Here is a 57076-nt window from a genome sequence, read left to right as displayed (position 1 = left end):
AAGTCGGTGAGTTCATCGACATTGCCGCCGCCGATGACCACGTAATCCGGCTGCATGGCGGTGCGAAGCCGATCGACGACGTCGAAGACGTATTTGCGCCATTTCTTCTTGCCGCGCTTTTGCAGCCCGCGTTCGCCGACATAGTCTTCGAAACTGCCGCGCTTCTTGTAGGGAAGATGGGCAAGCTCCATCGGCTGGGCGACGTTATCGACGATCATCGCGGCCCCCAGGCCGGTGCCGAGGCCAAGGAACAGCATGCGGCCGCCTTCATAACTGCCGACGGCCTGCATCAGCGCATCGTTGACGACCTTCACCGGCTTGCCGAACTCAGCGGCGAAATCGCAGCCGACCCAGCCTTTGCCGAGATTGGCCGGTTCGGTCAAAGGCCGGTTGTGGTGCACGGGACCCGGATAGCCCATCGAGACGACATCGTAGTGCAGCCCTTCGGCGAGCGTCTTCACCGCAGCGACCATCTGCTGCGGCGTCAGCTCCGGTCCGGAAGCGGTCTTGCGCTCCTCTGCGCCGGCGCTGGTGCGGATCTTGACATGCGAGCCGCCGATGTCGATCACAAGCACGATCTGTTCGGCGTCGGGTGCGGGTCGCTTCACCGCTTTGGCCATCGCTTTCGCCTCCCAGAAATCATTTCGCTGGATTGATCCAGCCGTTCGGCGGCCCGAATCCAGCCATGGCTTCGGCCGGCCCCCAGGTCTTTGGCGCGTAGACAGGCGGCGGCGTGGTGTCGCCGAGCACCGGGCCGACGATGCGCCAGGCGAGTTCGCTGGCGTCCTGGCGGGTGAACAGCTGGCCGTTGCCGTTCATGGCGTCGCCGATCAACCGCTCGTAAGGCGGCATGTCGCCCTTCGAATCGTCGAGCGCGGTGAGCTCGACCTGTTCGCCGACCATGTCGTCGCCGGGTGCCTTGCGCCGGGCTCCGATCGAGATCGCCACTTGCGGATCGATGCGGAAGCGCACGTGATTGCAGTCGCCAGGTTTGATTGGATCGAAGACGTCGAGCGGCGGCCGCTTCAGCCGCACGATGACCTCGGTGGCGTGCACCGGCAGGGATTTGCCGGCGCGGATGAAGAACGGCACATCCTGCCAGCGCCAGGTATCGACGAAAAAGCGCACCGCCGCGAAGGTCTCGACCGGCGAGTTCGGCGCCACGCCCGGCTCGTTGAGATAGCCGTCGAACTGGCCGCGCACGACATCGTCCCTGGTCAGCGTCCGGATCGCCCGCAGCACCTGCACCTTCTCGTCGATCAGATCGTCGGCCGAACGGCCGACCGGCGGCTCCATGGCGAGCAGCAAGAGGATGTTGAGCAGGTGGTTTTCGATGACGTCGCGGATGCAGCCGACCTCGTCATAGAAGCGGCCGCGGCCCTCGACACCGAAATCCTCGGCCATGGTGATCTGCACGCTCTCGACGAAGTTGCGGTTCCAGATCGGCTCGAGGAAGGAATTGGCGAAGCGGAAATAGAGCAGGTTCTGGATCGCCTCCTTGCCGAGATAATGGTCGATGCGGAAGATCGACTTTTCGTCGAAGACCAGATGCAGCACCCGGTTCAGCCAGCGCGCCGATTGCAGATCGTGGCCGAACGGCTTTTCCACCATCAGGCGCGCGCCCTGGGCGGCGCCCGACTGCTCCAGCCCCTGGACGACCACCTCGAACATGGCCGGCGGCACCGCCAGGTAGTGCAGCGGCCGCTCAGCGCTGCCCAGCGCGGTCTTCAGCTTCTCGAAGGTCGCAGGCGCCCGGTAGTCGCCGCTGACATAGCGAAGCAGCGAGGCAAGCCTGGCGAAGATCTTCTCGTCGATGCTGCCGATGGCATTGACGATACCGTCGCGGGCGCGCGCCTGCAGCTTGGCGAGGTCCCAGGGATCGAAGGCGACGCCGATCACCGGCTCGTTCAGCGTTCCCTTGGCCACCATGGCGTAGAGGGCGGGAAAGATCTTCTTGTGGGCGAGATCGCCGGTGGCGCCGAAAAGCACCAGCGTGTCGGACCGTTCCTGGCTCATGGGTGTGCCTCCCTGTCGCCCGTCACGAGCCGGCCTTCGGTTTTTCGACATGACCGCCGAAGGCATAGCGCATGGCGGACAGAAGCTTGTCGGCAAATTCGGACTCGCCTTGCGAGGAGAACCTGTCGAACAGCGCCGACGACAGCACCGGCGCCGGCACGCCGGTGTCGATCGCCGCCTTCAGCGTCCAGCGGCCTTCGCCGGAATCCGAGACGCGCCCGCCGAACTGCGTCAGCGCCGAATCGGCCTTCAACACGCCTGCCGTCAGGTCGAGCAGCCACGAGCCGATGACGCTGCCATGCCGCCAGACCTCGGCCACTTCGGCGATGTCGATGTCGAACTGGTAATATTGCGGGTTTTCCAGCGGGCTGGTTTCCGCGTCGGCGGTGCGCTGCCGTTTGCCGGCATTCGCCGACTTCAGGATGTTCATGCCCTCGGCGTAGGCGGCCATGACACCATATTCGATGCCGTTATGGACCATCTTGACGAAATGGCCGGCGCCGCTCGGCCCGCAATGCAGATAACCGAAGGGAGCGGTTCCGGCGTCCTTGCCAGGGGCGGGCGAAGCGGCGTCGGCGCCGGGCGCCAGCGTGGCGAAGATCGGATCGAGATGCTGGACCGCGCTGTCAGGGCCGCCGATCATCAGGCAGTAGCCGCGCTCGAGGCCCCAGACGCCGCCGCTGGTGCCGACATCGACATAGCTCAAGCCTTTCAAGGCCAGGCGCGCGGCGTGGTCGACGGCCTCATGATAATAGGAGTTGCCGCCGTCGATGATGATGTCGCCGGGCTCCATCAGGGCGGCCACCTGGTCGACGATCCGGCCGGTGATCGCCGCCGGCAGCATCAGCCAGGCGCTGCGCGGCTTCGTCAGCTTGCCGACGAAGTCCTCCATCGAGGCGGCTCCGACCGCGCCGGCGGTCACAAGCGCCGCGACGCTCGCCGGGTTGATGTCGTAGACGACGCATTCGTGGCCATCGCGCAGCAGGCGCCGAACCATGTTGGCGCCCATCCTGCCCAGTCCCATCATTCCTATCTGCATGGTCTCGTCCTGCCTTACTTGAGGGATCGATGATCTAGTGGCTGTGACGCATCGTCGATACCAACGGAAAAGTCGACATTCTCCCAACGGCTGGCATCGGACCAGAAGAATGTGAAGACAATGCTATTGCCCGGAGCGGCGTCGGCAACCGGCAACTTCGCGAGATGGATGCCGAAAAGGTTCGCGGCGGTCCCGGTGTCATGGACGGTAGCCCAATTGTCGCTGCTCCAATGAACCACCGCCCGGGCCAGAACTTCGATGCGCAGCGCCTTGCCTGCCGGGATGGTACGGATCTTGTGGTTGAAGCGCCATGCCCTGAGGCGCGACACCGTTCTACCCTCGATATAGCGCTTGACGCCTTGTGGCGGCATGTCGAACACGGCGCCGTCGCGGAGCGAACGCAGCAGCTTGATGTGCTCGGAATGCGCCCAAACCAGCGGCTTGGCGCTGCCGGAGGGGCCGCCATGCCGCAATTCGCGCTCCGGCATGTCTGGACCATCCCAGACCTGCTCCGGCAGCAGGCCGCCCGGCCCGGCGGAGCCCTCAAACGTCGCGAGCAGGCTTGCCGCTTTGTCCTTGCGTCCCGCCGCCAGTTCGTAATGCGCGCGCTCGCCGACCAGCAGCGGCCAGGGCCGGCCCTGGCCGGTTCCATCGAAGGGCGCGCCGTCCGCATGCTCACCGTAGCCGTCGCCGTTGTAGCGGTACCAGAGCGGCCCCTGCGGCAGCTCGCAACGCAATTGCGCGTCGATCACCTTGACCGTGTCGAGGATGCGCGGATCGTCGGCCGCCCTGAGGCCGAAACGGACCAGCGCCAGCGCGTCGGGGCTGACGATCGCCTTGGCCGGCCGGTCCGTATCGGCCGGCGCGCGGTTCTTGATCGGGACGTAGCCGTCTTTCGGCGATGCCGCGCCGGCGGTGTCGGGCGGCGCAATGCGGACATAGTAGCCCTCGACGCCGGCTTCATCGCCCGAGGAGCTACCGGCGACGTAGGTCCAGCGCTCGATCTGATCGTTCCAGACATCGGCGGTTTCGCGCAGATAGTTTGCCGGCTCTGTTTTGCCGGCGGCATCGAACATGTCCGCAGCCGCAAGCAATGCGGCGATCTCGACGGCAAGCGTGAACGGGCTGTAGCCGGCGTCCTCTTCCCAGCGGTCTTCGCCGGTGACGGGGCCGTTGCGCACGACGTAGGAGGCCGCGCGCTCGATCATCGGCATGAAGGAGGAGAGTACCGCAGGCGGCAAATGCCCGGCGCGGCGCAGCGCGTCGGCGAGCAGCAGCGGGAAGGCGCATTCGTCCATCTGGATGCCCGGCCAATAGGCCGAACCGTCGAGCCAGGCGTTCTGCGGCCAATGCCCGTCCGGCTGCTGGATCGAGCGCAGATAGCCAAGGATGCGCAAGGCTTCCGCCGGGTCGCCGGCGGCGAGGAAACCGCCGGCGGTTTCGACCAGATCGCGCGGCCAGACCAGGTGATAGCCGCCCAGATCGTCGTCGCCCTTGTTGAAGCCCCACGGGATCGACAGGCTGGCGACGGCTGCTCCGGTCGACGAGCGGTGTGCCGCCAGCACCGCAGTGCTGATGCGGTAGGGATTGAGGCCGAACGCCGCTTGCCGGTCCAGCGGCAGCAAACCGGCCTGCCATTGGCGCCATTTTTGACCATAGGATCTGACCGCGGGCTCAAAACCTTGCCTCAGGCTGGCAAAAGCGGTTTCCGCCGCCTGTTGCGGTGTCGTGCCGAAGCCGAGCGCCAGCAATATTTTTGGATTCGCGGCCGAAAAGCCGATCTCGCCGGTCAGCGCGACATTGCCATCCTCGGCCCTGCGGCAGGCCGGATCGAGCCGGCCGCCTTGACGAAGCTGCTGCCAGCCGTCGGAGGCGCCGACATAGCCGGCCGAGCACGCCTTCCACGGCAGCGACGAGGCGAGCGCCAGGCAGACGCCGCGTCCCGATGCAAACAGGACAGGCTGTCCTTCATGGCCGTCGATCCAGGCGGTGTTGCCCATGCCGGCGTTGACGAGGTGCGGCGCCAGCAGCGCGTAGACGCGGTAGTCGGCGGCCGCGCCTTTGAGCCGCGTGAAAATGATCTCTTGCAGCACGACGGGACGTTCCGGATCCGTAATGATCCGCTTTTGGATCCGATAGCTTCCATCGGCTGCGGTGTTGACCAGCCGATAGGCAGGCACCCCGTCCTCGAGCGGTTCGATGCTGTGCTCGGCGTCTCGCTTTTCTTCCGAGAAATAGCCGTCGGGTCCGGTGACGATCAGCCCCAGATCGCGGGTGCAGGCGCTGTCGAGGCGGGGATAGTAGATCTCGTTGAGAATGCCGTGACTGATGGTGAACCAGATCGGGCAGGCCGGCGAGAGCGCAGTGCCGACGCCGCTCTTGGCGCTCGAGGTCCAGCGCGCCGGAATGCCGGGTGCACCCGGGGCAAGGTTCGCTGCCATTCAAATCGGTCTCCAGTGCCATCCCTAGACCAGGAGCCGAACCGTTTTCAATGATTGCACCGCAAGTTGATCGCCGGCCATGGATTGCTGTTGACAGCTTGTCGCCCATCTGCATTTGTCTGATAATAGATAAAAAACAGCGTTGTGAGCGTATCAGCCATCAGCCAGCCATTAGCCACCAGTAAGACAGCAACTCACGGGAGGAGTATGACATGAAGAAAATATTCGTTTTGGGCGCCCTTGCGGCGATGCTCGCCTCGGGCACCGCGCTTGCCGACACCAGCGGCAAGAAAATCGCCTTCTCCAACAATTACGCCGGCAATTCCTGGCGGCAGGCGATGCTGGACAGCTACGCCATCGTCACCAAGAAGGCGGTTGCCGACAAGGTGGTCGGCGCCGCGGACGTCTTCACGACGGCCGACAAGGAAGTGCCGACGCAAGCAGCGCAAGTGCAGAACCTGATCCTGCAGGGCTATGACGCGATCGTCATCAACGCGGCGTCTCCGGATGCCCTCAACGGCGCCATCAAGCAGGCCTGCGACGCCGGCATCGTCGTCGTCTCCTTCGACGGCATCGTCACCGAACCCTGCGCCTACCGCGTCGTCGTCGACTTCAAGGACATGGGCAAGCAGGAAGTCGAGCAGATGGCCAAGTTCCAGCCCAAGGGCGGCAATCTCCTGGAAATCCGCGGTCTCGCCGGCACTTCGATCGACGACGCCATCCACGCCGGCATCCTCGAGGGTGTCGCTGCCCATCCCGAGTTCAAGATCGTCGGCTCGGTGACCGGCGACTGGGACCAGACAACGGCACAGAAAGCCGTCGCAACGATCCTGCCGTCGCTGCCGGATGTTGTCGGGGTGGTCGACCAGGGCGGTGACGGCTACGGCGCGGCGCAGGCTTTCGCCGCCGCCGGCAAGCCGCGCCCGACCATCATCATGGGCAATCGCCAGGACGAATTGCAGTGGTGGAAGGAGCAGAAGGACAAGGACGGTTACCAGACCTGGTCGGCATCGATCGCGCCCGGCGTATCGACGCTTGCCTTCTGGGTGGCGCAGCAGGTGCTCGACGGCCGCACCGACGTGCCGCACGACTTGCTGGTTCCCTATCTTGCCTTCACACAGGATGATTTCGAGGCCGCGCTGCCGAAGATTCCGAAGGGCGGCGTCGCCAGCCACGAATACACGCAGGAAGACGCCATCGCCGCGATCAAGGCCAACATCAAGTGAGCATGGCACTATTGTTGCCGCCACGGATAACCGGGTATCGTTGAGGGATGCCCGAGGCCAATGCAGACATCCTCATGCCGGACGGCGCCGAAAAGCTTTTCGGCGCCGTCAGTTTGGACATCATAAGACTGGACGGAGCCGAAAAACATTTCGGCGCCGTCAAGGCGCTCGCCGGTGTCGATTTCAGCGTTCGTGCCGGAGAATGCGTCGGTCTCGTCGGCCATAACGGCGCCGGGAAATCGACGCTCATGCATATGGTGGCAGGCACGCTTGCCCCCGACAGCGGGCAGATCGCGGTCCGCGGCGGTGTCGAGGCAAGTTATTCGGTGCCGCGCGCACAGCAGCTCGGCATCCGTTGTGTTTTCCAGGAACTATCGCTCTGCCCGAACCTCAGCGTCGCCGAGAACACGCGGATCAACCACGCGTCGCTTAATGGCTTCGGCTGGCGGCGCAAGGCGGCCGATCTGATCGCCGCCAAGCTGGACGAGATATTCCCCGGCCACAGCATCTCGGCATCCGACATCGTCGGTGATCTTTCCATCACCAGCCGGCAAATGGTGGAGGTGGCGCGCGCCTTCACGGTCACGCAGGAGCCGCTCGAACTGGTCATCCTCGACGAGCCGACATCCTCGCTCGATGCGCATACCGCCGGCCAGCTGCTGGCGTTCGTGCGCCGCTTCGTAGCCGCCGGCAAGAGCTGCATCCTGATCTCGCATGTGCTCGGCGAAGTGCTCGGAAATGCCGACCGCATCGTCGTGATGCGCGACGGCAAGGTCGTCGCCGCCGGGCAGGCCGATCAATTCGACCGCGACAGGCTGGTGACGGCGATGGGCGGAGCGGAGGCACGCGAGAAGGCCGCTGCAGAGATTGCGAGCGGCAAGCCGGAGCCCGGTCCGCTGCGGGTCCGGGCGCGGCCGGCGCGACAGCAGGACGGCAACGAGCTCGTCGCCCGTGCCGGTGAGATCATCGGCCTTGCCGGACTTGCCGGGCACGGGCAGACCGATCTTTTGCTGGCTATCTTTGCGGCGGCTTCCCGCGCCAGGACCGGCATCGAGGTCACCGCGCCGGTGGCGCTGGTTGCCGGCGACCGCCAGTCGGACGGGATTTTTCCGCAGTGGTCGATTGCCGAGAACATCGGCATCCGTTCGCTGGCGCGATTGCGCAACGGCCTCTTGATCTCGCCGCAGCGCGAAGCCGAGCTCGCCGAGTTGTGGCAGCGGAAAATCGGCATCCGTACGCCCGACATGAACAACAACATCTTCTCGCTGTCCGGCGGCAACCAGCAGAAGGCGCTGTTCGCGCGGGCGCTCGGCTCCGACGCCAAGATCGTGCTGATGGACGATCCGATGCGCGGCGTCGACATCGGAACCAAGCTCGAAGTCTACGACCTGGTGCGCGAGGAGGCTCGCCATGGCCGCACTTTCCTCTGGTACACCACCGAAACCGAAGAGCTCGACAATTGCGACCATATCTATGTGTTCAAGAACGGCCGCATTGTCGCCAACCTTCGTCGCGACGAACTGACGGAGGAAAAAATCATCCAGTCCTCGTTCGGCGAGGCGGCCTGAGATGACAGCGGCATCCGTCGAGAATGGGCTAAAATCTTCGGCTCGCGCCACGAGGCGGGCGCGCATGCTGCGCAGCCTGCTGCCGGCACTGTCGCTGGCGCTGGTGCTCATCGCCATCGCCTGGCTCAACCCGCGCGCCATCAGCTATTTCGGCTTCAGCCTGATGCTCAATCTGGCGATCCCGATCGCACTGGCGACGATCGCGCAGATGTTCGTCATCGCCGGCAACGAGCTCGATCTGTCGATCGGCACCTTTGTCGGCTTCGTCGGCTGCGTCACGGCGACGTGGCTGAAGGACGCGCCGCTGCTCGGCGTCGTCATCCTGCTCGGGTCGATCGGCGTCTACGCGCTGCTCGGCGCGCTGATCCACCTGCGCAACCTGCCCTCTATCGTGGTGACGCTCGGCATGAGTTTCGTCTGGCAGGGCCTGGCCATCCTCATCCTGCCCAAGCCCGGCGGCAAGGCGCCGGACTGGCTGCTGGCGCTGATGGCCTTCAAGCCACCCTTCATTCCATTCCCGATCATCGCGGCATTGCTGATCGCGGCCGTCGTCCACTTTGGCCTGATGCGCACCTCCTATGGCGTCATCCTGCGAGGATCGGGCGGCAATTCAGCCGCACTCAAGCGCGCCGGCTGGTCGCTGCTGCGCACCAAGATCGCGCTGTTTGCGCTGACCGGTCTGTTCGGCGTTTTGTCCGGCATGGCGCTGATCGGCATCACCACCTCGGCCGATGCCAATATCGGCAATGGCTACACGCTGCTTTCGATCGCCGGCGTCATCCTCGGCGGCGGCGAGTTCGTCGGCGGCCGGGTGTCGCCGATCGGCGCCGTCATCGGCGCGCTGACGCTGGCTTTGGCCGCATCGCCGCTCTTGACCTTCATGCACATTCCGCCCGACTGGCAGGTCGCCGCCAATGGCGCCATCCTGATCATCGTGCTGGCAGCGCGGGTGCTGATCAGCCGCAGGGAGAGGTGAGCATGGCTTCGCTGCGGACACTGCTCGCCAGACCCTGGATCTGGTCATTCTTCGGGGCGCTGCTGGTGTGGCTGGCGACCATCGCCTTCACCGGCGGCTATGGCGGCGGCGGCATGATCACGGCGGCGCTGTCGCTGGCGGTCTTCACCGTCATTGTCGGCGTCGGCCAGATGTTCGTCATCACGCTCGGGCCGGGCAATGTCGACCTGTCGCTGCCGGCCAACATCGGCCTTGCCAGCGCCGTCGCCATGAAGGTCATGGACGGCAATGATGCGATGATCGCGGTCGGGTTGCTGGCCGCGCTTGCCTGCGGCATGGCGATCGGCGCCGTCAACTACCTTCTGATATGGGCGCTGCGCATTCCACCGATCATCGCGACGCTGTCGGCCAGCTTCGTCATCCAGTCGGTCGATATCAGCTATGGGCGGGGCCTGCAGATCAAGCCGCCGCCGGGCTTTGCCGACTTCACCAACTGGCAGGTGTTCGGCATCCCGGTGCTGGCGATCCTCACCGTGCTGTTCACCATCGGCGCCGGCATCGTTTTGCAGCGCATGATCTACGGACGCTCGGTGCTGGCGATCGGCCAGAACATCCGCGCCGCCTGGCTGGCCGGCGTCAATGTCGGCCGCACCCGCTTCCTCACCTACATGCTGTCGGGCGCGCTCGGCGGCCTCGACGGCGCACTGCTCGCCGGCTATTTCCGCGGCGCCAATGTCGATATCGGCAATGAGTATCTGCTGGCCTCGATCGCGGTCGTCGTCATCGGCGGCACGTCGGTGGCTGGGGGCAAGGCCAATGTGCCGGGGGTCTGGGGCGCGGCGCTGTTTCTCGTGCTGCTGTTGACCATGCTCAACACGTTCGGCGTCAGCGTCGGCGTCCGCCTGGTGCTGACAGGGCTGATCATCGTCGGCGTCATCACCGCCGCCGGTGGGCAGAAGGCGCTGCGCTAAGGCGAGGGGATAACGATCCCCCGCAAAACACGTGGTTCCCATCCGCATGCCAGCGCTGTAAATCCCGTCGCGCTATTGGCCAACATCGTTGTATGAGGTTTGCGTGTCCGATTTCGTCAGCACCACAAGGCATGGCAACGTCGCGGTGGTGATCATCGACAATCCGCCGGTCAACGCGCTGAGCTTCCATGTGCGCGAGCCGTTGATGCGGGCGCTCGTTTCCCTGCGGGACGAGCCGTCGGTCGGAGCAATCGTGATCGCCTGCGCCGGGCGGACCTTCGTCGCCGGCGCCGATATCACCGAATTCGGCAGACCGGCGCAGCAGCCGGAATTGCGCGCTATTGTCGCCGTGCTGGAAACTATTACCAAGCCGACGGTCGCAGCTATTCACGGCACTGCGCTCGGCGGCGGCCTGGAACTGGCGCTCGGCTGCCATTTCCGTGTTGCCGACCGAACGGCAAGGCTCGGCCTGCCGGAAGTCAAGCTCGGCCTGCTGCCGGGCGGCGGCGGCACGGTTCGCCTGCCGCGCCTGGTTGGTCCGCTAAAGGCACTCAGCATGATCGTTTCGGGAACGCCGATCGGTGCTGCCGAGGCGCTCGCCGACGGCCTGGTGGATGCCGTCTTCGATGGCGACCTGATCGCGAAAGCGGTGAGTTTCGCCAGCGAAACGGCCGCGAAAGGCGATCCGTTCACGCCCGTGCGCGACCGCAATGATCGCCTCGACCAGGCCGACTTGCCGGCTTTCGACAAGCAGGCGGCAGCGTTTTCCAAAAAAGCACGCGGCCTCGAAGCGCCGATCGCCTGTGCGCAGTCGGTCCGCAACGCCCTGACGCTGCCCTTCGACGAAGCGCTGGCGGCGGAGCGCGACCTGTTCCTCAAGCTTGTCGCCGGTGACCAGTCACGCGCGCAGCGGCATCTGTTCTTCGCTGAACGTGAGGCGGCAAAGATTGCCGGCAAGGATGTCGTCAGGCGCAAGATCGCCCGGGTCGGCGTCATCGGCGCCGGCACCATGGGCGGCGGCATCGCCATGGCGTTCGTCAATGGCGGTCTTCCCGTGACCTTGCTGGAGACGACGCAGGAAGCATTGCAACGCGGACTGACGACGATCGACAAGAATTATGCCGTTTCCGTTATCCGCGGATCGCTGAGCGAAGACGCCAAGCGCGAGCGGCTGGATTTGTTCAGGGGCAGCACCGACTATGCCGACCTCGCCGATTGCGACCTGATCGTCGAGGCCGTGTTCGAGGAGATGGCGGTCAAGAAGGATGTCTTCGGCAGGCTCGATGCGGTGGCCAAACCGGGCGCGATCCTCGCCACCAACACCTCCTATCTCGACGTCAACGAGATCGCCGGTTCGACGTCGCGGCCGCAAGATCTCCTCGGCATGCATTTCTTTTCGCCGGCTAACGTCATGAAGCTTTCGGAAATCGTCCGCGCCGACAAGACTTCGCCCGACGTGCTGGCGACCATCGTCGATCTGGCACGGCGGATCGGCAAGGTGCCGGTCGTTGTCGGCGTCTGCCACGGCTTCGTCGGCAATCGCATGCTGGCGGCGCGCGGTGCGGAACTGGAGACGCTTCTGCTGGAAGGCGCCATGCCGAGCCAGGTCGACCAGGTGTTCACCGATTTTGGCTGGCCGATGGGGCCGTTCGAGATGAGCGATCTCGCCGGCCTCGACATAGGCTGGCGCAACCGCAAGGCGCGTGGCCAGTCGGCCGTGATCGCCGATGCGTTGTGCGAACAGGGACATTTCGGCCAGAAGACCGGCAGCGGCTTCTATCGTTATGAGAACGGTTCGCGCACGCCGCTGCCCGATCCCGAGGTCGAGACGCTGATCCGTAACAAAGCTGCCGAACGCGGCATTGCACCGCGGCCAATCGGCGCCGAGGAGATCATCGAGCGGACGCTCTATCCGATGATCAACGAGGGCGCCAAAATCCTCGAGGAAAAGATTGCCGCCCGGGCGTCCGATATCGACCTTGTCTGGGTCAACGGCTACGGCTTCCCGGTCGGCAAAGGCGGGCCGATGTTCTGGGCGAGCCTCGAAGGCGTGGACAAGATCATCCAGCGGCTGGATCACTGGCACCAGCAGACCGGCAAGGACGTCTTTCGAGTGGCACCTCTGCTTAGGCAAATGGCCGAAACCGGTTCCTGGGACGGCGGCTAGTATCAACGCCGGTCAGGCGCTGGTGATCGACGGTGGAGAAAGCATCGGCTGATCCGCCGCTCCCCGCAGGCGGCAGCTGAAATTGTCTTTGGCCTAACGGCCGGCGGCGAGATGTGCTTTCGTCTCGAGGAGAATGCGGCCAACATGGCTGGGCCGGGAAAGGGAAGGCTGCATTATGGCCGAGGCCTATATCTGCGACTACATCCGCACGCCGATTGGACGCTTCGGCGGTTCGCTGTCGGCGGTCCGTGCCGACGATCTCGGCGCTATCCCTTTGAAGGCGCTGGTCGAGCGTAATTCGGGCATCGACTGGGCCGCCATCGACGATGTCGTCTATGGCTGCGCCAACCAGGCCGGTGAGGACAATCGTAATGTGGCGCGCATGGCGCTGCTGCTGGCCGGCCTGCCCAAGGAGGTTCCCGGCTCGACCGTCAATCGCCTCTGCGGTTCGGGCATGGATGCGGTGATGATTGCTGCCCGCGCCATCAAAGCCGGCGAGGCGGAGCTGATAGTATCAGGCGGCGTCGAATCGATGAGCCGTGCTCCGTTTGTCATGCCGAAGGCGGAGACCGCCTTTTCGCGCAATGCCGAGATTTACGACACCACGATCGGCTGGCGCTTCATCAATCCGCTGATGAAGAAGCAATACGGCGTCGATTCGATGCCGGAGACCGGTGAGAACGTGGCGGAAGAGTTCGCTGTCTCCCGCGCAGACCAGGATGCGTTTGCCGTGCGCAGCCAGGACAAGGCAATCGCCGCGCAAGCCAATGGTCGGCTGGCGAAGGAAATTACGCCGGTGACGATCGCGCAGCGCAAGGGCGATCCGGTGATCGTATCAAAGGACGAGCATCCGCGAGCAGGCACGACGATCGACTCGTTAGCCAAGTTGCCGACGCCGTTCCGGCAAGGCGGCACGGTTACCGCCGGCAATGCCTCGGGCGTTAACGATGGTGCCGCAGCGCTGATCGTCGCCTCGGAAACGGCCGTGAAAAGATACGGGTTGACGCCGATCGCCCGTATTCTCGGCGGTGCCACCGCCGGCGTGGCGCCGCGCATCATGGGCATTGGTCCGGTGCCGGCCACGCAAAAGCTATGCGCCCGGCTCGGCCTGGAGCCGCGACAATTCGATGTCATCGAGCTCAACGAGGCCTTCGCCTCGCAAGGCATCGCGGTGCTGCGCCAACTCGGCATTGCCGAGGATGCGGAGCACGTCAACCCGAATGGCGGCGCCATCGCGCTCGGCCATCCGCTCGGCATGTCCGGGGCGCGCATCACGGGCACGGCTGCGCTGGAGCTGCGCGAACGCGGCGGCCGCTACGGCCTCGCGACCATGTGCATCGGGGTCGGCCAGGGGATCGCGGTGGCGCTCGAGAGATTGTGAGCAAGCAGCTCCGGTCGTTCTAAAGGTGCGATTACACGAACGTTTACAGCAGTTCCGCCCGGCCAAATTTGACCATGTGGACAAAAGCCGGGCACCGTTCCATAGTTCCTTCGCCGATATTCCAGAGAAGAGAGCCGGCTCGACACGGCGCCAATCAGAGGGGCATGCAATGGACAACGGGAAGAGCAGAATCCAATCGAAACGCGAAGGGCTTTCGCGACGCAACGTGCTGGAGCTGGGCGCGCTCGGCCTGGCGGCGGCGATGCTGCCGAGGAGCGCCTTTGCCAAGACCAAGAAGCTGAAAGTGGCGGCGATCTTCGCCACGCCGATCGAGGAACCGTGGGACAACCAGATCCATGTCGCCCTGCAGAAGGCCGAGAAGGAACTCGGCATCGAATACAAATGGTCGGAGAAGGTACAGACCGCCGATTTCAGCCGTGTCATGCGCGAATATGCGCAGGGCGGCTATGAGCTGGTGCTGGGCGATGCCTTCGCCGCCGAGCGCGAATCGCGCAGGACCGCCAAGCAATTCCCGAAGACCGCCTTCCTGTTCGGCTCCGGCGCCGGGCCGGCCGAACCGAATTTCGGGGTTTTCGACAACTGGATCCACGAGCCGGCCTATCTGTCCGGCATGATTGCCGGAAAAATGTCGAAATCGGGCACGATCGGCGCCGTCGCGGCGATGGGCATTCCGGAAGTGAACCGGCTGGTCAACGCCTTCTTTGCCGGCGCCAAGGAGGTCAATCCCAACATCAAGAAGAAGGTCGCCTTCATCGGCTCGTTCTTCGATCCGCCGAAGGCAAAGGAAGCTGCTGTCGCCCAGATCGACGCCGGCGTCGACGTCATCTATGCCGAGCGTTTTGGCGTCATCGAAGCGGCGGTCGAGAAGAAGATCCTCGCTATCTCCAACATGTCGGACCAATCGAGCCTCGGCCCCGACACCGTGATCACCGGCCCGGTCTGGGACATGTATCCGACCGTCGAGCAGGCAATCAAGCTGGTCAAGGCCGGCGTCTTCACCGCGCAGGATTACGGCGATTTCTCGCGCATGGCCAAGGGCGGCTCCTACCTCGCGCCCTACCACAAGTTCGACAAGACGCTGCCGGCCGAGGTCAAGGACTTGGTCGAAAAGAAGAAGGCCGAAATCCTTGACGGCAATTTCCGCGTCGATGTCGATGAGAATACGCCGGTCTCGGATTAGGTGCTTGCCCTCCCCCTCGTGGGGAGGGTGGCCCGCAGAGCCGGGTGGGGTCCGCGGCGACGCGCTCCATCTTTTTCAGTCAGAGGTCGAGGCAGTTGAGGTGACCCCTCCCGCCTCGCTTCGCTCGGCACCCTCCCCTCAAGGGGGAGGGATATCGGCGTCAACGCCACCAGGATCCCGCCTTGTCAACGCCTGCCCCTCTCATCGAAATGCGCGGCATCTCCAAGAGCTTTGGCGCCGTCAAGGCGAACGAAGCCGTCGATCTCAGCGTCGCGCCGGGTGAAATCCTCGGGCTGCTCGGCGAAAACGGTGCCGGCAAGACGACGCTGATGAATGTGCTGTTCGGCGCCTATGCGCCCGATGCCGGCGAGATCCTGGTGCAGGGCCGGCCGGTGACGATCAACAGTTCGGCCGATGCGCTTGCCGCCGGCATCGGCATGGTGCACCAGCATTTCCATCTCGCATCGCGGCTTTCGGTGCTGGAAAACCTCTTGATCGGTATTCCCGGCAGATCGGGCCGGATCGATCGTCCCGGCGGGCTGGCGCGGCTCGCCGAGATCGGCCGCCAGCACGGGCTGACGCTCGACCCGGACCTTCCCGTCTCGGCGCTGGCGGTCGGCGAGCAGCAGCGGCTCGAAATCGTCAAGGCGCTGTTTCGCGGCGCAAGGCTGCTGATCCTCGACGAGCCGACAGCGGTGTTGGCGCCGACAGAGGTCGACGGACTGTTTTCGGCGCTGCGCTCGATGGCGGCACAAGGGCTCGGCATCATCTTCATCTCGCACAAGCTCAACGAGGTGCGGGCGCTGACGCATCGCTGCGTCGTGCTCAGGCACGGGCGCGTCGCCGGCCGGGTCGATGCGCCGGCCAGCACGACGTCCTCGGAGATGGCGCGGCTGATGTGCGGCCACGAGATCGTGCCTCCGGCCAGAGGACCGTCGATGCCCGGTGCGGCCGTGCTGACCCTCGACGGTATCTCGACATCGCATCATTCCGGCATGGCGCTGCACGATGTTTCGCTGTCGGTTCGTGGCGGCGAGATCCTTGGCATCGCCGGCGTCTCCGGCAATGGCCAGCGCGCGCTTGCCGAGGTCATCTCCGGCGTGCGTGCGCCCGATGCCGGGAAGATGACCATAGCCGGCAAAGCGGTTTCGCGGTTCTCGCCGAGCACAGTCCAGGCGCTCGGCCTCGGCCGCATCCCGGAAGACCGCATGACGACAGGGCTGGTCACCAATCTGCCGCTTGCCGATTCCATGGTGCTGCCACGCATCGGCACGGCGGCGTTCAGCCGCAACGGCCTGCTCAAGCCGGATGCGATCCGCGCCTTCGCCGAGGCGCAGATCAAGGCCTACGACATACGTTGCCCCGGCCCGATGACGCGCGCCGGGGCGCTTTCCGGCGGCAATCTGCAGAAGGCGCTTCTGGCGCGCGAACTCGCCTTCGATCCAAAGGTGCTGATCGTTTCGCAGCCGACTCGCGGCCTCGACATCGGCGCCGCGCGCTTCATCCACGAAAAATTCCTCGACATGCGCGCCAAGGGCTGCGGCATCATCGTCATTGGCGAGGACCTGGAAGAGTTGCTGATGCTCTCGGATCGTATCGCGGTGATGTATGAGGGCCGCATCGTCGGCACGCTCGACAGTGCCGACGCCAGCGTCGCTAGACTCGGGTTGATGATGACCGGAGCGGAGGCGTGATGTTCCGTCTCGAGGCCCGCACCTCAACGCCCGCCTGGTTCAGTCTGGCGCTGCCGCTGCTCGCCATCGGGGCGACGCTGATCTTGTGCAGCGGCCTCATCGCACTGGCTGGCGCCGGCGTCGTCGAGGCTTATAGCGTGATGTTTTCGGCGTCGCTGGGCGACAGCTACGCCGTCACCGAAACGCTGGTGCGTGCCACCCCGATGATCTTCACAGGGCTTGCCGTGGCGGTCGCCTTCCGCGCCAAGTTCTGGAACATCGGCGCCGAAGGGCAATTGCTCGCCGGTGCGGTGGCGAGCTGTGCCGTCGGCGCCATCCCGATGCCGGGGCCGCTCGCCATGCTGCTGATGGCGCTGGCGGGTGGGGCCGCCGGCGCTGCCGTCGCGCTGATCCCCGCGACGCTACGGGTGAAATTCAGGGTCGATGACGTGGTCAGCTCGCTGCTGCTCAATTCGGTCATTTTCTACGCACTAATGGCGCTGATCGAGGGGCCATGGAAGGACAGTTTCAGCGGCTACCCGATCTCGCCGCCGATCGAGGATTCAGCGAATTTCCTGGTACTCATCGAAGGCACGCGGCTGCATCTCGGCGTCGTCGCGGCGCTGGTCGCGGCACCCCTGATCTGGTTCGTGGTCGCGCGTACGACGCTCGGCTTCCGCATCAGGGTCACCGGCGAGAACCCGGAAGCCGCGCGCTATGGCGGCATCAATGTCGAGCGGGTGCTGATTTCGACGGCGCTGCTGTCCGGCGCATTGGCCGGCCTTGCGGGCGTCGGCGAGGTCGGCGGCGTGCATTTCCAGGTGATGAGCGACATCTCGCCGGGCTATGGCTATTCCGGCATCGTCGTCGCCATGCTGGCGAGGCTCAATCCGCTCGGCGTGGTGCCGGCGGCGATCTTCCTTGCCGCCGTCATGACCGGCGCCGAGGCGATGTCGCGGGCGACCGGCGTTCCGGCCTTCCTCAGCGAAGTCATCCAGGGAACTGCGCTGCTCGCCATGCTGGTGGCGCTGCTGTTCACCGCCTATCGCATCCGCCGCGTGGGAATAGCCAAATGAGCGTGGTGCTGGAGCAAATCTTCCAGGTCGGCTTCCTGGCCGCCATCATCCGCATCGCCACGCCCTTGGCCTTCGCAACGCTGGGCGAAATGTTTTCCGAGCGCGCCGGTGTGCTCAATCTCGGCATCGAAGGCATCATGCTTTTGTCGGCAATGACCGGCTTCACCGCGGCGAGCCTCAGCGGCAGCCTGTGGCTCGGTGTGCTTGCGGCGGTGCTGACCGGGGCGCTGATGGGTGCCGTGCATGCGCTGTTCACGGTAGCGCTCGGCCTCAGCCAGCATGTCTGCGGCATCGGCGTGACGCTGTTCTCGTCGGGCCTTGCCTATTTCCTCTACCGGCTGATCTTCGGCCAGCGATCGGTGCCACCGAACATCAAGGGGTTCGAGACGCTGCCAATCCCGATCCTGTCCGACGTACCGGTGCTTGGGCCGGCGGTGTTCAACCAGTTTTCGCTGGTCTACATGGCGATGCTGTCTATTCCCCTGGCCGCCTTCGTGCTCTACCGCACGCCATGGGGCCTGTCGGTTCGTATGGTCGGTGAAAACCCGCGGGCCGCCGATTCGGCAGGCGTCAGCGTCATCGCAACGCGCTTCCAGGCGGTGATCCTCGGCGGTGCCTTGATGGGGCTCGCAGGCGCCTTCCTGTCGATGGGGCAGTTCAACGCGTTCACCTTCGGCGTCGTTTCCGGACGTGGCTGGGTGGCGATCGCGCTCGTCGTTTTCGGCCGCTGGGATCCGTGGCGATCGGCAGGCGCGGCACTGCTGTTTGCCTTCGTCGACGCCTTGCAGTTGCGCATGCAGGCGAGCGGGCTTGGCCATATCCCCTACGAGGCGTTCCTGATGTTGCCGTTCATCTTCACTATCGTCGCTATGGCGGTCATGTCGCGCAATGCGGTGGCGCCGTCGGCGCTGCTCAAGCCGTTCCGGCGCGAAGAGCGGTAACGGCGCTTCGCCTTTCACATCGCCGTGAAGCCGTTGTCGACGAACAGATGCGCGCCGTTGACGAAGCTGGCCTCGTCGCTGGCCAGGAACAGGGCTGCCTTCGCCACCTCTTCCGGCTCGCCGATCCGCCCCTGCTGCGCCGCCATTGCCGCGTCTGAGACATCGACGCCGAGTTTGTCGAGATCGGCGACCTCGCGCAGGCCATGCGGTGTCCTGATGAAGCCTGGACAGACCGCGTTGCAGCGGATGTTGCGGTCGCGGAACTCGACGGCGATGGCACGCGCGAACATATGGCAGGCGCCCTTGGTGGTATCGTAGAGCACCTCCATTGGCGTCGCCGCCACCGCCGAGATCGACGAGGTGCAGACGATGGAACCGCCGCCGGCGGCGATCATGCCGGGCAGCACGGCGCGCGTCATCAGGAACATTGAACGCACATTGACGGCATGCAGCCATTCCCATTCCTGCAGCGTGGTCTCCAGGAAGGGTTTGATGACGATGGTGCCGGCGTGATTGAACAGAACCGTGACCCGGCCGAATTTTTCCATCACGTCCTTCACCGCCGCTTCGACCTGCGCCTCGTCCGATACGTCGGCGACCCAGTGCTCGGCGACATGGCCGCGTTGCCTGATTGCTGCTGCGGTGGCACCCGCCGCATCGCCGTTGCGGTCGATGATCGCCACCTTGGCGCCCTCGGCCGCGAAAAGCTCCGAGGCCGCACCGCCCATGCCCGTCGCGCCGCCCGAAATGATGGCGACCTTGCCGGCCAGTCTTGTGCCCATGTTTTGCTCCGTGCTGCCTTGCCGTGACGTCGCGGCTTTCCACTGAAGCAGCGATGCTATCCCTCATCCAATGGCTGGCCAAGGAGCCACGGACACGTGGACCTGCCATTTTCTGCCGTCACCCCGCCTGCCTCAAAAGGCAGCGCGCTAAGCAGTAAAAGCACTAATTTGTCCGCCGTTCGGAGAAAATTGTTCTAAGGATCGCGCGAAAATAGCACTCGACAAAGTCTACCGATTTTATAGATTAAGCGTCGAGACGGAGGTCGATATGTCCTATAGCCAGAACACTCAGACTGCCCGCAGAGGTCAAAGGCTGGGTTCCGACCAGGTATGGCGGCCGGCCTACGCCGGCGCTTTCGCCTATCTCGTCTTTGCCCTTGCGTTTGTATTCACCGGGGCAGTGGTCCTCGGGCTGATTCCCTGACTATTGAGGCCTTGATCGTCGAGGCTTCCTCGGGATAGCGGCCTGCCGTTTGCAGAAATTCCGGAGTTGATGAACTGAATGCCGGTGCGCTTCTGCGCGCCCTGATTCCAACGTGATGGAGGAGATGGCAATGCCGATCGAGTTCACGCATGTTCCCGGTAAGATCCACGCTGCCGACGCCAGCTTTTTCTATGACTTTGTCGAGACCGCGACGAAACTGTCACTGATCGAGGATGCCGGATTCCAGAGGATCGTCATCGACGACGAGGCCGGGCTGCTCACCAATATGGACCTTGCCGCCCAGACGCTGGACCGCACCTCGTCGCTGGAAGTCGTTCTGACCCATTGGGCAGGCGTGATCGAACCAATCGTGGCGGCGCGGCAGCTCGCTGCCCTCGACGCGAGAAGCGGTGGCCGGCTGTCGCTCAGGATGCTCAGCGAGCCGCTCGGCGACGACGATGCCGAGGCACGTCCAGCCGGCCATACGGTGGTCTGGCAACGCATCGACGAATATCTGGTACTGCTGAAGCGGTTGTGGTCGAACGACAGACCGTTCGACCATGAAGGCGCTTTCTACAGCATCAAAGGCGGCTATGTGCCGCGCAAGGGGCCGCATGGCGCCGACGTAAACATCCGCATGGGCGCACGGTCCGGCACGGCGCTCAGGGTCGCGGGCAGGCATGCGGACGTGTTCGAGCTGGCGCCGGGCCCGCTTGCAGAAATCCGTCAGTCTATGGAGCGTGTACGCAGCGCCGCCGCCGAACACGGCCGGGCCGGCAAGCTGCGTTTCGCGCTTCCCGTCCAAATCCGTTCGGAAGACAAACCGGCCACTTCCTGCCAGAAGGCGGTCGAACTTGCCGGGCCGCCGGCGCAGGTCGCGCTGTCGCTGCTTTCCTACGTCGCTTTGGGGATCAAGGAGTTCATGATCGTCGGCGTGGACAGGCCACGCGAGATTGCGACGGCCGGCCGCGAGGCGATCGCACTGCTGCGCAATTCGCTGGCACGGCGCGAGGCCGATATCCCTCAGCCGGGGGCGTTTGCGTCACGCGCGACACAGGGCGCGAGAGCCGGTTGCTGAAGAGCCGCCGTCGTCACGCACCTCGCTGACGGCGCTACTGCCATTCCGGGAAAGTCGCGTGAGCGGCCTGGGCCAAGATCGGGATTTCCTCATCCGGAACGGAGCTGTAGGGCCAGAGCAATCGCGGGCCGAGCGGCGCCCAGCCGCCGGCCGCCGCCATCGCCTTGTCGAGTGCTGCATCCCCGACATCGTAACGGGTGCGAAACGGTAGAACATGTGCGGCGAGGAAGGCCCGTATGCGGGCCTCGACCTCGACAGCTGCGACCATGTCGGTGCGGATCATCTGCCACCACATCACCGCGCCCTTCGGGTTGAAGCAGGCAATGTTGGAATAGCTGCCGTGAGCGCCTCCGGCATACCCTGTCGCCAGCGTGTGGCCGGGAACGAAGACCGAGAATCCGTCCAGTTTGCGGCGCATATCGGCATACCAGCCAGCGTCGCCGCCCGGCAGCTTGGCGCCGACCAGCGATGGCACGGCCGCACGCAGCCTGGCGATGCCGTCGAGCGTCAGGCGGCGCTTAGCGTGCGGCGGGTTGTAGAGCACCAGCGGCGTTTCGGGCGCGGCCTCGCAGAGGCCGCCGACAAAACGCATGATCTCGTCGTCACTGGGCGGCCACCAGTCGGGCAAGGTGAATTGAGCCGCCGTCGGGCGAAGTGCGGCGACCCGCGTCAGCCGCTCCAGCGCGACGCGCGGATTGGACTGGCTGATGCCGATCTGGAAAGGAAGGCGCGCGCGGCCGGCTGTTTCGGCAACCAGCTCACAAAGCCGGTCGAATTCGGGCTCGGTCTGACAATGGAATTCGCAGGCCGTGCCATTGGAATAGACGCCGTCGACACCTGAGGCGCAGAGCCGGGCGATCGTCTCTTTCGTCGCCTGCCAGTCGATCGCTCCGCGATCATCAATGGCCAGCATCACTGCGCCCCAGACGCCGCGCGGCGCGTGTGCCGGCAAGCGAGCCAGGTGGTCGTTAAGATCAGCGTCCACCGGCGATCTCGTGTTCGCGGCGGGTTTCGTTCGAGGCAAAGGCAGCCTCGATAATGGCGATCATCTTGCGCCCATAGGCGCCGTCGACCGGCACCGGTGTGTCGTCGGCAATGGCATCGCGCATCGCGCGCCATTCGCGCACCAGCGCGTTATGCATCCAGTTCGGCTCAAAGGAACCGGGCAGCTCGGTCGAGACCGTATCGCGGCCAAGCATCGTGCCGCGGTCCATGTCGATGCGCAGCGTTCCCTGCTCGCAGATAAGGTCCATGGCGTAGGTCGTAGCGCCGGTGCGGTACCCGACGCTCTGCACCTGGCCGATGCCGCCGCCGGCGAAGCGCAGTCCGAGCAAGGCGGTGTCGTCTGCTTCCTGGTCATGGAACTTGGCGCCGAGCATGCCGCTTACCGACACGACATCGTCATCCATCAGCCAGACGAGGCGGTCGAGCGCGTGGATGCCGGCAGTCAACAGCATGCCGCCGCCGCTCGCCTTGCGCAGATGCCAGTCGCGGCGATTGTGCTCCATCCAGAGCTTGATGATCCAGCTCGATCCGATGAGCGGCCGGCCGAGCACTCCTTCCTCCAGCACCTGCTTGGCCGCCATGCAGGGCAGGGCGAAATGCATGAGGTGGGCGACCATCAGCTTGACGCCGCTCTCGGCCACGGCGGCATTGATCGCATCGCAGGCGGCCGCCGTCGGCGCCATCGGCTTTTCGAGCAGGATGTGCTTGCCGGCCTCTGCCGCGCCGATGGCCATTTCGGCGTGGAGGTGATGCGGGCTGGCAATGAGGACCGCGTCGACCTCCTTGTCGTCCAGCAGCCGACGCCAGTCGGTGTAGCCGCTGCCGCCATATTCGGCGGTGAATTGCTGCAGTGCATCGGAATTTCCACGAGAGGCGGCGGCGAGGCGAATGCCTCCAACCTCGCGGATTGCCCGCGCATGGGCCGCGCCGAAATCGCCGGCGCCGATAATTCCTATTCCAATCATGGTCCTGCCTTTTCGTAAGCGGCGTCGATCAGCGACATCGCCGCAACGTAATCCTCGATGGACACCGACGGAGGCGCCTTTCTGGCCAGCCGGTCAAGCGTGTCGCGCATGCACAGACGGTAGCGCGTTGCCGGCAATTCGACCGGCAGATCGACGATTGCCGCATCGTCGAGCGTGGCGCAGATGGCACGATCACCGTGGTCGACCAGGGTCGCATTGGCAGCGACGATGCGCCATTCGAAGTCGCCACCGGGGCGCATCGAGGCAAAGGTGTAGCCGGCCTCGACGATGAACAGCGCGCCGGCCTCGTCTTCCAGCACCAGCAGCGCATGATCCTCGACCGGGCCCGGATGGATGCGATTCGCGATCGAAACGGTCTTCAGGCCAAGCCTGCCGGTTGCGAGGCTGAGTGCAGCATCCACGCCGTGTATGCCGAGATTCCGCAACGCACCTCCACCACCAACCGCCGGGTCGACGGCCCAGGCGACACCGTCGGCGATGTAGCGCCCAGGCGGGCCATTGACCAGCCGGAACTGGCAATGCGCCACCACACCGGCACGGCCCTGCCGGTGCAGCCGCTCAAAGGCGGCAACGGCCGGCCCGAAACGATTGGGCAGGGGCACAGCGACAAAGGCCTGGTGCTGTCGGGCGAGGTCGCGCAGCGCCATCAGTTCCCTCGTATGGCTGGCCGCCGGCTTCTCCAGGATCAGCGGTATCCCTGCCCCGATGATCGCACGTGCCCGCGCCGGCACCGTCGAAGGGTGCCCCATCAACAGGATCACGTCCGGCGGGCTGGAGAGTATCTCCGTGAAATCTTCAATAAACGGCAGGTCGTGGTGCGCGGCGAACGCATGCGCTTGGCCAGGATTCTCGTCCCAGTTACCGACGATCTCCGCACCGTAAAAGCGTGCGGCGTCGAGGTGCATTTCGGCATGCCAGTGGCTCGAACCGGCGAGGATTATCTTCATTCGGGAGCAACACGTTTGCTATGGGCTTGCAGGATATCCTACAAGTGGCTATACGACAAGCAGCGGGTAGGGTAGTCCAGGGGATGATGAAAGCAGTGGGATGGCGGAACTGAAGTCGATCGAACCGTTGAGCAGGCCGCCGCTCCTTCACGTCACCGTGCAGGAAAGCCTCAGGGCCTATATCGAAAGCAACCAGCTCAAGGCCGGCGATCCCTTGCCGCCGGAGACGTTCCTGGCGCAGCGGCTCGGCGTCGGCCGCAACTCTGTGCGGGAGGCCATCAAGGCGCTGGAATCGATCGGCATCCTGGAGACGCGACGCGGCATCGGCGTGTTCGTCAAGGAGTTCTCGTTCAAGCCGCTGCTGGACAACCTGGCCTACGGTTTGCAGGATTCGCTCCGCGACGTCGAAGAGCTGCGCGAAATCCGTCGCGTGCTGGAAACCGGCCTCATCGCCAAGACAATCGAGATGATCAGCGCCGATGACATCGAGGCGCTGCGCCAGTTGACCGAGCGCATGCGGCAACGTGCCGAGCGCCATGAGAGCTTCGCCGAAGAGGACCAGCAATTCCATCAGCTGCTGTTCCGCTGCCAGAACAATCGCATGCTGAGCGCGCTGATCGACATCTTCTGGATGGCGTTCAACAAGGCCTCGAATTTCGCCAATCTCGATAATCCGACGCCGCTGGCGACATGGCGCGACCATCACGAGATCGTCGAGGCCGTCGCCGCCAAGGATGTCGACCAGGCGCGTCGGCGGCTCGACGACCATTACCGGGGAATCCAGCAGGTTATCGCCAAGAACCGAACACCCTGAACATGCCAAGGGAGGAAACCATGCGCATCAGGACCACCGCATTCTCTATCGCAGGGCTGCTGCTCGCCAGCATTGCCCCAGTGACCAGCGTCCAGGCACAAAACGCCAAAACCATCGCCGGCGGCTTCGACGTCGGTCCCGGCGGCTTTCCCAAGAACTTCAACCCGCTGGTCGCGACCGGCGGCTACACCTGGCTCAGCACCTATTTTGAACCGCTGGTCATCTACAATGCCGGGCTGACCGAGATCGAAGGCGACCTCGCCAAGGACTACAAGATCAGCGACGACCAGCTGAGCTATACGTTCAACCTAGTCAACGAGACTTGGCACGACGGCAAGCCGTTCACCTCGAAGGACGTCAAGTTCACGCTCGAGCTTGCCAAGAACAAGGCCTCCGGCAGCCTGTTTGCAGCCCGTCTCGCCGATATCGCCTCGGTCGATGCGCCGGATGACCACACCGCAGTGGTGAAGCTATCGAAACCGAACGGATCGTTTCTATCGATCCTCTCGCAGCTGATGATCCTGCCGGAGCATGCCCTGGCCGCCCTGTCGCCGGATGCGCTGGCGACCAGCACCTGGTGGTCGACCACTCCGGTCGGCACCGGCCCGTTCAAGTTCAAACGCTACGTGAGCGACCAATATGTCGAGCTGGCAGCCGATGACGATTATCGCGGCGGCAAGCCGAAGGTAGACGTGCTCATCAACCGCTATTTCGAGTCACCGGCGGCGGCCGTCGCCGCGCTCCGTGCCGGCGAAATCCAGTTCACCTATGTCGAGCCCGACGATGCGGCCTCCTTCAAAAGCGACAGCAATTTCAAGGTGATCGAAGGTGCCTCCTACGTGGTCAACTATATCGGCCTGAATCAGAAGGTCGACCTGTTCAGGGATATCCGTGTCCGCCAGGCGATCATGTACGCGATCGACCGCAACGCCATTATAGACAGCCTCTATGGCGGTGCCGCCAAGCCGGCCAATTGCGGCTATGTCGCGCCGCATCTCGTTCCCCAGGGTCTCGAACCATATGCCTACGATCTGGCCAAGGCCAAGGCGCTGCTGACCGAGGCGGGCTGGGACAAGATCAACGGCGACAAACCGATCACCCTGCTGACCTATTACGGCTCGCCGCAAGCGGCCAACGTGATGGCCGCCATCCAGTCGATGCTGGCCGAAGTCGGCATTAACGTGGTGCCGCGCGTCGTCGATACGCCGACCTATAACGGCATCGTCTACAAACAAGGCACGCCGGACTGGAATGCCTTTCCGATGGTCTATGCCGGCCTGCAGAACGGCCCCAATCCGGCCAGCCTCAACCCCGGCCTCAACAAGTCGCAGATCCCGCCGGCAGGCTTCAACACCATGCGCATCGATTTCGACGATCTGAGCGCTGCATTGGACGCCGCCCTCGGCCAGACCGATCCGGCCAAGATCGACCAATCCTGGCAGGAGGTCTGCAAGGTGATGAACAAGGACCTGCCCTGGGCAACGCTGTGGGTGGCCAACCGCTATGGCGTGGCCTCCAACAAGCTGCGTGACTTCGTCTGGACGCCGGCGCCGGGCGGCGGCCCCTACGCAGCTCACCCGGAGCGCTGGGATATCCAGTAAGAACTCCGCAACGAAGCGAGCAGGCGGACCACTTTGGCGCCGCCTGCCACCGCCACGGATAGCCCATGTTGAGCTTCATTGCCCGCCGCAGCGCTACAGGATTGCTGATGCTGGTCACGCTCAGCGTCCTCATCTTCATCCTGTTGCGGCTGGCGCCGGGCGATCCGATCGACGCCTATATCAACCCGTCGGTGCCGATGTCCGCCTCCGATCTCGAGGGGCTGCGCGAACGGCTTGGGCTCGACCGGCCGCTTCCCGTGCAATATCTGGCCTGGCTGCGCGCGGCGCTGGGCGGCGATTTCGGCTTTTCGATCCAGCGCAGCGGCGTCGCCGTGCTGCCGCTGGTCATGGAGCGCATCGGCCCGACCGCGCTGCTGATGGGCACGGGCCTGGCGATCGCCATCGTGCTCGGCATTTCCGCCGGCGTTTTCAGCGCGGTGCGCCGTAACGAACCGTCCGACATCGCGCTGTCGGTGCTGTCGTTTATCGGTATCTCCAGCCCGGCTTTTCTGACGGCGCTGCTTGGCCTCTATTTTTTCTCGGTGCTGCTGCGCTGGGCGCCGTCCGGCGGCATGCAGACCGCGGGTGCGTCGTTCTCGATGGCCGACGTGCTTGCGCACCTCATCCTGCCCGCTTGCCTGCTGTCCATCGGCCATGCCGCGCTGATCATGCGCTACATGCGCGCTTCGCTGCTGGAAGTGCTCAACCAGGATTACGTGCGGACGGCGCGTGCCAAGGGCGTGCGCGAGTTCTGGGTTATCATCAAGCATGCAACCCGCAACGCGCTCTTGCCGGTCATCACGCTGATCGGCTCGACCGTCGGCATCGCCATTGGCGGCGCCATCTTCCTGGAAAGCGTGTTCAATTGGCCGGGCATGGGACTGCTTCTGGTCAATGCCGTTGGCACCCGCGATTACCCGGTGATCATGGGCGCCACGTTGGTGATCGGCGTTTGCGTCATCCTGGTCAACCTGTTGACCGACGTCGTCTATGCCGTCGTCGACCCGCGCATTCAGGTGGCGTGATGGCAATCACTGCGCCGGACCCAATGGTCGACCCGACAGCCTTACCGCAGACCAAGGGGCCGCTCCGCCGCGCGTTCGACCGCTTTTTCGAAAACCGCGCGGCGCGTGCCGGGCTTTTGATCGTCATCCCGATCCTGCTGGCGGTTTCGACATATCCTTTGTGGTGGCCGTTCGGCCCGAACGCCATCGACCTCAGGGCGATGAACAAGGCGCCGTCGGCCATTCATTGGCTGGGTAGCGACGGCGTCGGGCGCGACGTCATGGCCCGGTTGCTGCAAGGTGGGCGGATCTCATTGCTGGTCGCCGTCTGCTCGGTCGCCATATCGACCGTCATAGGCTTCCTGGTCGGCGCCGGCGCCAGCTTTGGCGGGCGCCTCGTCGACGGCACGGTGATGCGCTTGGTCGATCTGGCGATGACGCTGCCGCCGGTGATCTTCCTGCTGGTGCTGGCTTCGATAGCCGGCACCGGCATCGCGCCCACCATACTGGTGATCTCGCTGCTCTCCTGGCCGGTGCTGTCGCGCATGGTGCGCGCCCGGCTGCTCGAACTGCGCGAGCGCGATTTCGTCGTTGCCGCCCGCGGCATGGGCGCGGGGCTGCCGCATCTGCTGTTCCGGCACGGCCTGCCCAATTGCATCGATATCCTGGTCGTCTATGCCACCTTGCAGATCGCCAACGCCATCCTGCTCGAGGCTGGCCTGTCCTTCCTCGGCCTCGGCATCGCGCCGCCCGAAGCCAGCTGGGGCAACATGCTCAATCTCGCCCGCTCCACCGTCGTGCTTGAAAATTATCCGTGGCAATGGATGTTCCCAGGCGCCGCGCTGGTGCTCACGGTGCTCGCCATCAACTTCATCGGCGACGGCCTGCGCGACGCATTCGATCCCCGCTCCGATCTCAACTGACCTCGAAGGTTCATCAAAATGCCCCTGTTTACCGGCGTCGTGCCACCTGTCGTCACCCCGCTCAATGCCGATTTCAGCGTCGATTTCCCGTCGTTCACGCGCACCATCGAGAACCTGCTCGACGGCGGCGTCCACGGGCTGTTCGTGCTGGGCTCGACCAGCGAGGTGGTCTTCCACGACGAGGCGGGCCGCAGGGCCGTCCTCGAGCACGCGGTCAAGGTCAATAACGGCCGGGTTCCGATCTTCGCCGGTGTTATCGACCCGACGACCGACCGCGTCATCAACCACGCCCGCATCGCCAGATCGGCCGGTGCCGACGCCATCGTCGTCACCGCGCCGTTTTATACCCGCACCAGCCAGCCCGAGATCGGCGATCACTTCCGCTACATCAAAGATGCGATCGACATTCCGGTCATCGCCTACGACATCCCGGTCTGCGTGCACGTCAAGCTGGAGCGCAAGACCACGGTCGGTCTCGCCAGGGAAGGAGCCATTGCGGGTATCAAGGATTCCAGCGGCGATGACGGCAATCTGCGTTACGTGCTCAAGGACATGGCCGACGATCCCGGTTTCTTCGGCATGACCGGTTCCGAGATCCTGGTCGACAGCGTGCTGGCGATGGGTGCGCATGGCGTCGTGCCGGGCCTCGCCAATGTTGACCCGCATGGTTATGTCAGGCTGTGGAAGCTGACGCACGCGGGCCAGCTTGCCGAAGCCCGCCTGGAGCAGGAGCGGTTGTTGAAACTTTTCGAGATCGTCTGGATCTCGCTCGGCAGGACCAGCGCCGGCTCGGCCGGCGTCGGCGCCTTCAAGGCGGCGATGAAGAGCCTCGGCATCATCGCCTCGAACACCATGGCGCGGCCGCAGCGCAGCCTGAACGAGCAGGAAACCGCAAAGATCGACATGATCCTTCGCGATGTGGGGCTGCTCCGCTGAGCGCCACGCCGATCCTGTCGATTTCCGGCCTGCGCGCGGTGTTCCGCATTGCGGGGCGCGACATCGCGGCGGTAAGGGATGTCGACCTGACGATCGGCTCCGGCGAGACCGTGGCGCTCGTTGGCGAATCCGGGTCGGGCAAGTCCGTCACCAGCCTGTCGATCATCGGATTGCTGCCGAAAAGGGTCGGACATATCGCCGAGGGGTCGATCGCGCTGCGACGCAAGAACGGCACGCTCACCGAACTGACCAGCCTCGATACGGAGTCGCTGCGCAAGATACGCGGCAACGAGATCGGCATGGTGTTCCAGGAGCCGATGACCAGCCTCAACCCGGTCTACACGATCGGCGAGCAGATAGCCGAACCGATCCGCATCCATCTCGGCAAATCGCACCGCGAGGCAGAAGCAGACGCGGTGCGGCTGCTGGAACAGGTCGGCATTCCCGATCCGAAGCGGCGGGCGCGGCAGTATCCGCACGAACTTTCGGGCGGGATGCGCCAGCGCGCCACCATCGCCATGGCCCTGTCCTGCGATCCGGGCTTGCTGATCGCCGACGAGCCGACAACGGCATTGGACGTCACGATCCAGGCCCAGATTCTCGATCTTTTGGCCGAGCTGCAGGCGCAGCGCGGCATGGGCATCCTGTTCGTCACCCACAATCTCGGCGTCGTCGCCAAAATCGCCGATCGCGTAGCGGTGATGTATGCCGGGCGTATCGTCGAAACAGGTCCGGTGAGCGAAGTGTTCACCCGTCCGCGTCATCCCTACACCGCCGGGTTGATGCGCTCGGTGCCGCGGCTCGGCCAGGCCACGGCACTGAAGCTGGCGGGCACGCCGCTGCCGACCATTGCCGGAAATGTTCCGTCGCTCGCGCTGCTGCCCAAAGGCTGTTCCTTCGCGCCGCGCTGCCCGATGGCTATCGCTGCCTGCCGCGCCGCAGTCCCGCCCTTGTTTGCGGCGACGCCGACCCAGCAAAGCCGCTGCCTGCGTTGGGAGGAGCTCTGATGGCCGACGTTCCCTTCCTCTCGGTCAAAAACCTGACCAAGCATTTTGCGCCGACAGCATTCTCGCGTGCCCCGGTGGTCAGGGCGCTGGAGGACATTTCCTTCGATGTCAGGCGTGGCGAGGTGGTCGGCCTGGTCGGCGAGTCCGGCTCCGGCAAGACCACGATCGGCCGCTCGGTGCTGCGTCTGATCGAGCCGACATCCGGCCAAATCACCTATGACGGCACCGATATTACCAGGCTGGGTGCCGCCCAGTTGCGCCGCCAGCGTCGCAAGATGCAATATATTTTCCAGGATCCCTTCGCCAGCCTGTCGCCGCGCATGACGATAGGGCAGATCCTCACCGAAGGCCTTGACATTCAAGCCATTGGCAAGAGGTCCGAGCGGCGGGCGAAGGCCGCGAAGGCACTTGCCGCGGTTGAGTTGCCGTTCGACGCCTATGACCGCTACGCCCATGAATTCTCGGGCGGCCAGCGCCAGCGCATCGGCATCGCCCGGGCGCTGACGCTCGAGCCGGAATTCATCGTCGCCGACGAGCCGGTCTCGGCACTCGACGTCTCGATCCAGGCGCAAATCATCAATTTGTTGCGCGACCTGCAGCTCCGGCTCGGCCTGACCATGCTGTTCATTTCGCACGATCTGGCCGTCGTCGAGTACATCTGCGACACGGTCATCGTGCTCTATCTCGGGCGCATCATGGAGGTTGCGCCGGCGGCCGAGCTTTATGCCCGACCGCAGCATCCCTACACGCGTGCGCTGCTGTCAGCCATTCCATCGCTCGATCCGCTGGCGAGGCAAGGCCGGCAGGTGCTCAAAGGCGATATTCCCAGTCCGGCGAACCCGCCGTCGGGCTGTGTTTTCCGAACCCGTTGCCCGTTCGCGTTGGAGGCTTGCGCCGCGGCCGTGCCGCCACTGAGGGCGACAGCCGACGGCCATCTGAAGGCCTGCATTCGCGACGACATCGCTTAGGAATAATTGCCCAGACAACGGTCAAACAGGTCCCCAATCCCAGGCGTTCATCGACATCCACCGCCCGGTTTCACGAAGCTGTTATTGTCGTTCCCGTCATTGAAACGTCAGCGATGCCGACCCATATGCACGCTGCGCCGGATGTTTCCTCCCATTCGTCCGGCGCGTTCCCCTCTGAAGGTTTTCGACCTTCACATCTGGCCGGGCTTTGCAGCCCGGCCTTTTTTCTACGGGGTTGGTGAGCGAGCCGAGATCATGGCGCAGGCGTGCCCAGCGTATCGATGCGTTTCGCCAGCGCCGCGGGATCGCCAAGCACACCGACCGTCTTCAGCCGAGCGGTGCCGCCGGCGACGATCGAGACGACCGAAGCGGCCACGCCAAGCGCCTTGGCGACCAGCCTTTCCAGCGCTCGATTGGCGGCCCCGTTTTCCGGCACGGCGCGAACGCGAGCCTTCAGATGGCTTCGCCCATCCGCGGTCGTTTCGGCCCCCTCGAGCCTGTCCATCGCTGATTTCGGCGTCAGCCGGACGAACAGGTCGATACCGTCGCCGCGCGTCCGGAACGGCGCGCGCATGGGACGCCTGCACTCAGACGACCAGCGAAAGCACGGTGGTGAGCAGGAACTGCCGGATGAAGAACAGGATCAGCAGCAGGATGATCGGCGAGATGTCGATGCCGCCGAGATCGGGCATGAAGCGGCGGATCGGCCGCAGCGCCGGTTCGGTCAGCCGATAGAGCATGTTGCTGATGGTATCGACGAACTGGTTGCGGGAGTTGACGACGTTGAAGGCGTAGAGCCAGGAAAATATCGCCGAGGCGATGATGATCCACCAGTAAAGGTCAAGCGCCATGACAATGGTCTGAATGAGGGCGATCATGCCGGTCTCCGATTGTTGCCGACATGTAGCCACTGTAGCTGAAAGCGGCAAGAGCCGCGTTCCGACGCGTGGGCGAGGCGCACGAACGGCCGAACGGCATTTCGGCAGCAAGCGCAGCCTTGACAGGAAACCGCAGCGGCCGATAAAAGCCCCATCCGCTGGACGGGGCTGTAGCTCAGCTGGGAGAGCGCGTCGTTCGCAATGACGAGGTCAGGAGTTCGATCCTCCTCAGCTCCACCAGCGGATTTTTCGAACCCCCCGTGAATGCTGAGGAAACCTTTCTCGGATTCCATGGGTTTTCAGATCAAGCAACCGAATGCATCGCGGGGCCTCTGCCGGCTTGGCACTGTCGTCGCCGGGTGGATTCACATCGGCGACGTAAAGGCCCTCTACACCAATAGCGTATGCGGCCTATTGCCACTGCGCCTCCTCCTTGCCAGACTTGGCCCGTCTTCAAAACCGAGGGGAATTCACCATGACCGGCACGACAAGACGTGATTTTGTAGGTCTTACAGGAGTGGCAGCGACTGCCCTGGCCGGTGCTGTTGCAACACGAGCTACCGCTGCCGAAAGTGACCTATCGCCATCGTTCGATGAGGTTCTTCAAGAGTACAATCTAAACAACACAGAAAGGACTAGATCAAAGCTGGCGATCTATGTCGTCCTTTCTCATCTGCACGCCAGCCTCGAGAAGGAATTTAGTGACCTTGGGCTAGAGCTGCCTCTAGGAAAAAAGGCGGTGCCATCGAATCTGCCGGCCAATTTCGAAGACGCGCAGGTTGCACCCCTTCCGTGGCTCTTCAAGCCCTCGGAAGTTACCGACCACGAACGAAACGGCTATGCGACGATTGCAATGCGAATGAACGCAGTGATGGCAAGACACACCGCTGACGTGAGTGTCGGGGTTTCGCATATCATGTCGCACAAGGGATAACCGCGACCTTGCCGGCGAGCACGGCACGTCAGGCGAGCACAACGCCGGCCGGCGATTTGTTGTTGCGGGCGAACCGATTACCTGTTTTCGCGAGGCGACTGCGCTGCGAGAGTCCTCACAATGGATAAATCCTTCCGGGACGCGCCGCGCGAGATAGCAAAGCTCTCGGCACCCCGGCCAGTGGGAATTGTCGGCCGTCCGCGCGTAGTGGCGCTGCTTTCGCAGGCCCTCGACAGCGGTGCATGCTGGCTGGCTGCGCCTGGTGGATACGGCAAGACCACCGCGGTGATCGACTTTCTGGAACACGGCGGGCTGGAACACGGCGGGCTGGAGCAAGGCGAATCGGCGTACAACTGGTATCGGGTCGACACCGAGGACCAGGACGTTGCGCGGCTTTTCCATTATCTGACGCTGTCGCTCGACGGCAGGCATGCCGGCATGCCGGTCTTTGGTCCGGAATATGCCGACAATTCCGACGATTTCGCGCGGCTGTTCTTCCGCACCTATTTCTCGCGGCTTGATCCGGGCACGATCCTGGTCCTCGACGATCTGCATCGTGCCGATGCACCAGGCTTTCGCCGGACGCTGGCGATCCTGTTGCGCGAACGCCCCAATACCGTCCGCTGCATCTGCACATCGCGGATGCTGCCCGAGGGCGATGTCGCCGACCTCGTGCTGTCGGGACAGTTGCCGGTCCTCAACCAAACGCTGCTGGAGTTTTCGCCTGCGGAGGCTCGCAACCTCGTCACCGCCCGCTCGCAATCGCCGTCCGAGGTCGGCGACATTTCGGAGGCGCGCGGCTGGGCGGTGGGCCTTCTCCTGCTGGCCAATGCTGGAATGTACTACCCGCTTTCGCAGACCGGCCTTGCCGGAGGCGCCGGCCTTCGGGAGATTGTCGGACGTTATTTCCTGCGCGACATCGCGCCGGAGGACCAGGATCTGCTGATCAGGCTCAACCTTCTGCCGGAGATCAGCACGGACCTTGCCGATGCGTTCCTGGGATCGCCGCAGGCTGCCCGCCTGCTGCTGCGGCTGCAGCATCGCCAGCTGCTGATCACGCGCGACGGTCCGGGCGGCACCGCCTTCCAGCTGCATGACTTGTTGCGCGAATACCTTGCCGGCCTACTGGACCGGCGCGTGACGGAAGCGGACCGTTCCAGGCTACGCGAGCAGGCAGCAAAGGTCCTGCACGAGGCCGGCAAAACCGACGCGGCAATCGTGCTGGCGTTGCAGGCGGGCGCCTGGCCGCTGGCACGCCAGCTCATTCTGGAGTGCGCTAACGGCGTTCTCTCGCAAGGGCGCAGGGCCAGCTTCGTCGAATGGTGCAACAGGCTGCCCCCCGACGAGATGGACGGGTGGGTCCATTATTGGCTGGGCGTCGCCTTCGCGTCGGACGATGCGAAGGCCGAGCCGCACTTCTCCAAGGCATGGCAAGCATTCGAGAACACCGACATGCGCGGCCAATGCCTGACGGTCGCGCGGGCGGTCGTAGTCAAGACGGCCAGCTGGCGTACGCATGAGGGGCTGGCGGATTGGACGCGCCGAGCCTCACAGGTTCTTGCCAAGGGGTTGCCGGAATTGGATCCGGAGGAACTCATGATGGTCAGGCTCGGCATCCTGCGGGCCGTCGATTTCGCCGAACCTGGCGAATTTGACGCCCATGACGCGAAGCGCCTCGTGAATGATATCCAGCAGCGCCTGACACATCTGCCGATCGAGGATTCGGTCGAGTTGCGCCTGCTGGCAAGCGAAGCGCTCATCGACTACGCGACCTCGTCGGGGCAGCGCGACATTTTTGCCAATGTCGTGGACAGCGTTGCCGCCGATCTCGAACATCCGGATATCCCACCGCTGGTGCTCGGCATGTGGCTGGTGTCCTTTGGCTCGGCCAGCGGCCGTTACTTCCCCTATTCGCGGCGCGGTTTTGTCTATGCCTCGGCCGAGGATGCGTTGCGACGCGCAACGGCGATAGGCGAGCAGCACGCCTTACGGGGCGTCGAGTTCAGCGCCCTCTACCAGCTCCAATTGCTGATGAAGCTTCACAACAGGTTCTCGGAGTTCAATGCGCTGGTCTCCCGACTGGGCGAGATCGCGGACAGCAGGTTCACCACCCAGGTCGCGGTCGTCGCCGACTGCCATGCGGCGATGCACACGCGCAACGGCGACTTCGCCAAGGCCTATCTCGACTGCGATGTCTTCATGGATGCGATCGAGCGGGCGAACGAGCCGATGATCGAGCGCTGGCCGCATTACGTCACCAAATACCAGGTCCTGCTGGCCGACCGGCGTCCGGCGGAGGCGATTGCGCTACTTCAGGGGATCGCCGAAAGGCTGAGCGGCGGCCCTCGCCAGCGTGTCGAACTCAGCATTCTAGCCGCACGGGCCCTGGAGCAGAAGTGGAACGGCGGCGCGTCCTATGGCACTCGTCTGGCTGAATTCATGGCGGCATTGCGCGAGGTCAATCCCTCGGCGATCTTGCTCAACCTGCCGGACTTGCTAGCCGAGCTGATCGCCGATGCGCTGGAGCGAAAGATCGATGTCGATCTCTGCCGCCGCGTCGTTCGGGCGCGATATCTGGTCCCGCCCGCTGGTCGCCCCGCCCAGTGGCCTTGGCCGCTCAGGATACACTTGATGGGAGGCTTCCGCCTCGAGATCGATGGCGCCGAGGTCGCGCCCGGTGCCAAACCTACCCGCGCTCTCGACATATTGCGCATTATCTGCCTGTCGAGGGATCAGGTCTGTTCGGTGGAAACCCTGCAGGATTGGCTCTGGCCCGACCTCGACGGCGACCAGGCCAAAGCGGCCTTGGAGCAGGCGCTGCATCGTCTGCGCAAATTGCTCGGGCAAGGCGAACTCGTAACGCTGAGAGAAGGCCGTTTGCGGCTCGCTGCCGACAAGGTCTGGATCGATCTGCAGGATTGGGAAGACCGGCTGAAACCCGTTCTGTCGGGCCAAAGAGACAGCGCAATCGAGGAGCAGGAGATGCTGCTGGAAGGCTTTGTCGGCCCGCTTTTCTCGAATGGCCCGACGCCCGCCTGGTCGAACGCCGCGGCCGACCGGGTGCGGGACGGGTTGGTGGAGCTTGCCGTGCGGATCGCCAAACACTGGCAGAGCCGAGGCAACGCAGATCGGGCACGCCAAGCGTGCCGGCGTGCGCTCGATTTCTACCCGGAATCGGCCAAACTCCATGGCACGCTCATCCAGGAGAGCCTCTCCAGAAACGACCACGCCGGCGCCATCGAGGATTACCGGCGCTATGAACGCGCGCTCGCTTCGACCGGCGATGACGAGCCCTCGCCTTTGCTGCGTTCGCTCGTGCGCCCGTTTCTCTAGACCGGTTCATCGTTTCACGGAAACGCCGAACCGCTCTATCTCTTTATTTTTTCGCAGTTCCGGACGGAAAACCGTTCCACACTTTTCCTGGAATTGCTCTGGCGCAGCTCAGAACTCTGTAAGCCGTCCGTAAGTCGCGGTCTGGGAACCTCGGCCCGTCGATCAAAACCGATCGCCGGAGGCCTGAAGCCCCCGATACCAACACTCACAGGAAGGAAAAGGTCATGCCGTATACTGCCAGAGCAACTTCGAGAGTGCGTGCCGGCACCATCCGCGCTGGAGCCACAAGACTTTCCGACCAGCTCAGGATCGGGCCTTGGTCGCTCCTCTCGCCCGAAGCTGTCATACAGCAAAAGTACAACTCCCTTGGAGGCGCCGGCTTCGCCGAGATCGACAGGAAGGAGACTGGAAAAGCCTGGTATCTCAAGAACGGCTCATGCATTTGTTACAACGATGCCATGCACGACGCCTTTGAGATCCACGGCGACATCTACAGGAAATGGATTGCGCTTGGCGGTCTCGCGTGGGGCATTCCCTGCACCGACGAAACCGGAACTCCCGACGGCGTCGGGCGATACAATCACTTCAACAACAATACCGCTTCGATCTACTGGACACCGAATACCGGTGCTCAAGCGATTTGGGGGGCAATTCGCAGCAAATGGGCAGCAATGGGCTGGGAGCGCTCGGTTCTCGGCTATCCGGTCACCGACGAAACCGGAACTCCCGACGGCGTCGGGCGCTACAACCATTTTGCCAATGCCGGCTCGATCTACTGGACACCGAACACCGGAGCCAACGTGGTGTACGGTGACATCCGCAAGAAGTGGGAAAGCCTGGGCTGGGAACAGTCATATCTGGGGTACCCAACCACCGACGAGACCGAATTTGCCGACGGTGGCCGTGCCAATCTGTTTGAAAACGGCGGCATATACTGGTGGCCCGACACCGGCGCGATCGACCTTCGAGATGTCGTCGTCCACTATACCGGCCTCCATTGCTTCGGCGAGACCGACTGGGATCAGGGGTCGAGTGCGGACGAGCCCTATGTCATCGTCAGCGTGACAACGCCGCAGATGGCCGACACCAAGCGCAGCCAGGTCTATGGCGACGTCGATGCGGGAGATACGAGACCCGACCTGATGGAGGTCTATCGAGGCAAGCCCTACGGCATCAATATCGGTACGGTGCTGATGGAAAACGATTTCGGCGATCCAAACAAGTACAAGGACGAAGTGCAGAAGGTCGTGATGGGCGTCCATACGGCGGGTACGCTGGCTTTGGGCCTCATTCCGGTGGCAGGACCTATCATTGCCGCAATAGCCGGCCCGGCCCTGGGATCCTTGATGCCATCGATCGGCGGCGCCATCAGCGATCTCTTCGATTGGGGCGATGACAGGATCGGGAGCGCGACAGTGACCATCTCCGCAAAGCAGATGGTGTTGCTCGCGGCACGTACGAACAATACCACCTTCAGCGGGATTGGGTTCAAAGTGGAAACGCCCCTGATTTCCGGCGAAGGGGCGTCCTACAAAGCCTATTTTGGCTTTGTGCCTGCCTAGTCTAGGCCAATCGCCCCGGCAAAAAAGCTTGCCGGGACAATCAACTTACCAGCCCCGCCTTCCGTTGGCGGGGCTGACGTTCGCGACTGAGAGATTTATTTCCGTAGCGGTCGTCACAAGGCGGTCCGGATGCGCCAGCGGCCGATCAGCATAGCGGGCAGTCACCTCAACGACACTGCCGCAGCCAGCGAGGCCGAGCCGGGACCGACAGAACCGGATCAGGCGGCGCGCAACCCGACGCCATGACGGCCGACATCAATCAGGATAGAAGAGAACCGTGACAAGAGCGGGCACGCATCACACCAGTCCGCGCTTGGCCATCATTGCTTCCGGTGAAGGCATCTTGCCGCGGAAGGCGGTGTAGAGTTCTTCGGGATCCTTCGAGCCGCCGGCGGCGTAGATGTTCTTGCGCAGCCGCTCGGCCAGCGCCGGATTGAACGGATCGCCCGTCTCCTCGAAGGCGGCGAAGGCGTCGGCATCGAGCACTTCCGACCACATGTAGGAATAATAGCCGGCCGAATAGCCGTCGCCGGCAAAGATGTGGCCGAAATGCGGGGTGCGGTGACGCATGGCGATGGTATCGGGCATGTTAAGCCCTTCCAGCGTTTCGGCTTCGAAACGAAGCGGCTGGTCCGGTGCATCCGGCCGGGCGTGGTAAGCCATGTCGACCAACGCCGAGGCAGTGAACTCGACCGTGGCGAAGCCCGCGCCGAAGGTGCGCGCCGCCAGCATCTTGTCGACCAGCGCCTTTGGCATCGGCTTGCCGGTCTTGACATGCAGCGCATGTTTTTCCAGCACCGCCGGTACCGTCAGCCAGTGTTCGTAAAGCTGCGAAGGCAGTTCGACGAAATCGCGGCTGACCGAGGTGCCAGCGACCGACGGCCAAGTGACGTCGGTCAGCATGCCGTGCAGAGCATGACCGAATTCATGGAACAGCGTCTTGGCTTCATCGACCGACAGCAAGGCGGCCTCGCCGGCCGGCGGCTTGGCGAAGTTCATGATGTTGTAGATGACCGGCTTCGAGCCAGGGCCAAGCCTATAACCGGATTTCAGCGCGCTCATCCAGGCGCCGGAGCGCTTCGAAGGCCGCGCGAAATAGTCGGCGAGGAACAGGCCGCGCTCGCTGCCGTCGGCATTCTTCACCACGAAAACACGTGCGTCCGGATGCCAGGTGGCAATGCCCTTCTTTTCTTCGAAAGAAATGCCGAACAATCGTGTTGCCACATCGAAACAGGCGTCGATGATGCGGTCTAGCTGCAGGTACGGCTTCAGCTCGGCCTCGTCGAAGGCGAATTTCTCTGCGCGCAGCTTCTCCTGATAGAAGCGCCAGTCCCAGGCAGCGAATTTTTCGTTGCTGCCGGCCTCGGCCGCCAGCCGCTGCAATTCGGCTTGGTCGCTTGCGGCCTTTTCCACCGCCTTTTCCCAGACCGGATCGAGCAGCGCGTGCACCGCCTCCGGCGTCTTGGCCATAGTATCGTCGAGCTTCAATGCGGCGTAGGAAGCATAGCCGAGCAGCTTCGCCTTCTCGGCGCGCAGCCGCAGCATCTCGCGCACCACTTCCGTGTTGTCGGCAGCGCCGCCATTCTGACCACGCATGATGAAGGCGCGGAACGCTGTCTCGCGCAGATCGCGGCGTTCTGAGAAGGTCGAGAACGGCTCGTAGATCGAACGCGACAGAGTGACGGCGTAGCGGCCCTTCTGGCCGCGCATCTCGGCGGCTTCCGCCATCGAGCTCTTCAGGAATTCCGGCAGGCCGGCAAGGTCGGCTTCGTCGAGGAACAACGCCCAGTCGCGCTCGTCGGCAAGCACGTTCTGGCCGAAATTGGTGCCGAGCGACGACAATTCCTCGTTGATCGAGGCCAGCCGCCTCTTGCCTTCGGCGTCGAGCATGGCGCCGGAGCGAACGAAGTTTTTCCAGGTCTTTTCCAAGACCCGCAGCGTTTCGGCATCGAGCTTCAAAGCATCGCGGCGCTGATGCAGGTGGTCGATGCGGGCGAACAGGCGTTCGTTCATCGAGATTGCCGAGAAGTGCCGCGACATCTTCGGCGAGATGTCGCGCTCCAGCGCCTGGATCGCCTCGTTGGTGTGGGCGCCGGCGCGGCACCAGAAGATCGACGAGACATGGTCGAGAGCCTCGCCGGCAAGCTCGAGCGCGGCAAGCGTGTTTTCGATGGTCGGCGTCCCGGTGTTGCCGGCAATCGCCTCGATCTCGGCTTCATTCGCCTTCAGGGCCGCGTCGAAGACCGGAGAAAAATCGCCATCGCCGATGCGCGTGAAATCGGGCAGGCCGAGCGGCCCTTGCCATGCGGTCAGCGGATGGGCAGCGAGGTCGACGGTGGACGGCATGGCAAACTTTCGCTGAGTGGCGGGAGAAGATGGATCGTCACCGATGTAAGGCGTCGGCCGGTTGCGCGCAACAGCGGGTCCCGTTCATGGTTCCGTCAGTAGCCGTCGCAGTTTTCGGCAATCGCGGCTTGCGAACTGGCCCTGATCTGGTCGTTGGCGACCGCGAAAGTCTCCTGCATCAGCATGTCGTTGCTGGGAAAATCATAGCAGGCGATCACAGTGGTGACGCCGCCCTCCGTCTTCTCGATCCGGTGGCGGATTTCGGCCCCGGCGACGGCGCCCTGCCACTCGGCGATCGAGGCGATGAATTCCTGCTTGCTTTGCACGACGCCGAGGTCGTCGAGCTTGATGCGGACATTGTCGGCGAGCAGGTCCGACAATTCGGTGCGGTCGGCGACCAGCAGTGCCGAATACCAGCGGTCTATGATCGCGCTATCGTCGGCGCGGACGATATTTGCTGAGCACAGCAATACCGCCGCCGCGAACGCGAACCGAGCTCGCATCATGCCTCGTCTCCTACTCCGTCTCCGGCCGCTCGAAATCGCCCGTGTCCTTGTTCATCACCCAAAGCTCGCCGGTCGAAATATCGAACCAGGCACCGTGCAGCGACAGCCGCCCCTTGCCTTCGAGGATCGAAACACAAGGGAAGGTGCGCAGATTGGCTATGGAATAGCGGATCGAGATGCGCTCCAGCGCCGTCTGGCGCTCGGTCGCGGTCATGAAGGTGCTGGACGATACGGTCTCGGCCGCAGGCGCGATCAGGCTCATCCACTTGCCGATGAAATCGCCCGGCGACAGGGGTGCGGCCGTGGTGTCGAGTGCCGCGCGGATGCCGCCGCAGCGGCCGTGGCCCATCACCACGATGTTCTTGACCTTGAGGCTCTGCACGGCAAATTCGAGCGCTGCCGATGTCGAGTGGAACTGATCGTCGGGCGCATAGGGCGGCACCAGATTGCCGACATTGCGCAGCACGAACAGCTCGCCGGGCCCGGCGTCGAAGATCGCTTCGGGCGCGGCCCGCGAATCGCAGCAGGCGACGATCATCGTTTCGGGTGCCTGGCCCTCCCGCGCCAGCGAGCGATAACGGCCGCTTTCGGTGAGATAGCGGCCGCTCATGAAACTGCGGTAGCCGGTGAGAAGATGCTCGGGAAGATGGGGCATGGGCAGCGGTGGGAGCGTTTCCGGGTTGAAGGCAGCTCGGGTCAATCCCGAAAGGCTCTAGCGCATCGGCCCGAAAATCGGAACCGATTTTCGGAAAGCGTGGAGCGTAGGTCCAAAGCGTGGAGCTCACTCTGCCCCAAGTGGACGGCACCTCGCTCCAGCCACATCCCGACAGTCGAGGCAACTGAACCCGGCCGGCGTATTCCTAGACTATTCCGCGATCTCCAGCAGGGTCGATATCAGCAGCCGGCGCTCGTCGGCGGAAAGAATATCCGAACCGAACAGATTCATGCTGCGAAGTCCCTCGATGGCGAGATAGCAGACCAGCAGCGCCTTGAGGTTCGGCGTCTCCGCCTTCAGCCGTTCGAACACCTGCCGCCTGAACGATTTTATCGGCGTCAGGAAGTCGGGATCCTCGGCGATTGCCGAAAATATCCAGGATGCCGATGGCTTCGACTCCTCGGCATGCTCGGCCGAAAGCCTGATATAGGCGGCGAGCGGGCTCTCGCCGCTGCCGCTGTTCTTGCGGGCGGCCTCCAGCGCCTGTTGGAATGCGCTGAGATAATCCTCCACCAGCGCCTGCATCAATTTCGCCTTGGTCGGGAAATTGTAGAGAAGACCACCCTTCGACACGCCGGCACGGCTGGCAACAGCGTCCAGCGACAGGCTGCCAGGACCCGTCTCGCGCGCCACCGCGGCGGCGGCAGCGAGAATTTTTTCGCGCGAATTTGCTCTGCGGACCTTCATCAATCGTTCCCCATTCATTAGCTTAGGCGGAATTGACAAGACCGTCCAGACGGTACAGTAAGATCGCCGTCATTTGAAATTGGGACCAGTCACAGGTATGTGTTCCGGTCGTCCGACCGTTATGCTGGGCCATGGCCGAGGGGACTGTTCGTGATCAAGCGCTTCATCATCGCCTTCATTCTGCTCGTGCTGGTGTGCGGCGGCATCGTCGGCTTCAACCTGTTTCGCGACAATGCGATCAAACAGTTCTTCGCCACCATGAAGCCGCCGGCCACGACCGTGTCGACAGTCATTGTCAAACCGATGTCCTGGACCCCCGGCATCGAGGCGATCGGCACTGTCAGTGCCGTACGCGGCGTCGACCTGACGGTCGAAACTGCTGGCATCGTCAAGGACATCCTGTTCCATGCCAATCAGAAGGTCGCCGCCAACGCCGTCCTGCTGCAGCTTGACGATGCCGTCGAGCGAGCCGACCTCGTCGCGTCGAAGGCGCAAGCCACCTCCGACCAGACGACGCTGATGCGCGCTCTCGAGCTGCAGAAGCGCGGGGTCGGCACCGATGCTACGCTCGACACGGCGCAGGCAGCAGCATCGGTCTCCGCCGCGCAGGTAAACAAGCTGCAAGCGGTGCTCGACCAAAAGCAGTTGACCGCCCCCTTCAAGGGTACTGTCGGTATTCCGAAAATCGACCTTGGCCAGTATCTCACACCCGGCACCGCCGTAGTGACCTTGCAGGACATGGATACGATGCGTGTCGATTTCACCGTGCCGGAGCAGCAGCTTCCGCAGCTGAAGATCGGACAGAGGGTGCGGTTGGGCGTCGGCGGCGGCGACATGCCGTTCACCGGCAGCATCCGCGGCATCGATCCGAAGATCGACCCGACCAGCCGGCTGGTGACGGTAAGGGCGGAGGTCGGCAATCCCGAAGGCAAGCTGACGCCGGGCCAGTTCGTCCAGGTGCGCGTCGAACTGCCCGAGGAGAACGACGTGCTGGCGCTGCCGCAGACGGCGCTGACCTCCAGCCTGTACGGCGACTTCGTCTTCGTGGTGCGCCCGGCCAAATCCGCCGAAGCCAACGGCGCGGCTCCCGAGGCAAAGCCGGAAGAGAAGCCGGCTGCAGACGCTGCCAAGCCGGCGGCCGAAGCACCCGTGGCAAAACCCGACGAAAAGCCGGCTGCTACCCCAGCCAAACCGGCAGCGGAAGCCAAGCCGGCAGCGGAAGAACAGAAACCGCAGCTCGTGCTCGCCCAGGTGTTCGTCAAGCCAGGCCGCCACAACGCCGGCCTGGTCGAGATCCTGGAAGGCATCCAGCCCGGCGACGAAGTCGTTACGGCCGGCCAGAACCGGCTCTCCAACGGCATGTCCGTTGCCGTCGACAACACGATCGATCCGAGCAAGCCGGGGAACCAGCAGGCAGCCCAGCAATGAGCTTTTCCGATCTCTTCATCCGCCGCCCGGTTCTCTCGACCGTGCTTGCCTGCATGATCCTGCTTCTGGGTTTTCAGGGCATCTTCAACCTTTCGATTCGGCAGTATCCAGAGGTTGAAGAAACGGCCATCACCATCACCACGGCCTATCCCGGCGCCAGCGCCGACCTGATCCAGGGGTTCATTTCCGCGCCGATCGCGCGTGCCGTCGCTTCGACCGAAAACATCGATTATGTCACGTCGTCGAGCCGGCCGTCCTCCAGCACCGTGACGGTGCAGATGAAGCTCGGCTCCGACCCCGACGTCGCGCTGAACGAAGTCTTGTCGAAGGTTCAGAGTGTTCGCGGCGATCTGCCGGACGAAACCAAAGACCCGGTGATCGTCAAGGGCACCGGCCAGCAGTTCGCGATGATGTACATCTCGATGCAGAATCCGAACATGACACCGGAACAGCTCACCGAATATATCGAGCGTGTCGTGCGGCCGCGTATCTCGACGGTCGAAGGTGTCGCCGACGTGCAGATTTTCGGCGCCGCCGAATATTCGATGCGTGTCTGGATCGACCCGATCAAACTGGCGGCGCGCGGCGTGACGGCGGCGGAAGTGCTGACCGCCATCAACGAATCGAATTTCCTCTCGGCGCCCGGCGATACCGAAAACGAATATGTGGCTTCCTCGATCACGGTTCGCTCGACCCTGCAGACGCCGGAGGCTTTCGCTGCCCTTCCGCTCCGCTCGAAAGACGGCAATGTGGTGAGGCTGCGCGATGTGGCCCGCGTCGAGCTCGCCGCGGCGAGCACCGACACCAGGGTGACGTTCAACGGCAAGCCCGGCATCTTTCTCGCCATCTTTCCAACGCCGGCCGCCAATCCGCTGACCACGGCGGCGGCGATCCACAAGATCGTGCCGACCATCCAGGAGACGCTGCCGCAAGGCATGACGATGGAGATCGTCTATGATTCGACCGAGCAGATCAGCGCGTCGATCGAGGAGGTGTTCAAGACCATCGGCGAGGCGGTCGCCATCGTCATCGTCGTCATCCTGCTCTTCCTCGGCTCGTTCCGCTCGGTGCTGATGCCGATCGTGACCATTCCGCTGTCGTTGATCGGCGTCTGTTTCCTATTGTTTTCTTTGGGTTATTCGATCAATCTTTTGTCGTTGCTGGCAATGGTGCTGGCGATCGGCCTCGTCGTCGACGACGCCATCGTGGTGGTGGAAAACATCCACCGCCACATGGAGGAAGACGGTTTGTCGCCGATGCAGGCTGCCTTCAACGGCATGCGCGAGATCTCGTCCGCCGTCGTCGCCATGACGATAACGCTGGCCGCCGTGTTCGCGCCGCTCGCCTTCACCGGCGGCCTGACCGGCGCGCTGTTTCGCGAATTCGCGGTGACGCTTGCCGGCTCGGTGGTGCTTTCGGGGGTCGTTGCCCTAACCGTCACACCGATGATGTCGGCACGTATCCTGAGGTCCGGCTCGCACAGCCGCTTCCAGCGCATTGTCGACAATACGTTCGGGCGCGTCGAACACATCTACGAGCGGCTGGTCACCGGCTCGCTGAAATATCGCCCGGTGACGCTGATGATCGTCGTCGCACTGGTCGCCACGACCGGCTTCATGTTCACCAAGACCTCAAGCGAACTGGCGCCGGAAGAAGACCAAGGCTTCTTGCTGTCTATTGTGAACGCGCCGCGCTACGCGACGTCGGACTACACCGAGACCTACGTGAACCAGATTCTCGGGCTGGTGAATGATATCCCCGAAACCAGGGCGCGGTTCTCCGCCGTCGCGTTCCAAGGCCCGACGAACAGCGCTTTCGTCGGCTTTGCGTTCAAGGACTGGGCCGAGCGCGCGCGCAGCTCGAAGGAACTTCAGCAAGACATCACTGCGCGCCTTGCCAAGGTGGCGGGCGTCAAGGCTTTCGTCTTCGCGCCGCCGACGCTGCCCGGCTCCGGCGGTGGCCTGCCGATCACGATGGTCGTGCGCTCGACCGGCGAGGCCTCCGAAGTCTACGAGGCGGCGGAAAATATCAAGAACAAGGCGCAGGCCTCCGGCCGCTTCCTCGCCGTGGAGAATTCGATGTCCTACGACGCGCCGCAAGTGACGGTGACGATCGACCGCGACCGAGCCGCCGCGCTCAACCTGCCGATCGCCGACATCGGCCGGACGCTGACGCTCCTGGTCGGTGGCGCCGAGGTGGCGCAATTCGACCGCGAATCCAACAGCTACGACATCATCCCGCAGGTACCGCAGCAATTCCGCGACAATCCCGAAAAACTGGGGGAGTATTTCGTGCGCAGCGTGTCGGGCGAGATGGTGCCGCTCTCGGCGGTGGTGAAGATCTCGACCAACGCGTCGCCGGCCGCCATCGAGCAGTTCAACCAGTTGAACTCCGCCACGATTTCCGCTCTGCCATTGCCCACCGTCACCACCGGTGACGGGCTGAAGACCATCGAGGACATCGCCAGGGAAAGCCTGCCCGACACGTTCTTCATCGACTATACCGGCCAGTCGCGGCAGGAGAAGCAACAGGGCTACACGATCATCATCGCCTTCGCTGCGGCTGTGCTCGTCATCTATCTGGTGCTGGCGGCGCAGTTCGAAAGCTTCCGCGATCCGTTGATCATCATGATGGCGGTGCCACTCTCGATCTTCGGCGCGATCGTGCCGCTTAATATCGGGCTAGGCACGCTCAATATCTACACCCAGGTTGGCCTCATCACGCTGATCGGCCTCATCACCAAGCACGGCATCCTTCTGGTCGAGTTCGCCAACCAGCAGCGTGAAATGCACGGCATGCGGCGGCGCGATGCGATCATCGCCTCGGCCAGGGTGCGGCTGCGGCCGATCCTGATGACGACGGCGGCGATGGCGCTCGGTGTGGTGCCGCTGATCATCTCCAGCGGCGCGGGTGCCGCGGCACGCTATTCGATGGGCCTGGTGATCTTCACCGGCATCCTGGTCGGAACCATGTTCACGCTGTTCGTGGTGCCGATGTTCTACACCTTTATCGCCAGCAAGGACCTGCCGCATCACGCTGAAAAGCCGGATCCGAAGCTGATGCCGGCGATGCCGGATTAGATTGTACTAACCCAGATTAGATTGTACTAACATTGTACAATAAAAAGGCCGGATTTCCGGCCTTTCTTAAGAGACACAAGAGCAGCATCGCTCACTTGACGATGACGATGCTGGTGTTGGCCGGGCCGAAGACCTCGACGAGCTGGTAGAAATCGGCGGCGTTGTCCGGATGCAGACGCACGCAGCCATGCGAGGCCGGCTGGCCGAGGCGCTTGATGGCGTTTGTCGCATGTACGGCGTAGCCGCCGTTGAAGAACACCGAATGCGGCATCGGGGCGTTGTCGTATTTCTTCGAATACCAAACTTCATGCATGCGGGTCGGCTTGAACGCACCGGTCGGTGTGACGTGCGTCCTGTCGCCCGTCGAAACCTTCCAGGCGAATGTCGGCCGGCCGTCGACCAGAATTTCCATGGTCTGCTGCGATAGCGACACACGCGCGACGATCTTGTTGGCGGCGGCGTGGGCTGCGCCGTTGCCGGCACTGACAAGCAAGGCAGTACCGGTGATGACGGCGGCGGCGATGTTGATGAGCTTGGCGGAAATGGCAGTGTACATGATGTCTCCCCTATTCTGCCGGTCGGGGCCGGCCCAATTCATGACCGGTTTATCGGGGCGTCATGTTTCAAGCCGATTTCGCAAGATGCTCGTTTGTGTTTCGATTCTGTTTCCCCTGGTTAACAGAAAAGGTCCGTGCAAAGCAGCTTGCAGTTGCACGACGTCGTCATGACGGGTGGCGTGTTTGCCTAGGCGGATCGGCCAAACCGCGGCGCCAATACGCGATTGCCTTTCGTTTGATAGGAATTCACCTGACTCCGAAACCGAGCTGCAACAAAGCGCAGCGTCGGCGGCATGATCCGGATACAGCGAACAGGCAAAGTTGACCTAACGAAAACAGCGGGCAACGAACGATCGGAAGCCAACACTGTTTTCGCTACGGCCTGGATTGATCTGGACACTTTCCAGCCTGCGCGTCGACCGGCTCAAGCCCCTCTGGCGGGGGCGGCTTAGGGCCGTTGAGGATGCGCGGCGCCTCCGGCAACTTGCAGCCGAGAGGACCGAAGGCCCGCGCCGCAACGGGGGGCTCCGCTGGCGGCGCGGGCGCTTCGGGGGTTCCCCTGAAGTGCCCGTAAATTCCAATTTTGAGGAACGAACAGGATGAAAACGAAATTCGCCGCTTCCGTGCTTTCCGCCCTGCTTTACGTCCAGGGGCTGCTCGGCATTGCCGGCCTCGCCACCGTGCTGCTGAAGGAACGTGCCCATGCCGGCGAGGTCAGTACGACCGGTGACATGCCGTCCGGCCCGTCGCTTCTCGTGGTGCGCTGAAGAGCATCGGACCCCAAAGTGGAAACCGGTTTTGGGAAAACCCGATGCTCAAGAAAAAAGGGTGGCTGTCCTGCCTTCAATCGGCGAATTGCGTCGGCGGATCGAATCGGTAACCGGCACCCCGTATGGTGGTGATGGTTTCGGTGTCGAGCTTGCGGCGCAGCCGCACGATGCGCGAATCGATCGACCGATCGAAGGCTTCGGCATTTTCGGCGGGCGCGGCGGCGATGATGTCGTCCCGCGTCAGCACCTTGCGCGGGCTGGCCAGGAACAGCCTGAGCAGCGCCACCTGCCCAGGGGACAGCTGTTCTTCGGTTCCCGAGCGGTGCATGACAATGGCCGATCGGAGATCGACGGTCGCGTTCTCCAGCACGATCAGTTCCCCGGCGCTCCTGCCGCGCCGAGCCAGAAGGCCGCCGACGCGAGCCGCAAGCTCCCTGACATTGAGCGGGCTTTCGACGACGTCGGCGGCGCCGAGCTCGAGCGCCAGCACCTTGTCGACCAGATCGGCCGGGCGGCAGATCAGGATGAAATCCGGTCCGCCTTCGCCGCCATGTCGCCTGAGCAGGTCGCGCCCCTCTGCCTGGCTGACGCTGTCGCCGACAACCACGACATCGATACCCTTTTCCGAAAGCAGCGATTCGGCTTCCCACGGCTGTCGCGCCGCACGGACGTCATGACCGCGCCGCTCGAGATGATCGGCGAGATCGGTGGCAATTACTTCAGCGACGGAAACAAGCGCGATAACGGATCGTGCAGCCATGTTTTTCTACCCCGCATACGGCAACCCAAGAAGAGTGCTGGACATCATGTTTATACCCAATCTACTTTCCACTGAAAGCGGGAGCGAAAGCATCGTGCGTGCACGAATTGTCATCGTCGAGGACGAGCCCGACCTGAGGGACGCGGTCGCCGAGTATCTCGGCGCCAGCGGCTATGATGTGGCCACGGCCGAAAGTGCGGCGGCGGCGCGCGACCTCTTGGAAGTGCAGTCCTTCCACCTGGCCATTCTCGACATCGCCATGCCGGGCGAGGACGGCTTGTCGCTCGGGCGCTGGATGCGCTCGAAAATGCCGATCGGCATCATCTATGCGACGGCCGCCGGTACTGCGCTCGACCGCATCGTCGGACTGGAGCTCGGCGCTGACGACTACATCGTCAAGCCTTACGAATTGCGCGAAGTGCTGGCCAGGGTGCGCAGCGTGCTGCGTCGCGTTCCGGAGCCGACCGAGCCACAAAAGGCCAAGGCTGAAACATCCGGCGGCCGCCGGTCCGTGAGCTTCGGACCCTTTCACGCCGATCTCGACGGCAGGCTCGTCACCGGCGCCAACGGCGCGGTCATTGACATGGCCAAGAGCGAGTTCGACGTGCTGGAGGTGTTCCTGACGCGCGCCAACCGGCTGTTGACGCGGGCGGCGATCTCCGAGGCGATCGGTTTCGTCGAGGATCCGGAATCGTCCCGCGCCGTCGACATCCGCATCATGCGGCTGAGAAAGAAGATCGAGGCGGATCCGGCCAATCCGAAATTCCTGCGCACGGTGCGCGGCGAGGGCTATATCTTCTCGCTGCCAGTCGGCGAAAATAACTAAGGCGACGGCTTGAGGAAGCCGCGGCCAGGAAATGACGGCTGATCATGACGGCTGAAACAACACGCGTGGACGTGCAGGGCGCCAGGCAGGGCGCGGCGATGGTGGCCGTGCATGTGGTTCGCCGGCTGCGCGAAGCCGGTGACTGGCAGCGCGAGATGGAGGGTATCCTCCAAACGCTTTGCGAAGCCATGGATTGTCACCGCGGCATCCTGTTTCGCCTGCGCGAACTGCCCGGCCAGGGCTTCGCCCAGTCGGTCGCCGCTTATTGGATCGCCCCCCGGTTTGGCGGCGAGCTGGCGTCACCGACCGTCATCATGCAGTCGGTCGTCGATTCGGACCCATTGCTGGAACGGCTGGCGGAGGACGAGCGTCAAGGCAAGATCTTCGCCGGGCACACACGCGATCTCGAAGGCTTTCTGCGGACCGATTTCGAAAAGCAGAACATCAAGTCGTTCCTGTCGGTGTCGGTCTTTTCGCACGGCAATTTGTGGGGCACGCTGGCGGTCAACGACTGCATCCACGAACGCGAATGGACCGACCAGGAAGAGGCGGCGCTGCACATGGTGGCACTCGCCATCGGCGATGCCATCGAACGGTCGCCCTCCGACGCGCATGCCAGCGACGTCATTCGCCGCACCATGCTGCAGGCCTCGCTCGACGCTATCATCGTCATCGACGAGACCGGCTCGATCATCGAATTCAATCCGGCCGCCGAGAAGATGTTCGGCTATCGGCGCAGCGATATCCTCGGCAAGGACCTGCTCGACACGGTCGTGCCGGAATATTATCGCAAGGGCTATGCGTCGGGCGCCGAATACATGTCGGGCCGCGGTGCGCCGATGGTCGGCCAACGGCTTGAAACGGTCACCCAGAATGCCGCCGGCGAGGTTTTCCCGATCGAGCTGACGGCAACCGAGATGCGGGTCGCCGATCGCCAGCTGATCTTCGGCTCCATCCGCGACCTGCGCGACAAGTTGCGGGCTGAGGAGGAAATCAACCGCCAGCGCGAAAAACTGCACCAGAACGAGAAGATGGCGGCAATGGGGTCGCTGCTCGCCGGCGTTTCGCACGAGCTCAACAATCCGCTGGCTGTGGTTGTCGCCCAGTCGACGCTGCTGCACGAATTCGCCGCCGATCCGCAGACCAAGGTGCGCGCCGAAAAGGTGCGCGCCGCTGCCGAGCGCTGCGGCCGTATCGTCAAGAGCTTCCTGTCGATGGTCCGCCTGCACCCGGCTGCACAGGCAGAAACCGACCTCAACCAGGTGATCCGCGCCGCACTCGAAGTGACCGCCTATGGCGCACGGTCGAGCGGCATCATCATCGACACCGATTTCGCCAGCGGCCCACTGCTGGCCATGGCAGATGCCGACCACGTGACGCAGGTAGCCGCCAACTTCCTCATCAACAGCCAGCATGCCTTGGCCGGCGTTGCCGGCGACCGCCGGATCAAGGTCCGGACGTTTCGCAGCGACCGCGGCAATCCCGGATTCTCGGTCGAGGACAACGGACCAGGCGTGCCGGAAGCGATACGTTCACGCATATTCGAATCCTATTTCACCACCAAGCCGGTCGGTGTCGGTACCGGCATCGGTCTGTCAATCTCGAAATCGATCATCGAGCGGCACAATGGCAATATCTGGTTCGAGGAGGTTTCGCCGAGAGGTGTGCGTTTTGTCGTGCAGCTGCCGGCGATCGCGGCCGGCGCGGCCGCCGCCGGCGAAGCTCCGTCGCGGTCGAGCGGCTTGCGTCACGCGCTGATCATAGACGATGAGCCGGATGTCGCCGCGTCGCTGTCCGACATTCTGGAGTTGATGGGCATCAAGTCGCGGATCGTGCCGGCCTGGGTCTCGGCCGCCGCTACGCTGAGTGGCCATGTCCCGCCGGACATCGTGTTTTCCGATTTGCGCATGCCCGGCACCAGCGGCATAGCCGTCTATCGCGAGCTACTCGGCGAATTGCCGGGTCTAGCGCGGCGCTTCGTGCTTGTCACCGGCGATCTGATCGGCGCGAAAGGCGAGATCGAGGCGCTGCCGGCGCCGCAACGGCCGCCAATCCTCGAAAAACCGTTCAGCACGCTGGATGTGCGCGGCGTGCTCTCGGCCATTGCCGAGCAGGCCGCTCTGGGCGGCTAGACTCCGCCATCTCTCCCGGAAGAAAAAGGCTCCCGGCCGACATTGCGGCGGGAGCCTGACTGGAGTGCTGGAGGGCGCTCGCAAAAAATCAAAAAACGTTCGGCGTATCGGCCAGCGGGGCGGCGTTGGCGATCATGCGGACCGGCCGTGCCTTGCCCGACTGAGCGGCGATGACGCGCAGGCAGTCCAGGCTCTCGGCGCCCCAGGCCTGCCCCTTGCAGGCGAAATCGATCTCCGAAATCGGCAGGCGCGCCGTCTTGGTGGTGGTCGTCGCGCCATCGATGAGGTTGGCCGGCGGGTTCAGTGAGGCGAAGGCCGGACCGACAGTCGGCGTCAACGCCATGCCGGCAAATGCGGCAGCCGCCAGCAGCATGAACATCGCCATTGGATGATCACTGGCGCGCTGGCGCAGCGCCAGCTTCGGGCGCCGGTCGCTACGCTGGGGCCCCTGCTGGCGAAGGTCGGTATCGGTGATCTGGATTTTCGTACGCATCGTCGTTTCCTTCGGTCTTCTTCTTTTCTCTGTTGAAACGAACCTAATCGCACCTTGTAACCGGCCAACGATGATGGATTAACGATTGTGTAACCGGCATGAAACCAAGCCCGCGGCCATTCCTGGGCAAAGCGATCAGGCGTAGCTGCAGCACAGGTGGCATTCTCGTTTTCCGCTACCCACGGCACCAGATCCACGTCGCCTTGCCAGGCCCACGGAGCGTCGGGCGCTCAACAAGCGTGAGGGGATTAACGTCCGGAATTCCCGGGATTTTCCCGGCTTCGATCGTTCGGACTCGGCTCTCAAATCCGGCTCGATTTCTCGTCAAGAATTCGCCCCATTTTCGCAAGCCATTGCATTTCAACGGAAAATATGCTTTTATTGAACGAGCATTCAATAAATAAAGAGCCTTTATGAACCCGCATCTGCGTGACGTGGCAATTCCCAACGATTGGGATCGGCGGGGGCTGCCGGGCTGGAGCTATCATTCCGACGCCTTGCTCGAACTCGAGAAAGAGCACGTCTTCCGCAATCATTGGCAGATCGCCGGCCATGTCTGCGACGTGCCGAACGCCGGCGACTATCTGACGATGGATGTGGTCGGCGAGCGGGCGCTGATCGTGCGCGGCAAGGATGGCGTTGTACGCGCCTTCAACAATATGTGCCGCCACCGCGGCAGTCGCGTTGTCGCCGACAGCCAGGGCACTTGCAAGAACGCGCTGGTCTGCCCTTTCCATGGCTGGGTCTACAATCTCGACGGCACACTGCGCGGTGCTGCCCGCCCGCGTTCCTTCCCCGACCTCGACAAGACCGAATTCGGCCTGATGCCGCTCGAGCTCGAAATCTGGATGGGCTTCATCTTCATCCGCTTCCGCAAGGGTGGGCCGCAGCCATCCGTGGCCGAGCTGTTGAAGCCGATCGAAGCCGAGATTGCTCATTACGGCGTGGTCGAGATGGTGCCGTCCCGGGGCATCTGGACCCAAAACACGCCGGTCAACTGGAAGTCGGTGCGCGACGTCGACAATGAAGGCTACCACGTCGCCATGGCACATCCGGCGCTGCAGGATCTTTACGGTGCAACCTATTTCGACGAGCCGTTCGTCAACGGCGTGTCGCGCTCGTTCGCCACTTACAATCCGCATGCCGGACGGCGCTGGAGCGTCGCGCAATATATCAAGCTCGCACCCGAGGCGAAGCACCTGCCGGAGCACCTGCGCAAGGCATGGATCTACCACGGCATCTTCCCGAACAACGTGCTGTCGATCATGCCGGAATCGGTACAGTTCTATCAGGAATTCCCGCTGTCGACGGGTGAGACGCTGCTGCGCGGCGCCATCTACCGCTATCGCGACGAGACCAGGCAACAGGCGGCTGCCCGCTACCTATCCTACCGCATCGATCGCGACACGCTGGCCGAGGACGTGCAGCTTTCGATGTGGTCCAACGAATCCATGCTGTCCGAAGCCTTCGGAGGTTTTTACCTCTCCGATCTCGAATATGGCGTGCGCACCCACCACGACCATTTGCGTAAGCAAATTCCCGTGCTCGGATTGGAGACCGCGCCCGAGGAGAAGGATATGTGGGCACTCAACGAGGCGCTCAAATCACGCTCCTGACGCCCTGGTCCTCAGGCCCAAATGGCGACCGGAATACCGAAACGATCGGCGAGCGGCGGATCCGGAAACGGCATTGCCTCGCCTCTGACGATGCGTCCGGCAACCACCATCATTGCCGCGGCGTCGAGGAAATCGTCGGCGGCCGCGCCGCGCGGCGGCGTCTGGTCGAGAAAATCCTCGCTATAACCATGCTGGGCAAGCAGCGCCTTGCGTTCGGCCATGCCGGCCGGATTGATGTTGCCCCTGATCTTCTTGGGCAGGCGCATAGCGCGGTCGCCGTTCAGTTTGCAGAAGGCAACTTCCGGATGCGATTCGAAGACGCGGCTGCGCAGTTCGGGCCGCGCGATCAGCAGCGAATCGATCTCGCGGATCTTGGCGAAGATGCCGAAGGCCTGGATCGAGACGCCGCGCGGCGGATCTGATGTCGTCCTGGCCACCTCGCTTGCCTTGCGATGTGCGGCGTACCAGGCATCGACCGTGGTGAAAGCTTCGATCTCGGCGTAGAGCGCGGCGCGGGAGGGGATGGCAAAGACACTGGACTGCCGGGCCCCGAGCAGCGGCCGCACCAGCGCCTCCGGGCCGCGACCGCCTCTTTGCGAGAAATCGGGCAGGCCGATCGGCATGTCGACCGCCACGATCGCATTGACGGGCAGTCGGTCGAGCAACGCCGCGAAGCTTGGGAAAACGGCTGTAGACGGTGCCGCACCGGGATCGCGGCGGACGGCTATCCAGCCAGCCTTGCAACCGTCGACGCCGACAAGCACAACGTCCTCGGGCACAACGCTCTCGGGCACGACATCGTCGGGCACCACATGGCCGGGCGCAACATGCTCGGGCGCAACATCCTGCGGCACGGCGTTTTCGGCCTGCGTCACGCCCGGCGGTCCCGTTCCGGATGCAGGAGATGGCGAAGCTGCACCATCGCCATTGGGTGCGACAGGCTCTGGGCATCGGTCTCGAGCTGCAACTCGTCGCCGCCGCGCTTAGCGGTGCGCGCCAGGATCTCGTAGACCGCCGCAGTGGTCGATTGCAGAGCCTTGGCGGCCGGCTGGCCGGACAGGATCCGCGCCAGGTAAACGGCAGCCGTCAGGTCGCCGAGCCCATTCGGCGGCTTGTCGATGAGCCGGTGTTCGGCGAGCAGCGCCTCCCTGCCTGTGAGCAGCAAATTGCCGGTGCCGCCGGCCATCGTCGCCGGCGCCGATGTGACCAGCATGGCCGGTGGGCCGGCCTGCAGGGCCGCAGCCATTGTCGATTTCAGGTCTGGCAGCGGCGCTCCGGCCATCCATTCCAGCTCGTAGCGGTTGGGCGTGGCGATATCGGCGATCGGCATCAGCCGGTCGCGCATGGCGATGGCGGTCGGCTCAGGTACGTAGAGGCCGCCCGAATCGCCCATCACCGGGTCGCAGATATAGAGGGCTTCCGGTGTCTTCGCCTTGACCGCGCCGACGAGCGAAGCAACGGCGTCGGCCTGGCCAGCCTCGCCGAGATAGCCGGACAGCACGGCGCCGACCTCGCCCAGCCACGGCGCGCGCTCGAGGTCGGTCATCAGCGCCTTGAACTGGTCCAGCGGCGGCACGATGCGGGTGGCCCGGCCATGGCCCGGATGCCAGGGCAAAATGACGGTCGGCACCGCCCAAACCGGAAAGCCGAGCGTCTCCAGCGCAAAGACGGCGGCACGGTTGCCGACCGAGCCACGTGCGACATGGCTGGAGACGACGATGACCGCGCGCGGCGCGTCGGTTTTCTCGGCACTCATTGATTTTCCTAACTGCCCCTGGTGACGAAAAGCACGAGCCAGATCAACAGGCCGATGGCAATAAGCAAGCCCGCTGCCCGACCGATGCGGGTGCCCCAATATTCGATCGGATCCGACCGGTCGGCATCGGCCGCGGTGACGCGGTCGCGCGCACCTCTGGCTGTTCGCGCGAGGAACGAGGTGCCGCCCGGGTCGGTCTCGCGCGCCACCCGCTCGATGATGCGGCGCGATTCCGCGTCGCTGTCGTGGCGTTTCGCCATGGTGATACCCCGTTTCATGCCGAGCTTAACCCGTTCGCCTTGTCTGTCACAGGGCCTGACGGTAAATGGCAGAAACCAGTAACACTTCTCGGCCGAAGTCATTTTCTTACGCAAGGATTGTGCTAATGCTTCGCCTGCCAATGCGATCGAGGGGGACCTTATCATGCTTGCCCAGCGCCTTTGTTCACCGCCAATCTTCGGTAATATAGCTGCGTTCCTGGTCATGGCCGTCATGCTGCCGCTGCTTGCAGGCTGCGGCTACAACACCATCCCGACAGCTGAGGAAAACGCCAAAGCAGCGTGGAGCGAGGTGTTGAATCAATACCAGCGCCGCGCCGATCTCATCCCCAATCTTGTCAATACGGTCAAGGGATACGCCGCGCACGAGAAGGATACGCTCGACGCCGTGGTCGAAGCGCGCGCCAAGGCGACGCAGGTGACCGTGACGCCGGAAACGCTGAACAATCCGGAAGCCTTCAAGAAATTCCAGGACAGCCAGGCCGGCTTGACCAGCGCGCTGTCGCGCCTGCTGGCGGTGGTGGAGAACTACCCCGATCTCAAGGCCAACCAGAACTTTCTGGCGCTGCAAGCACAACTCGAAGGCACCGAGAACCGCATCACGGTCGCCCGCCGCGACTATATCCAGGCAGTGAGAGAGTACAATCTGACGCTGAGGACCTTCCCGTCGGTGATCTGGGCGACCTTGTGGTTTCGCGGCAACCAGCCGTTTGCGAATTTCACCATCGAGGAGGATAAGATGCAGCCGCCGAAGGTCGATTTCGGCACCAACACCACGCAAGGCGGGTGAACGGCGCCTGTTAAGCCTGGGCCTGTTGGCCTTGTATTCCTTCGCGCCCCCCTCTGTCCTGCCGGACATCTCCCCACAGAGGGGGGTGGGAAGAAACGCCGCCCTGATTTTTCTTGGCTTCGTTCTAACCTTTCTCCTGCTCCCTCTCATCGTTCTCGCCGCCGAATTGCCGGCGCTGACCGGACGGGTCGTCGACAATGCCGGCATCATCGATGCCGCGACCGAGGCGGCGCTGACGCAGAAGCTTGCCGATTTCGAGACCAAGGGTTCGGACCAGATCGTGGTTGCGACCATCCCCAGCCTCGACGGCGAGGAAATCGAGCCTTACGCCAACCGGCTGTTCCGCGCCTGGAAACTGGGCCAGGCGAAGGAGAACAACGGCGTCCTGCTTCTGGTGGCGCCGAACGACCGCAGGATGCGCATCGAGGTCGGCTATGGGCTGGAAGGCACGCTGACCGACCTGCACACCAAGCTGATCATCGAAAACGACATGGTGCCG

50 protein-coding genes and 1 tRNA gene (1 of these 51 cut by a window edge) are annotated in these 57076 nt (G+C 63.6%); 31 read left to right on the top strand and 20 right to left on the bottom strand.

Annotated elements, in window-relative coordinates:
* The 4 genes in view from NKH80_RS23025 to NKH80_RS23010 are tightly spaced (at most 22 nt apart) and all read right to left on the bottom strand, a layout consistent with a single transcriptional unit that may run on beyond the window.
* A protein-coding gene (locus NKH80_RS23025) for an ROK family protein (protein WP_352993641.1) crosses the window boundary here: on the bottom strand, nucleotides 1-620 show its 5' portion. 85 nt of this gene lie to the left of the window's left edge; the window shows 620 of its 705 coding nt (coding positions 1-620); it begins with the start codon at nucleotides 618-620; its stop codon lies beyond the left edge, outside the window.
* A gap of 19 nt (nucleotides 621-639) precedes the next feature.
* Entirely contained in the window at nucleotides 640-2016 is a 1377-nt protein-coding gene (zwf, locus tag NKH80_RS23020) for a glucose-6-phosphate dehydrogenase (RefSeq protein ID WP_352740582.1), read from the bottom strand.
* A 22-nt stretch (nucleotides 2017-2038) separates the two neighbouring features.
* Nucleotides 2039-3055: a phosphogluconate dehydrogenase (NAD(+)-dependent, decarboxylating) gene (gene gnd / locus NKH80_RS23015; RefSeq protein WP_352649406.1), complete on the bottom strand. Its 1017-nt coding sequence runs from the start codon at nucleotides 3053-3055 to the stop codon at nucleotides 2039-2041.
* A 14-nt stretch (nucleotides 3056-3069) separates the two neighbouring features.
* Entirely contained in the window at nucleotides 3070-5496 is a 2427-nt protein-coding gene (locus NKH80_RS23010; RefSeq protein ID WP_352993639.1) for a glucan 1,4-alpha-glucosidase, read from the bottom strand.
* A 212-nt stretch (nucleotides 5497-5708) separates the two neighbouring features.
* Here NKH80_RS23010 and NKH80_RS23005 point away from each other — a divergent pair, with 212 nt between their 5' ends.
* The 10 genes from NKH80_RS23005 (at nucleotide 5709) to NKH80_RS22960 (ending at nucleotide 18655) form a co-directional block, all read left to right on the top strand.
* A complete protein-coding gene (locus tag NKH80_RS23005) occupies nucleotides 5709-6722 on the top strand; it encodes an ABC transporter substrate-binding protein (protein ID WP_352649408.1) in 1014 nt (337 codons plus the stop codon).
* A 74-nt stretch (nucleotides 6723-6796) separates the two neighbouring features.
* The gene (locus NKH80_RS23000; RefSeq protein WP_352701422.1) at nucleotides 6797-8290 is read left to right on the top strand and encodes a sugar ABC transporter ATP-binding protein; all 1494 of its coding nucleotides are present in this window, start codon (nucleotides 6797-6799) and stop codon (nucleotides 8288-8290) included.
* Nucleotide 8291: 1 nt separating this feature from the next.
* The gene (locus tag NKH80_RS22995; RefSeq protein WP_352993636.1) at nucleotides 8292-9266 is read left to right on the top strand and encodes an ABC transporter permease; all 975 of its coding nucleotides are present in this window, start codon (nucleotides 8292-8294) and stop codon (nucleotides 9264-9266) included.
* A 2-nt stretch (nucleotides 9267-9268) separates the two neighbouring features.
* A complete protein-coding gene (locus NKH80_RS22990) occupies nucleotides 9269-10216 on the top strand; it encodes an ABC transporter permease (protein ID WP_352993635.1) in 948 nt (315 codons plus the stop codon).
* A 103-nt stretch (nucleotides 10217-10319) separates the two neighbouring features.
* Entirely contained in the window at nucleotides 10320-12383 is a 2064-nt protein-coding gene (locus tag NKH80_RS22985; RefSeq protein WP_352690280.1) for a 3-hydroxyacyl-CoA dehydrogenase NAD-binding domain-containing protein, read from the top strand.
* A gap of 175 nt (nucleotides 12384-12558) precedes the next feature.
* The gene (gene pcaF, locus NKH80_RS22980; RefSeq protein ID WP_352993633.1) at nucleotides 12559-13764 is read left to right on the top strand and encodes a 3-oxoadipyl-CoA thiolase; all 1206 of its coding nucleotides are present in this window, start codon (nucleotides 12559-12561) and stop codon (nucleotides 13762-13764) included.
* Nucleotides 13765-13933: 169 nt separating this feature from the next.
* Entirely contained in the window at nucleotides 13934-14965 is a 1032-nt protein-coding gene (locus tag NKH80_RS22975) for a BMP family protein (protein ID WP_352509104.1), read from the top strand.
* 209 nt (nucleotides 14966-15174) lie between these two features.
* A complete protein-coding gene (locus NKH80_RS22970; protein WP_502896211.1) occupies nucleotides 15175-16659 on the top strand; it encodes an ABC transporter ATP-binding protein in 1485 nt (494 codons plus the stop codon).
* On the top strand, nucleotides 16659-17714 hold the full coding sequence (locus NKH80_RS22965; protein WP_352993631.1) for an ABC transporter permease: 1056 nt from the start codon (nucleotides 16659-16661) through the stop codon (nucleotides 17712-17714). The genes NKH80_RS22970 and NKH80_RS22965 overlap by 1 nt, the downstream gene beginning before the upstream one ends.
* Nucleotides 17711-18655, top strand: coding sequence for an ABC transporter permease (locus NKH80_RS22960; RefSeq protein WP_352993629.1), 945 nt, complete (start codon nucleotides 17711-17713; stop codon nucleotides 18653-18655). Before NKH80_RS22965 ends, NKH80_RS22960 begins: the two co-directional genes overlap by 4 nt.
* Before the next feature lie 14 nt (nucleotides 18656-18669).
* Here the strand turns inward: NKH80_RS22960 and NKH80_RS22955 are convergent, their stop codons facing one another.
* Nucleotides 18670-19437, bottom strand: coding sequence for an SDR family NAD(P)-dependent oxidoreductase (locus NKH80_RS22955; protein WP_352993627.1), 768 nt, complete (start codon nucleotides 19435-19437; stop codon nucleotides 18670-18672).
* 268 nt (nucleotides 19438-19705) lie between these two features.
* Between NKH80_RS22955 and NKH80_RS22950 the strand changes: the two genes are divergently transcribed.
* Both NKH80_RS22950 and NKH80_RS22945 read left to right on the top strand, forming a co-directional pair.
* Nucleotides 19706-19861, top strand: coding sequence for a hypothetical protein (locus tag NKH80_RS22950; protein ID WP_254817777.1), 156 nt, complete (start codon nucleotides 19706-19708; stop codon nucleotides 19859-19861).
* Between the two features lie 130 nt (nucleotides 19862-19991).
* Nucleotides 19992-20939 (top strand): LLM class flavin-dependent oxidoreductase, encoded by a 948-nt coding sequence (locus NKH80_RS22945; protein ID WP_352993626.1) that lies wholly within the window; start codon nucleotides 19992-19994, stop codon nucleotides 20937-20939.
* A gap of 34 nt (nucleotides 20940-20973) precedes the next feature.
* On the opposite strand, the gene NKH80_RS22940 is transcribed toward NKH80_RS22945, so the two are convergent.
* The 3 genes from NKH80_RS22940 to NKH80_RS22930 are packed head-to-tail and all read right to left on the bottom strand — an operon-like array spanning nucleotide 20974 to nucleotide 23877.
* Entirely contained in the window at nucleotides 20974-21924 is a 951-nt protein-coding gene (locus NKH80_RS22940) for a dihydrodipicolinate synthase family protein (protein ID WP_352993624.1), read from the bottom strand.
* Nucleotides 21914-22909 carry a Gfo/Idh/MocA family protein gene (locus tag NKH80_RS22935; protein ID WP_352993623.1) on the bottom strand — a complete coding sequence of 332 codons (996 nt, stop codon included), beginning with the start codon at nucleotides 22907-22909 and terminating at the stop codon, nucleotides 21914-21916. The genes NKH80_RS22940 and NKH80_RS22935 overlap by 11 nt, the downstream gene beginning before the upstream one ends.
* On the bottom strand, nucleotides 22906-23877 hold the full coding sequence (locus NKH80_RS22930) for a Gfo/Idh/MocA family protein (protein WP_352993621.1): 972 nt from the start codon (nucleotides 23875-23877) through the stop codon (nucleotides 22906-22908). Before NKH80_RS22930 ends, NKH80_RS22935 begins: the two co-directional genes overlap by 4 nt.
* A gap of 100 nt (nucleotides 23878-23977) precedes the next feature.
* Between NKH80_RS22930 and NKH80_RS22925 the strand changes: the two genes are divergently transcribed.
* From NKH80_RS22925 to NKH80_RS22895, 7 genes are all read left to right on the top strand, one after another.
* Nucleotides 23978-24691, top strand: a complete 714-nt coding sequence (locus NKH80_RS22925; protein WP_352896718.1) for a FadR/GntR family transcriptional regulator — start codon at nucleotides 23978-23980, stop codon at nucleotides 24689-24691.
* A gap of 20 nt (nucleotides 24692-24711) precedes the next feature.
* Nucleotides 24712-26292 carry an ABC transporter substrate-binding protein gene (locus NKH80_RS22920; protein WP_352993619.1) on the top strand — a complete coding sequence of 527 codons (1581 nt, stop codon included), beginning with the start codon at nucleotides 24712-24714 and terminating at the stop codon, nucleotides 26290-26292.
* Between the two features lie 65 nt (nucleotides 26293-26357).
* A complete protein-coding gene (locus NKH80_RS22915; RefSeq protein ID WP_352993617.1) occupies nucleotides 26358-27317 on the top strand; it encodes an ABC transporter permease in 960 nt (319 codons plus the stop codon).
* 23 nt (nucleotides 27318-27340) lie between these two features.
* Nucleotides 27341-28219: an ABC transporter permease gene (locus NKH80_RS22910; RefSeq protein WP_352993707.1), complete on the top strand. Its 879-nt coding sequence runs from the start codon at nucleotides 27341-27343 to the stop codon at nucleotides 28217-28219.
* Nucleotides 28220-28237: 18 nt separating this feature from the next.
* Nucleotides 28238-29155, top strand: a complete 918-nt coding sequence (locus NKH80_RS22905) for a dihydrodipicolinate synthase family protein (protein ID WP_352993615.1) — start codon at nucleotides 28238-28240, stop codon at nucleotides 29153-29155.
* Nucleotides 29152-30162: an ABC transporter ATP-binding protein gene (locus tag NKH80_RS22900; RefSeq protein WP_352993704.1), complete on the top strand. Its 1011-nt coding sequence runs from the start codon at nucleotides 29152-29154 to the stop codon at nucleotides 30160-30162. The genes NKH80_RS22905 and NKH80_RS22900 overlap by 4 nt, the downstream gene beginning before the upstream one ends.
* The gene (locus NKH80_RS22895; protein WP_352993613.1) at nucleotides 30162-31130 is read left to right on the top strand and encodes an ABC transporter ATP-binding protein; all 969 of its coding nucleotides are present in this window, start codon (nucleotides 30162-30164) and stop codon (nucleotides 31128-31130) included. The genes NKH80_RS22900 and NKH80_RS22895 overlap by 1 nt, the downstream gene beginning before the upstream one ends.
* 253 nt (nucleotides 31131-31383) lie before the next feature.
* Here NKH80_RS22895 and NKH80_RS22890 read toward each other — a convergent pair whose 3' ends face one another.
* Both NKH80_RS22890 and NKH80_RS22885 read right to left on the bottom strand, forming a co-directional pair.
* Nucleotides 31384-31704, bottom strand: coding sequence for a DUF167 family protein (locus NKH80_RS22890; protein WP_352993611.1), 321 nt, complete (start codon nucleotides 31702-31704; stop codon nucleotides 31384-31386).
* A 13-nt stretch (nucleotides 31705-31717) separates the two neighbouring features.
* On the bottom strand, nucleotides 31718-32008 hold the full coding sequence (locus tag NKH80_RS22885; RefSeq protein WP_023678162.1) for a YggT family protein: 291 nt from the start codon (nucleotides 32006-32008) through the stop codon (nucleotides 31718-31720).
* A gap of 164 nt (nucleotides 32009-32172) precedes the next feature.
* Between NKH80_RS22885 and NKH80_RS22880 the strand changes: the two genes are divergently transcribed.
* From NKH80_RS22880 to NKH80_RS22865, 4 genes are all read left to right on the top strand, one after another.
* Nucleotides 32173-32248: transfer RNA gene (locus NKH80_RS22880), tRNA-Ala, on the top strand.
* Between the two features lie 235 nt (nucleotides 32249-32483).
* Entirely contained in the window at nucleotides 32484-32942 is a 459-nt protein-coding gene (locus tag NKH80_RS22875) for a hypothetical protein (RefSeq protein ID WP_352993609.1), read from the top strand.
* Between the two features lie 120 nt (nucleotides 32943-33062).
* Nucleotides 33063-36275, top strand: coding sequence for an AfsR/SARP family transcriptional regulator (locus NKH80_RS22870; RefSeq protein ID WP_352993607.1), 3213 nt, complete (start codon nucleotides 33063-33065; stop codon nucleotides 36273-36275).
* Nucleotides 36276-36499: 224 nt separating this feature from the next.
* Nucleotides 36500-37837 carry an LGFP repeat-containing protein gene (locus tag NKH80_RS22865; protein WP_352690254.1) on the top strand — a complete coding sequence of 446 codons (1338 nt, stop codon included), beginning with the start codon at nucleotides 36500-36502 and terminating at the stop codon, nucleotides 37835-37837.
* A 297-nt stretch (nucleotides 37838-38134) separates the two neighbouring features.
* Here NKH80_RS22865 and NKH80_RS22860 read toward each other — a convergent pair whose 3' ends face one another.
* The 4 genes from NKH80_RS22860 to NKH80_RS22845 form a co-directional block, all read right to left on the bottom strand.
* Nucleotides 38135-40183, bottom strand: a complete 2049-nt coding sequence (locus NKH80_RS22860; RefSeq protein WP_352993605.1) for a M3 family metallopeptidase — start codon at nucleotides 40181-40183, stop codon at nucleotides 38135-38137.
* 95 nt (nucleotides 40184-40278) lie between these two features.
* On the bottom strand, nucleotides 40279-40686 hold the full coding sequence (locus NKH80_RS22855; protein ID WP_352993701.1) for a nuclear transport factor 2 family protein: 408 nt from the start codon (nucleotides 40684-40686) through the stop codon (nucleotides 40279-40281).
* A gap of 13 nt (nucleotides 40687-40699) precedes the next feature.
* A complete protein-coding gene (locus tag NKH80_RS22850; protein ID WP_352480025.1) occupies nucleotides 40700-41344 on the bottom strand; it encodes a carbonic anhydrase in 645 nt (214 codons plus the stop codon).
* 210 nt (nucleotides 41345-41554) lie between these two features.
* Nucleotides 41555-42091 (bottom strand): TetR/AcrR family transcriptional regulator, encoded by a 537-nt coding sequence (locus tag NKH80_RS22845; protein ID WP_352509081.1) that lies wholly within the window; start codon nucleotides 42089-42091, stop codon nucleotides 41555-41557.
* Between the two features lie 150 nt (nucleotides 42092-42241).
* Here NKH80_RS22845 and NKH80_RS22840 point away from each other — a divergent pair, with 150 nt between their 5' ends.
* Nucleotides 42242-43519: an efflux RND transporter periplasmic adaptor subunit gene (locus tag NKH80_RS22840; RefSeq protein WP_502900986.1), complete on the top strand. Its 1278-nt coding sequence runs from the start codon at nucleotides 42242-42244 to the stop codon at nucleotides 43517-43519.
* Complete coding sequence (locus NKH80_RS22835; protein ID WP_352993603.1) at nucleotides 43516-46599, top strand: efflux RND transporter permease subunit; 3084 nt, start codon at nucleotides 43516-43518, stop codon at nucleotides 46597-46599. Before NKH80_RS22840 ends, NKH80_RS22835 begins: the two co-directional genes overlap by 4 nt.
* Nucleotides 46600-46690: 91 nt before the next feature.
* Here NKH80_RS22835 and NKH80_RS22830 read toward each other — a convergent pair whose 3' ends face one another.
* Nucleotides 46691-47155: a L,D-transpeptidase gene (locus NKH80_RS22830; protein WP_352877330.1), complete on the bottom strand. Its 465-nt coding sequence runs from the start codon at nucleotides 47153-47155 to the stop codon at nucleotides 46691-46693.
* A gap of 600 nt (nucleotides 47156-47755) precedes the next feature.
* Here NKH80_RS22830 and NKH80_RS22825 point away from each other — a divergent pair.
* Nucleotides 47756-47923, top strand: coding sequence for a hypothetical protein (locus tag NKH80_RS22825; protein ID WP_254817759.1), 168 nt, complete (start codon nucleotides 47756-47758; stop codon nucleotides 47921-47923).
* A gap of 76 nt (nucleotides 47924-47999) precedes the next feature.
* Here the strand turns inward: NKH80_RS22825 and NKH80_RS22820 are convergent, their stop codons facing one another.
* Nucleotides 48000-48686, bottom strand: coding sequence for a response regulator transcription factor (locus tag NKH80_RS22820; RefSeq protein ID WP_292663715.1), 687 nt, complete (start codon nucleotides 48684-48686; stop codon nucleotides 48000-48002).
* A gap of 46 nt (nucleotides 48687-48732) precedes the next feature.
* On the opposite strand from NKH80_RS22820, the gene NKH80_RS22815 reads away from it, so the two are divergent.
* Together NKH80_RS22815 and NKH80_RS22810 are read left to right on the top strand one after the other, a co-directional pair.
* Nucleotides 48733-49512, top strand: a complete 780-nt coding sequence (locus tag NKH80_RS22815) for a response regulator (RefSeq protein WP_254817757.1) — start codon at nucleotides 48733-48735, stop codon at nucleotides 49510-49512.
* Between the two features lie 44 nt (nucleotides 49513-49556).
* The gene (locus NKH80_RS22810) at nucleotides 49557-51644 is read left to right on the top strand and encodes a PAS domain S-box protein (RefSeq protein WP_352993600.1); all 2088 of its coding nucleotides are present in this window, start codon (nucleotides 49557-49559) and stop codon (nucleotides 51642-51644) included.
* 88 nt (nucleotides 51645-51732) lie between these two features.
* Here NKH80_RS22810 and NKH80_RS22805 read toward each other — a convergent pair whose 3' ends face one another.
* Nucleotides 51733-52137, bottom strand: coding sequence for a hypothetical protein (locus NKH80_RS22805; protein WP_352649429.1), 405 nt, complete (start codon nucleotides 52135-52137; stop codon nucleotides 51733-51735).
* Between the two features lie 413 nt (nucleotides 52138-52550).
* On the opposite strand from NKH80_RS22805, the gene NKH80_RS22800 reads away from it, so the two are divergent.
* A complete protein-coding gene (locus tag NKH80_RS22800; protein ID WP_352993598.1) occupies nucleotides 52551-53753 on the top strand; it encodes an aromatic ring-hydroxylating oxygenase subunit alpha in 1203 nt (400 codons plus the stop codon).
* A gap of 11 nt (nucleotides 53754-53764) precedes the next feature.
* Here the strand turns inward: NKH80_RS22800 and NKH80_RS22795 are convergent, their stop codons facing one another.
* From NKH80_RS22795 to NKH80_RS22785, 3 genes are all read right to left on the bottom strand, one after another.
* Nucleotides 53765-54532: a DUF429 domain-containing protein gene (locus NKH80_RS22795; protein ID WP_352993698.1), complete on the bottom strand. Its 768-nt coding sequence runs from the start codon at nucleotides 54530-54532 to the stop codon at nucleotides 53765-53767.
* A gap of 92 nt (nucleotides 54533-54624) precedes the next feature.
* Entirely contained in the window at nucleotides 54625-55509 is an 885-nt protein-coding gene (pdxY, locus tag NKH80_RS22790; protein WP_352740821.1) for a pyridoxal kinase PdxY, read from the bottom strand.
* An 8-nt stretch (nucleotides 55510-55517) separates the two neighbouring features.
* On the bottom strand, nucleotides 55518-55769 hold the full coding sequence (locus NKH80_RS22785) for a hypothetical protein (RefSeq protein ID WP_254818056.1): 252 nt from the start codon (nucleotides 55767-55769) through the stop codon (nucleotides 55518-55520).
* Between the two features lie 163 nt (nucleotides 55770-55932).
* Between NKH80_RS22785 and NKH80_RS22780 the strand changes: the two genes are divergently transcribed.
* The gene (locus NKH80_RS22780; RefSeq protein ID WP_352993596.1) at nucleotides 55933-56577 is read left to right on the top strand and encodes a LemA family protein; all 645 of its coding nucleotides are present in this window, start codon (nucleotides 55933-55935) and stop codon (nucleotides 56575-56577) included.
* Between the two features lie 85 nt (nucleotides 56578-56662).
* A partial coding sequence (locus NKH80_RS22775) for a TPM domain-containing protein (RefSeq protein WP_502900984.1) occupies nucleotides 56663-57076 on the top strand: 414 nt, incomplete at its 3' end.

It is taken from the genome of Mesorhizobium sp. M0904 (assembly GCF_040319475.1).
Classification (GTDB): Bacteria; Pseudomonadota; Alphaproteobacteria; order Rhizobiales; family Rhizobiaceae; genus Mesorhizobium.
The sequence above is the reverse complement of the archived record's forward strand: the minus strand, read 5'-3'. Positions and strand labels throughout refer to the sequence as shown.

Excerpts from the sequence above, each read along its gene's own strand:
- zwf (WP_352740582.1), bottom strand. The coding sequence starts at position 2,016 with ATGAGCCAGGAACGGTCCGACACGCTGGTGCTTTTCGGCGCCACCGGC.
- gnd (WP_352649406.1), bottom strand. The coding sequence starts at position 3,055 with ATGCAGATAGGAATGATGGGACTGGGCAGGATGGGCGCCAACATGGTT.
- NKH80_RS23010 (WP_352993639.1), bottom strand. The coding sequence starts at position 5,496 with ATGGCAGCGAACCTTGCCCCGGGTGCACCCGGCATTCCGGCGCGCTGG.
- NKH80_RS23005 (WP_352649408.1), top strand. The coding sequence starts at position 5,709 with ATGAAGAAAATATTCGTTTTGGGCGCCCTTGCGGCGATGCTCGCCTCG.
- NKH80_RS23000 (WP_352701422.1), top strand. The coding sequence starts at position 6,797 with ATGCCGGACGGCGCCGAAAAGCTTTTCGGCGCCGTCAGTTTGGACATC.
- NKH80_RS22995 (WP_352993636.1), top strand. The coding sequence starts at position 8,292 with ATGACAGCGGCATCCGTCGAGAATGGGCTAAAATCTTCGGCTCGCGCC.
- NKH80_RS22990 (WP_352993635.1), top strand. The coding sequence starts at position 9,269 with ATGGCTTCGCTGCGGACACTGCTCGCCAGACCCTGGATCTGGTCATTC.
- pcaF (WP_352993633.1), top strand. The coding sequence starts at position 12,559 with ATGGCCGAGGCCTATATCTGCGACTACATCCGCACGCCGATTGGACGC.
- NKH80_RS22975 (WP_352509104.1), top strand. The coding sequence starts at position 13,934 with ATGGACAACGGGAAGAGCAGAATCCAATCGAAACGCGAAGGGCTTTCG.
- NKH80_RS22970 (WP_502896211.1), top strand. The coding sequence starts at position 15,175 with ATGCGCGGCATCTCCAAGAGCTTTGGCGCCGTCAAGGCGAACGAAGCC.
- NKH80_RS22965 (WP_352993631.1), top strand. The coding sequence starts at position 16,659 with ATGTTCCGTCTCGAGGCCCGCACCTCAACGCCCGCCTGGTTCAGTCTG.
- NKH80_RS22960 (WP_352993629.1), top strand. The coding sequence starts at position 17,711 with ATGAGCGTGGTGCTGGAGCAAATCTTCCAGGTCGGCTTCCTGGCCGCC.
- NKH80_RS22955 (WP_352993627.1), bottom strand. The coding sequence starts at position 19,437 with ATGGGCACAAGACTGGCCGGCAAGGTCGCCATCATTTCGGGCGGCGCG.
- NKH80_RS22950 (WP_254817777.1), top strand. The coding sequence starts at position 19,706 with ATGTCCTATAGCCAGAACACTCAGACTGCCCGCAGAGGTCAAAGGCTG.
- NKH80_RS22945 (WP_352993626.1), top strand. The coding sequence starts at position 19,992 with ATGCCGATCGAGTTCACGCATGTTCCCGGTAAGATCCACGCTGCCGAC.
- NKH80_RS22935 (WP_352993623.1), bottom strand. The coding sequence starts at position 22,909 with ATGATTGGAATAGGAATTATCGGCGCCGGCGATTTCGGCGCGGCCCAT.
- NKH80_RS22930 (WP_352993621.1), bottom strand. The coding sequence starts at position 23,877 with ATGAAGATAATCCTCGCCGGTTCGAGCCACTGGCATGCCGAAATGCAC.
- NKH80_RS22925 (WP_352896718.1), top strand. The coding sequence starts at position 23,978 with ATGGCGGAACTGAAGTCGATCGAACCGTTGAGCAGGCCGCCGCTCCTT.
- NKH80_RS22920 (WP_352993619.1), top strand. The coding sequence starts at position 24,712 with ATGCGCATCAGGACCACCGCATTCTCTATCGCAGGGCTGCTGCTCGCC.
- NKH80_RS22915 (WP_352993617.1), top strand. The coding sequence starts at position 26,358 with ATGTTGAGCTTCATTGCCCGCCGCAGCGCTACAGGATTGCTGATGCTG.
- NKH80_RS22910 (WP_352993707.1), top strand. The coding sequence starts at position 27,341 with ATGGTCGACCCGACAGCCTTACCGCAGACCAAGGGGCCGCTCCGCCGC.
- NKH80_RS22905 (WP_352993615.1), top strand. The coding sequence starts at position 28,238 with ATGCCCCTGTTTACCGGCGTCGTGCCACCTGTCGTCACCCCGCTCAAT.
- NKH80_RS22895 (WP_352993613.1), top strand. The coding sequence starts at position 30,162 with ATGGCCGACGTTCCCTTCCTCTCGGTCAAAAACCTGACCAAGCATTTT.
- NKH80_RS22890 (WP_352993611.1), bottom strand. The coding sequence starts at position 31,704 with ATGCGCGCGCCGTTCCGGACGCGCGGCGACGGTATCGACCTGTTCGTC.
- NKH80_RS22885 (WP_023678162.1), bottom strand. The coding sequence starts at position 32,008 with ATGATCGCCCTCATTCAGACCATTGTCATGGCGCTTGACCTTTACTGG.
- NKH80_RS22875 (WP_352993609.1), top strand. The coding sequence starts at position 32,484 with ATGACCGGCACGACAAGACGTGATTTTGTAGGTCTTACAGGAGTGGCA.
- NKH80_RS22870 (WP_352993607.1), top strand. The coding sequence starts at position 33,063 with ATGGATAAATCCTTCCGGGACGCGCCGCGCGAGATAGCAAAGCTCTCG.
- NKH80_RS22865 (WP_352690254.1), top strand. The coding sequence starts at position 36,500 with ATGCCGTATACTGCCAGAGCAACTTCGAGAGTGCGTGCCGGCACCATC.
- NKH80_RS22860 (WP_352993605.1), bottom strand. The coding sequence starts at position 40,183 with ATGCCGTCCACCGTCGACCTCGCTGCCCATCCGCTGACCGCATGGCAA.
- NKH80_RS22855 (WP_352993701.1), bottom strand. The coding sequence starts at position 40,686 with ATGCGAGCTCGGTTCGCGTTCGCGGCGGCGGTATTGCTGTGCTCAGCA.
- NKH80_RS22850 (WP_352480025.1), bottom strand. The coding sequence starts at position 41,344 with ATGCCCCATCTTCCCGAGCATCTTCTCACCGGCTACCGCAGTTTCATG.
- NKH80_RS22845 (WP_352509081.1), bottom strand. The coding sequence starts at position 42,091 with ATGAAGGTCCGCAGAGCAAATTCGCGCGAAAAAATTCTCGCTGCCGCC.
- NKH80_RS22835 (WP_352993603.1), top strand. The coding sequence starts at position 43,516 with ATGAGCTTTTCCGATCTCTTCATCCGCCGCCCGGTTCTCTCGACCGTG.
- NKH80_RS22830 (WP_352877330.1), bottom strand. The coding sequence starts at position 47,155 with ATGTACACTGCCATTTCCGCCAAGCTCATCAACATCGCCGCCGCCGTC.
- NKH80_RS22825 (WP_254817759.1), top strand. The coding sequence starts at position 47,756 with ATGAAAACGAAATTCGCCGCTTCCGTGCTTTCCGCCCTGCTTTACGTC.
- NKH80_RS22820 (WP_292663715.1), bottom strand. The coding sequence starts at position 48,686 with ATGGCTGCACGATCCGTTATCGCGCTTGTTTCCGTCGCTGAAGTAATT.
- NKH80_RS22815 (WP_254817757.1), top strand. The coding sequence starts at position 48,733 with ATGTTTATACCCAATCTACTTTCCACTGAAAGCGGGAGCGAAAGCATC.
- NKH80_RS22810 (WP_352993600.1), top strand. The coding sequence starts at position 49,557 with ATGACGGCTGAAACAACACGCGTGGACGTGCAGGGCGCCAGGCAGGGC.
- NKH80_RS22805 (WP_352649429.1), bottom strand. The coding sequence starts at position 52,137 with ATGCGTACGAAAATCCAGATCACCGATACCGACCTTCGCCAGCAGGGG.
- NKH80_RS22800 (WP_352993598.1), top strand. The coding sequence starts at position 52,551 with ATGAACCCGCATCTGCGTGACGTGGCAATTCCCAACGATTGGGATCGG.
- pdxY (WP_352740821.1), bottom strand. The coding sequence starts at position 55,509 with ATGAGTGCCGAGAAAACCGACGCGCCGCGCGCGGTCATCGTCGTCTCC.
- NKH80_RS22785 (WP_254818056.1), bottom strand. The coding sequence starts at position 55,769 with ATGGCGAAACGCCACGACAGCGACGCGGAATCGCGCCGCATCATCGAG.
- NKH80_RS22780 (WP_352993596.1), top strand. The coding sequence starts at position 55,933 with ATGCTTGCCCAGCGCCTTTGTTCACCGCCAATCTTCGGTAATATAGCT.